The sequence below is a fragment of the Pseudomonas sp. KB_15 genome (assembly GCF_052114525.1).
GTDB lineage: Bacteria > Pseudomonadota > Gammaproteobacteria > Pseudomonadales > Pseudomonadaceae > Aquipseudomonas.
The window spans coordinates 1-55010 of sequence record NZ_JBFREX010000047.1; the positions used below are offsets into that span (position 1 = coordinate 1).

Here is a 55010-nt window from a genome sequence, read left to right on the forward strand (position 1 = left end):
ACGTCAGACAGGCCGCGTCAGCTGGACTCACGACTGCTATGCAGCCGAACGCAGCCTCGCGGGCTCGGCAGCTGCTACAAAGGGTGTCGCGGCTGAAATTGCTTAACTGACTGGCATTACCCCCCGGGTCTGCTTACTTGCGGCACAATTGCGGCCATCGTTCCTTTCCATTCATAGAGTGATTGCTGGTGCAGGCGACCCGTTTAACCCTGATTTGCCACGCTCGAACCGTTGCACAGAAATTGGCGCGTTTTCCTTTGGACGAACCTCTGGAGATGGATTGGCAAGCGCTCAGGCTTTCCCGTTGCAATCAGTTCAAGGGCTCTCCGCGTCTTGTCTGTGGCCCGGAGTTGCGCACCCGGCAAACCGCGGAACTGTTCGGCAGCTCGCCGGAGATTGTCGACGCCTTGAGGGACTGCGACTTCGGGCGTTGGGGCGGTGTTCGCATCGGTGAACTTCAAAAGGCTGAAGCTGAGAAACTCCAGTATTGGTTGGTAGACCCGGCTTCGGCACCCCACGGTGGCGAGTCGGTGCTGCAACTGGAGGAGCGGATGAGCGTGTGGCTGACCTCGTTGCAATCGACACCGGGGCACATCGTTGCCATTACCCATCCCTTTGTCATCCGCGCCGCGCTGATGCACGTGTTGCAAGGGGCGTCGTCCAGCCTGATCGACGTCGACCCCTTGGCGGCTGTCGAGTTGAGGTTCCATGGCCGCTGGCGGCTGCGTTTGCCGGGCACCGACCCCGAGGATCTGTTTTGATGAAAAAACTCCTGGTCATCGGTATCGGTGCCGGCAATCCAGACTACATCACGATGCAAGCGGTGAAGGCGCTGAATCAGGTCGATGTTTTTTTCCTCATGGACAAGGGCCAGAGCAAAGACAAACTCATCGAATTGCGACGCGAAATCTGCGAGCGCTACATCACCGATCACGCTTACCGTTTTGTCGAAGCCCACAGCCCAGAGCGCGAGCGCGGTGAGATGGACTACAGGACCAGTGTCGACGACTTGAACCTGGCCAGGCAGCAGACCTTCGAAAGGCTGATCAACGAGGAAATGTCCGACGGTCAGTGTGGTGGTTTTCTGGTGTGGGGCGACCCGGCGCTGTACGACAGCACCCTTCGTATCCTTCAGGCCATCCAGGCTTCAGGTGCCTGCGCGTTCGAGTTCGAGGTGATCCCCGGCATTACCAGCGTCCAGGCGTTGGCGGCACAGCACAAGGTGCCGCTCAACCAGATTGGCCGCTCCGTTGAAATCACCACTGGCCGGCGTTTGGCGGCGGGGCAGGTGAGCGATGCCGACAGCCTGGTGGTGATGCTCGATGCTCAGGATGCTTACCATCAGGTGGTGGATCAGGACACCGAGATTTACTGGGGGGCCTATTTGGGGACGCCGGATGAAATCCTGATCAGCGGCAAGCTCAAGGATGTGGCGGATGAAATCGAACGGGTGCGCAAGGCTGCGCGGCTGGCCAATGGCTGGATCATGGATACCTATCTGTTGCGCAAGCCTTGATCAGTCGGTGACCGGGCTGACGCCTTCGCGGGCAAGTCGGATCGCCGCACCGCCGCTCCCACAGGTTTTTGTGTTTTTCACACCACCTGTGTAGCGCAGCAGATCCCTGTGGGAGCGGGCTTGCCCGCGAAGAGGCCCTTGAGAGCACCTCAAGAACCAGCATTGCCCCCACGCCCAAACCGCTCCCGATACACCGATGGCGGTACGCCAACCACCGTTCGAAAGGCCACCCGGAAGCTTTCCACCGAGCGATAACCGCAACGTTCGGCAATCTGCTCGGTGTTCTGGTCGCTGCTTTCCAGCAGCTCGCGGGCGCGGCCCAGGCGTTCGTGCTGCAACCAGCTTTTCGGTGACTGGCCATTGGCTTCGGTGAAGCGGCGCAGGAACGTGCGTTCGCTCATCGCGGCTTCGCTGGCCAGGTCGCGTACTTCCAGTGGCTCGTGCAAACGCTCACGTGCCCACTGCATGACGCGAGAAAGATCGCTGCGCGGTGCAGGACTGACCGGCGTCGGAATGAATTGCGCCTGGCCACCGCTGCGTTGCGGCGACATGACCAGGCGCCGGGCCACGCAATTGGCCACCTGCGTACCGAAATCCCGTGCCACCAGATGCAGGCAGGCATCGATACCTGCCGCGCTGCCGGCGGAGGTGATCAATTGGCCGGAGTCGACATACAGCACGTCCGGGTCCACCAGGATGCCGGGAAACCGCTCGGCCAGTTCCGAGGTATAGCGCCAGTGCGTGGTCGCACCGTGCCCGTCGAGCAATCCGGTGGCGGCGAGGACGAAAACACCGGAGCAGATCGACAGCAATCGCGCGCCCCGCGCATGGGCCTGGCGCAGGGCTGCGATCAGTTCCAAGGGGACCGCGGCGCTGCGGTCGCGCCAGCCGGGAATGATGATGGTGCGGGCATCGGCGAGTAACTCCATGCCGCCATCGGCCAGGACCTGGATGCCGCCCATGGCACGCATCGGGCCTTGATCGACTGCGACGATACGGTGCTCGTACCACGGAAAATCGAATTCAGGTCGTGGCAGGCCGAAGATCTCCACGGCAATGCCGAACTCGAACGTGCAAAGGCCGTCGTAGGCCAGAATCGCGACCATTCCTGGGGTAGGGTGCATTTGGCGGAAAGTTCCCGGTGAGTGTCTTGTGCGCCACTGTAGCCGCAAGTGGCTGGCGGATAAAGTCATCCCACACCCACCGCTACTTAGGAGTACAGCCCATGACCAGTCAGGTTCGCGAAATTCCCGCCGCCCCATCGGCCATCGCCCTGATGCATTTCAGCAACCGTCTGACGTTCGAAACTGATTGTTCCGACGTCTACGGCAGCCAGCAGGCTGGCGAAGTCGATTTCATTCTGGTGGATGTTCGTGGCCCGCTGGCTTTCGAACGCGGGCATGTACCGGGAGCGATCAACATTCCCCGGCGTCTGCTGACTGCCGAAGGTTTGGCGGGTTATCCGAAAGACAGCCTGTTCGTGGTCTATTGCGCCGGGCCTCACTGCAACGGCGCCAACAAGGCAGCGGTGAAGCTGGCGGCCCTGGGTTATCCGGTCAAGGAGATGATCGGCGGCGTGACCGGATGGCTGGATGAAGGGTTTGAGTTGAGTGTCACCGAGCAACGATCAGCCCGTAACGTGATTGGTTGCGAATGCTGACTTTCAAACATCGTTGAGTTCTGTGGCGAGGGGGCAAGCCCCCTCGCCACAAGAAAGTGTTTTGACCTGCATCAGCGAATGGAAGCGGCCGCCCACCACTCATCCAGTGTTGCCTGCAACCACGCAAACACGTCGGCGTAAGCCGCATCGTCCTGCGAACCCCGGGGCAACGGCGACTCATCGCCAAAATGTGCATTGAGCATGGTCACCGACTCGGCGTTCCACTCCGGATGAAACTGCAACCCCAGCCGCGCCGGCCCGGCGCGGTACATTTGCTGCACACAGTGTTCGCTGCTGGCCAACAGCTGCGCGGCAGGCGGCAGGTCGATGGCGTCTTCGTGCCATTCCAGCACCTTCAGTGTTTGCCCCTCGATGAAGGTCACGGTGGTCCATCCGGTTTCGGTCTGGTCCATCCGCCGTACATTCCCTCCGAGACTCAGCGCCAGCAACTGGGCCCCCAGGCATATGGCGAACACGGCCGCGTCCTGATCGAGACTGCTTTTGAGCCATTGCCGTTCGGCCTCCAGCCAGGCCGGGCCGGCATTGGATTCGTAAGGCCCGCCCAACAGGATCACGGGATCGGCGCTGGCTGGCGGCAATTGGCCGAGGTCGGCGCGAAACACCTTCAGCGTCAGCCCTCGGGATTCGGCCCAGAAGGCGATGGCACCCGGACCTTCGGCGGGGTGGTGCTGGATCAGGTTCAACGTGGGCATCACGCTACTCTCGATGGGACGCAAGGGCGCTCAATGTGCCGCAAAACTCCCGGCATCGCCAGTCGGTTCATTCCGTCGGATGACGCCGGAAAACCTGTAGGCCTGGTCTGAAAACGCGGCTTGTCTGACAGACTTTGCACCGTCATGGAGCGTGCACCTCAACGCCTGCATCCTGCCGCCACTTTTCTATAAATATTTGTCGCCTTAGCGTAATTTGCCCTCCTGTAGCCACTCTAGACTGCCGCCCACTTCGGTTCCCGCTCACGAAGCGATGACCGAACGCTGCCAATCGAAGCTGCCAATAAAAGCCTCCGCACACAGGAGTTATAAATGAAGAAGCTAGTGATGTTCGGTGCCCTGGCACTGTCGATGTTGTCCCTGACCGCCGTGGCCGAAGACGCCAAGCCGATCCGCATCGGTATCGAAGCCGGCTACCCGCCATTCTCGATGAAAACCCCTGACGGCAAACTCACCGGTTTCGACGTGGACATCGGCGACGCCCTGTGCGAGCAGATGAAAGTCAAGTGCACCTGGGTCGAGCAAGAGTTCGACGGCCTGATCCCTGCGCTGAAGGTCAAGAAAATCGACGCCATCCTGTCGTCCATGACCATCACTGACGACCGCAAGAAGAACGTCGATTTCACCATCAAGTACTACCACACCCCGGCACGCTTCGTGATGAAGGAAGGTTCCAGCATCAAGGACCCGTTGACCGAACTCAAGGGCAAGAAAGTCGGTGTGCTGCGCGCCAGTACCCACGACCGCTTCGCCACGGAAGTGCTGGTGCCTGCCGGTATTGAGCTGGTGCGCTACGGCTCCCAGCAGGAAGCCAACCTGGACATGGTCTCCGGTCGCATCGATGCGCTGCTGGCCGACTCGGTCAACCTGGACGACGGTTTCCTGAAAACCGACGCCGGTAAAGGTTTTGCCTTCGTCGGTCCTGAGTACAACGATCCGAAATACTTCGGTGGCGGCGCCGGCATTGCCGTGCGCAAGGGTGATAAAGAACTGGCGGACAAGTTCAACACCGCTATCACCGAAATCCGCGCCAACGGCAAGTACAAGCAAGTGCAGGACAAGTACTTCAAGTTTGACGTTTACGGCGAGTAAGCGAGCCGTTTAAAAAAGTGGCAGCCGTTGAAGCGGTTGCCATTTTTTTTGTGCAATCATTTTCAGCACTGAGATACCTGTGGGAGCGAGCCTGCTCGCGATAGCGGTGATTCAGTCGAAAAAATTTCTACTGATCCACCGCTATCGCGAGCAGGCTCGCTCCCACAGGTGATCTCGCCGTACAGACATCAGGAGCCCCCCCACATGCAACGCATCGACCACAAACTTCCCTGGAGCCACCTGGGCACGGATCGCACCCTCAGCGTGTTTCGTTATGGCGCGGGCACGCGCAAGGTGTACATCCAGGCCAGCCTGCACGCCGACGAATTGCCTGGCATGCGCACGGCCTGGGAGTTGAAGAAACGCCTGACCGAACTTGAACAACAGGGACAATTGAACGGTGTGATCGAGCTGGTGCCGGTGGCCAATCCCATCGGCCTCGACCAGCACTTGCAAGGCAGCCACATGGGCCGTTTCGAGCTGGGCAGCGGCAAGAACTTCAACCGCTCGTTCGTCGAACTCAGTGCACCGGTGGCCGCGTTGATAGGTGATCGTCTGGGCACTGACGCCCAGGCCAACATCGCGCTGATTCGCCAGACCATGGGTCAGGTCCTCGACGCCTTGCCGGCAGCGGCATCGCAGCTGGAAGCCATGCACCGCCTGTTGCTGCGCCATGCCTGCGACGCCGACATCACCCTCGATCTGCATTGCGATTTCGATGCAGCGATCCACATCTACGCCTTGCCGCAGCACTGGCCGCAATGGCAATCCCTGGCGGCGCGTTTGAAGGCCGGCGTGGCGTTGTTGTGTGAAGACTCCGGCGGCAGTTCGTTCGATGAATCCTGTTCTTCGCCCTGGTTGCGCCTGGCCAGGGCGTTCCCGGCGGCGGCGATTCCACCGGCCAACCTGGCAACCACGCTGGAGCTGGGCAGCATGGGAGATACCCGGGTCGACCAGGCCCAGGCCAATTGCGAGGCAATCCTCGGGTTCCTTGCCGAGCAAGGTTTCATTTCCGGCTCCTGGCCGGCGGCACCGGCCGAATGCTGTGAAGGCATGCCATTCGAAGGCACCCAATACCTGTTCGCACCGCATCACGGCGTGGTCAGCTTCTTGCGAGAGGCCGGGGAGTGGGTGGAGAAGGGCGATGCGCTGTTCGAGGTGGTCGACCCGTTGAACGACAAGGTCACCACCGTGCAGGCCGGCACCAGTGGCGTGCTGTTCGCCATCGACCGTGGGCGCTACACCCAGCCAGGCTCCTGGCAGGCGAAAGTGGCGGGGCGCGAGGCGATTCGGGCGGGGAAGTTGATCAACGACTGAGCCGGAATCTTCATTGCCCGCCCGGGCCTCATCGCGAGCAGGGCTCGCTCCTACAGGGACTGCGCAATCCCTGTAGGAGCGAGCCCTGCTCGCGATGGCGGCATTCGCCACGCCCGAGATGTTCCTGCCTGCTGACCAGTGTTAGGCTCTTGCGCGAATCCTGCATTCCGTGAAGGAAGACTCATGTTGAAGATTCTCGCGCTGCTCACCCTCCTGGCATCTACTGCCGTCCACGCCCAAACCCCGCTGCAAACCGACCTGCCGCTCAAGTACCTGGAGCAGGCCAGCGCCGATTCCAACCATCAACCCCTGGTGATTTTTCTTCACGGTTACGGCAGTAACGAGCAGGACCTGTTCGGCATCAAGGACGACTTGCCCGAGTCCTACACCTACCTGTCGGTGCGGGCACCTTTGGTGATGGAAGCAGGCAGCTATCAGTGGTTCCGCAAGAAGGGCGAAGGGGCCTACAACGGCGAGACCGATGATCTGAAGTCCAGCGGCCAGTTGCTGCTGGATTTCGTCGCACAGGCCACGAAGAAATATCACACCGAGCCCGAGAAGGTATTCCTGGTGGGGTTCAGCCAGGGCGCGATCATGTCCTACGAAACAGGCCTGCGGCATCCCGAGGCGCTCGGTGGGATCGCTGCGTTGAGCGGGCGGATTCTGCCGGTACTCAAGTCCGAGCTCCAACCGGATGAAAAGCGTCAGTCGCTGGCAATTTTCATCGGTCATGGCGAGCAGGACAAACGCCTTCCCTACAGCGACGGCACCGAAGCCAACAGTCTGTTGCAGAGCGTGTCACTCGAACCCGAGTTCCACGGCTACCCCGGTGTCGGTCACAACATCAGCGCCGACGAGATACAGGATTTGAGCGCCTGGTTGCAGCGTCTCAACCCCTGAGTCTTATTTTCCGCTGACGATCTGTTTGATCAGGGTTTCGTGGGCCGCCATGTCGCCGGGGCGGGAAATCACCTGAATCACCGCCATGCGGGTGCCGGATGCCGCCATCAGCGTGGTGGTGAGGGTCATGCCACCGCCCTGCGTGGCAGTGCCGTCGACCTGGCGCAGGCCCAGCCCGGATTTCTGGGTCAGGGTTTTCTCGCTGAGCTTGTTGTAGTCGGGCAGGGATTTGTGTTGCGCCGCATCGAAGTCGGCCACGGTGCCGTCGAGGAACCCGCCGTCGTTGTCCTTGACGCTGATACCTTTGGGCAGGGTGTTTTCAGCGGCGATCACCACGGTCTTGGTGGTCTCATTGCTGTACAGGGTGCCGTTGGCACCGCCCGGGCTGGCCGGCAGCGGGTTGGCGAGGAAACCCTTGGGCAGGTTGAAGGTGAACTTGCCGCCGAGCATCGAGACCTTCTGTGCTGGCGCATCGCTGGAAGTGGCCTTGGCGGCCTGCGCATTCAAAGCCCCAAGGCCGGTAGCGGCTGCCAGCAGCAGGACAAGGGCTTTTTTACTCAACAATGACATCGGAATCTCCAGGGATGGGCGCGCGGTGGGGCGCGATCATCCCATGGAGGTTGTGATGCATTCCAGCGTGCTCTACCGAGCGGTCACTCAGGCAAAGCAGCGATCTGGGGTGAGGTGGCTTACCTGTGGCGAGGGAGCTTGTCGGAACGCCGCACCGCCCCGCATTCTTTCAGACGTACCTCATCGAACGTGTTTCGGTGCTTTGACGGTTCCTCCAGCGTCCGTCGTCGGGCCAACCGGCCGCGCCAGCAGACGCTTTGTCACGCCCAGCATGGCCACCGACACCGCGATGCCCAGCACAAAAGCGTTCATTCCCATTGTCGGCAGGGTCAGCGCCAACACCAGGCAGAAGGCGGCGAACGAGTACATGCCGGTGGCGGTGGCGCGCAGCAACGCGGCGGTAAAGGCCGGGCCACGGGTTTGCTGGGAGAACACCGCCATCACGCTGCCCAGCACCGGGAACACCGCCAGCAGGCCGCTCCAGCGGTCGCCGACGGTGCTGGCCAGCAATGTCACGACCAAGGTGAGCAATGCACCGGCCACCATGCGCAGCACAAGCTTGTCGGATTTCGGCCCCGGGCCACTGAGCACCGGTTGCACGGGGGGGAACAGATAAGGCGCGGCGAGCAGCGCGGTCGCGGCGGCGCACAGCGAAAACACCAGGGATCCCGGAATCAGCGACAGGACAACCGCCACCAGCGCCCAGACCACCAGCGAGACCATCAACGCCAGTGGCCATCCGGCCCGTTGTGCGACCTGKGCGTAGGTCACGCAAAACGCAATCATCGCGAACATGGCCGACAGTGCAGCGGTGGCCGATTGCGCGGCGAATGCCTGGCCTTGTTCAAGGGCGAGGAACAACAGGATCGGACCGACCACCACCGGCAACCCCGACAACCAACCGGCCACGCTCGGCCCCCAGCGTTTGCCAGCCAGGGAAATCAGCAGCAGAAAGCCTGGGATCACCAGCAGTTTAAGGATCAACACGCGCACGTCTCCAACCTGTGTGAGGTAGCAACGGTAACATTGCGTCGGGTAGATTGCTTTATGTGTATATGGATTTTGTATACAAAAACACGGCCTTTCGGAAATTGTACGTAAGGGTCCTTTGCGCATACGTTTTTCTGGGCATCCCTCAATGAGGCCAATCCGTATGAACCACCAACGATCACCGCTGCGCCATGGTCTGTGGCTGCTTGTTTTGCTGAGCTGCCAGGCCCTGGCCAATTGGCAGGATTCACTGCCCGGTGCGCAAGTCATCGGCAGTGGTGAGTTTCGCAAGTACGGCTTCGATGTCTACAGCGCACGGCTCTGGAGTACGTCGCGGCCCTTGGCAAGCGATCAGCCGTTCGCCCTGGAGCTGATCTACCAGCGCAACATTTCCCGTGAAGATCTGGTGAATGCCAGCGTCAGGGAAATCAAGCGACTCGCCGGCACCTCGATCAGTGCCGGGCAACTGGCGTCCTGGCAGGTGCAGATGCAGCAGTCGTTCGTCGATGTGCAGGCCGGCACGCGGCTGACCGGGGTGTACCTGCCGGGGCAGGGCGCGCGGTTTTTTCTTGGTCAGGAGTTGTTGCGTGAAGTGAAGGACCTGCAATTCGCCCAGGCATTTTTTGCCATCTGGCTCGATCCGCGTACCAGCAACCCCGAGTTGCGCCAGCAGTTGCTGGGCGTGGCTCCGTAGACTTTGCGTTTTGCCGGACCTGTCCGAGGTTTGTGGTGATCAGTGGGGCGAGCAGCTGTTTGATTCTGCAATTTTTGGGGTGATAGAACTGGCCCCTTCGCGGGCAAGCCCGCTCCCACATTTGACCCAGTTGTCCAGACGAGCGCGGTCCACTGTGGGAGCGAGCCTGCTCGCGATGAACGATAACGCGGTCCACCTGAAAAAACGCAGGCAAAAAAGAACCCGGTGCGACTTGCATCGCACCGGGTGTTTGTCCAGACGGCGACGGATCTTCGTGGGTCCCCGTGCCGTCTGTTGAACGCTTTAAACCCGCTCGAGCGCCAGTGCCACGCCCTGACCACCACCGATGCACAGGGTGGCGAGGCCTTTCCTGGCGTCACGCTTGAGCATTTCATGCAGCAGGGTCACCAGTACGCGGCAACCCGAGGCGCCGATCGGGTGACCCAGGGCAATGGCGCCGCCGTTGACGTTGACCTTGTTCAAGTCCCATTCCAGGTCCTTGGCCACGGCCAGCGATTGCGCGGCGAAGGCTTCGTTGGCTTCGATCAGGTCCAGCTGGTCGATGTTCCAGCCGGCCTTGTCCAGGCAACGCCGAGTGGCCGACACCGGGCCGATGCCCATGATCGCCGGGTCGACGCCTGCGTTGGCGTAGGCGGCGATTTTCGCCAGGACCGGCAGGCCGAGGGCCTTGGCTTTTTCGGCGCTCATCAGGATCACGGCGGCGGCTCCGTCGTTCAGCGACGACGCATTGCCAGCGGTCACCGAACCGTCCTTCTTGAAGGCCGGCTTGAGCTTGCCCAGGGATTCGGCGGTGGTGCCGGCCCGTGGCTGTTCGTCGGTGGCGAAGGACAGCGGATCGCCCTTGCGCTGCGGGATCAGGATCGGCGTGATTTCATCGACAAAGCGCCCGGCTTCGATGGCGGCCACGGCTTTCTGCTGCGAGGCCGCAGCGAAGGCGTCCTGCTGCTCGCGAGTCAGGCTGTACTTCTCGGCCAGGTTCTCGGCAGTGATGCCCATGTGGTAATCGTTGAACGCATCCCACAGGCCATCGCTGATCATGGTGTCGACGATCTGCGCGTGCCCCATGCGCAGGCCGGTGCGCGCGCCGGGCATGACGTAGTTGGCCAGGCTCATGTTTTCCTGGCCACCGGCAATGATCACCTCGGCATCGCCGCAGCGGATCGCCTGGGCGCCCAGGTGCAGGGCCTTGAGGCCCGAACCGCAGACCTTGTTCAGGGTCATGGCCGGTACAGCGAAGGGCAGGCCGGCCTTGATCGCGGCCTGGCGCGCGGGGTTCTGCCCGGCGCCGGCGGTCAATACCTGGCCCATGATTACTTCATCGACTTCGGCCGGGTTCAGGCCGGTTTGCGCCAGCAGCTGGCGGATCACCGCAGCGCCCAGGTCAACCGCGGACACATTGGCCAGCGAACCCTGGAAACTGCCGATCGCGGTGCGCGTGGCGGCAACAATGACGACTTCTTGCATGGAATGATTCCTCACTGGGCAGCGAACTGCATTTCCGGAACGTGGTCCGGGACGATCAGTTTACCAGCGGTCTTGGCGACGATTTCCTCAACGCTGACGCCAGGTGCGCGTTCCTTGAGGACAAATGCGCCATTTTCGATTTCCAGGTAGGCGAGGTCGGTCAGCACGCGCTTGATGCACCCGGCGCCGGTCAGCGGCAGGCTGCATTGGGACAACAGCTTGGACTCACCATCCTTGGACGCGTGGGTCATGATGACGATGATGTTGTCCGCGCCGGCCACCAGGTCCATCGCGCCGCCCATGCCCTTGACCAGTTTGCCCGGGATCATCCACGAGGCGATGTTGCCTTGCACGTCCACTTCAAACGCGCCCAGCACGGTCAGGTCGACATGACCACCGCGGATCATCGCGAAGGACTCGGCCGAGGAAAAGATCGAAGCGCCGATACGAGCGGTCACGGTTTGTTTGCCGGCGTTGATCATGTCGGCATCAATGGTTTCTTCAGTAGGAAAAGGACCCATGCCCAGCAGGCCGTTTTCCGACTGCAGCATGACTTCCATGCCTTCGGGGATGTAGTTGGCGACCAGGGTCGGAATGCCGATGCCCAGGTTCACGTAGAAGCCGTCCTGCATTTCGCGGGCGACGCGTTGAGCCATTTGTTCGCGGGAAAGTGCCATTGTTGTTATTCCTTCATTCGGTCCGGGGGCAGGGGATCACTTACGCACGGTGCGCTGTTCGATACGCTTTTCGAACGTGCCGCAGATGATCCGGTCGACGTAGATGCCAGGGGTGTGGATCTGCGCCGGGTCCAGCTCGCCGGGTTCGACGATTTCTTCGACTTCGACCACGGTGATCTTGCCGGCGGTGGCGGCCAGCGGGTTGAAGTTCTGCGCGGTGTGGCGATAGATCACGTTACCGAAATGGTCGGCTTTCCAGCCTTTGACGATGGCGAAGTCGCCGGTGATGGACTCTTCCATCAGGTACTTGCGGCCATGGAATTCGCGCACTTCCTTGCCTTCGGCAACTGGAGTGCCAACGCCGGTGGCGGTGAAGAAGGCCGGAATGCCTGCGCCGCCAGCGCGCATTTTCTCGGCGAGCGTGCCTTGCGGGGTCAGGATGACTTCGATTTCGCCTTTGAGCAGTTGCTCTTCGAACAGCTTGTTTTCGCCGACGTAGGAAGCCACCACTTTGCTGATCTGGCGGTCGGTCAGCAGCACGCCAAGGCCAAAACCGTCGACGCCGCAGTTGTTGGAGACCACGGTAAGGTCGCGAGTGCCCTTGCGCTTGATCTCGGCGATCAGGTTTTCCGGGATCCCGCACAGGCCGAAGCCGCCAGCGATCACGGTCATGCCGTCTTCAAGACCTGCCAGAGCTTCCTCGTAGGAACTCACGCGCTTGTCGAAACCTGCCATATGCACCTCTTTTATTCTTTGTGGGCGGCTGGCTAGCCGAATGGAGTTGAGTGTCGCGCCGGTTAATTCATTTGTTAAGTTGATTTTTAATGTTGATTAATAGATAAAACTCAACAAACTGCTGCTTTCTTGCAGCTCCAGGCTTGTAGCTTACAACTGGAAGCGAAGCGACCATGACCATTAAGCAGATCCGCGCCTTTCTGGCCGTGGCCCAGAGCCTGAGCTTTGCCGTGGCCTGCGAACGCCTGCACCTGTCGCAATCGGCCCTGAGCCTGACCATCAAGGCGCTGGAAGAAGGCCTGGGCGGGCGCTTGTTCACCCGCAACACGCGCAACGTGGCGCTCACCGCCGAAGGCGAAACCCTGGTACCGCTGGCACGCCGGTTGATCGCCGACTGGGACAACGCAGAAGATGAACTGCGTCAACGCTTTACCCTGCAGCGCGGTCGCGTGACCCTGGCGGCGATGCCGTCGTTCGCCGGCAACCTGCTGCCGCCGATCCTCAAGACATTTCGCGCGCGCTATCCGAACGTCAACGTGACGGTTAACGACGTGATCAATGAGCAAGTGCTGGAAATGGTCCGTGACCGCCAGGTGGAACTGGGGGTGGCGTTCGAGCCGACCCAGAGTTCGCCGCTGCAATTCACGCCGTTGTACATCGACCGTTTCGTCGCGGTGGTGCCACTGGATTCGGCGCTGGCCGGGCGGGATGACATCGACTGGCTGACTCTGCTCAAGGAACCGTTCATTACCTTGCAGCGTCCGTCCACCGTGCGGGTAATGCTGGAAGAGCATTTGCAGGCCCGCGGCATGAAGCTGTCGGTGGAGTTTGAAAGCCATCAACTGGCGACGGTCGGGCGCATGGTCGCCAGTGGCCTGGGTGTGAGCGCGGTGCCGGCCTTGTGCGCGGGGCAGATGCGTGAGCTGGGCGCGCGTTGCATCACCTTGCGTGACCCGGTGGTGGAGCGGGCGCTCGGGGTGTTGACCTTGCCTGGGGGAGAACTGTCGGCGGCGGCGCAGGCCTTGTTCGATGTGCTGAAAGAGGAAAACCTGGGTCAGCGATTTCCCTGAGTTGCATGTGGGCCACTGTAGGAGCGAGCCTGCTCGCGATGGCGGTGGATCAGTCAATACATATACTGAATGTGCTGGCCTCATCGCGAGCAGGCTCGCTCCTACAGGGTATTGTGTTGATCAGGAAGTGAGGCGTTCTGCCAGTAAGGGCAACAACTGCTCGCACGCCCCCTCAATCTTCAGATCCAGAATCTCATCCGCCCGGGTCTTGCCCAGGTTGATGGCAATCAACGGCTTGCCCTGATCCACCACCGCCCGGCACAAGCGAAACGCCGAATAGGCCATCAGCGACGAGCCGACCACCAACAGCCCTGCAGCCTGTTCGACAACCGTCATCGCCTTGGCTGCCGTGGCCTGCGCGACATTTTCACCAAAGAACACCACATCCGGCTTCATCCGTTCCCCGGCGCAATGCGGGCAGTGCGGGACCCGGAAGCGTGCCTCGAAGGCCGGGTCGAGCAAGGTGTCGCCGTCCGGCGCCTGCACCGCGTCGACACCGGCCAGGTACGGGTTCTGTGTTTCCATCAAGCGCTGGATCGAATCGCGCTCGCTGCGCCGGCCGCAATCCAGGCACAGCACCCGGTGCAGACTGCCGTGGAGCTCGATCACATCGTGGCTGCCTGCCTGGTCGTGCAGGGTGTCGACGTTCTGGGTGATCAACCCGCTGATCTGTTGCCTGCCCTGCAGACTGGCCAGGGTGTCGTGGGCCACGTTCGGCTGCGCCTGACGGACCCGTGGCCAACCGAGCATCGCCCGCGCCCAATAGCGTCGCCGGGACTCCGGGGCCGAGAGAAACTCCTGGTACATCATCGGCTGCCGGCCCCGCCGCACGCCCTGGTTGTCGCGATAATCGGGGATGCCCGAAGGTGTACTGATGCCGGCACCGGTCAGGACCGCGAACGGCGCGTCGGCCATGAACTGATGGAGGCGATCGAGCTGTTCGTGGATCAGCTTGTCGAACATGTTGTGCAGGCCTGTAGGAGCGAGCTTGCTCGCGAAGGTGTGTCAGACGACACCAATGTATCTGATACACCTTCGCGAGCAAGCTCGCTCCTACAGAAGACGGGCGCCGGGGTTTACTTGCGCGCCTCCAGAATCAGGTTGAACGGCGTTTCAGTCGCCCGGCGGAACTGAGTGAAACCCGCTTCGGTGAATACCTTGCGCAACCGCGCTTCACCGGCCTGGGCGCCGAGGCCGAGGCCGACTTCCTGGGACAGCGAGTTGGGCGTGCAGATGAAGGTCGACGCCGCGTAGAACAGGCGTCCGACCGGGTTGACGTTGTCGTCGAGCAAATCGTTGGCGTAGGGCTCGACCAGCAGCACCGTGCCGTCGTCTTTCAATGATTCATAAGCATGTTTGGCCGCGCCCACCGGGTCACCCATGTCGTGCAGGCAGTCGAAGTAGCAGATCAGGTCGTAGTCGCTGCCAGGGTAGCTTTTTGCCGTGCCCTGGAAGAACCTGGCCCGGCCGGACACACCGCCTTCTTCGGCCCGCTGGGTGGCGACGGTAACGGAGGGCGCGTGGTAGTCGAAGCCGACAAAGCGCGAATCCGGAAACGCCTGGGCCATGATCACCGTCGAGGCGCCATGCCCGCAGCCGATGTCCGCCACTTTGGCCCCGGCCTCCAGTTTGGCCACCACGCCGTCGAGGGCCGGCAACCATTCGGCGACCAAATGGGCTTTGTAGCCTGGGCGGAAGAAGCGTTCGGTCCCGCTGAACATGCACGGATGGTGATCGCCCCAGGGCAGGGCACCGTCGCCGCGCATGGCTTTGACCAGTTTGTCCTTGTCATGGAAAAACGACGCGACCACGCCGATCCCGCCCGCCACATAAACCGGTGAGTCTTCGTTTGCCAAAGCCATGGCTTGCTCTTCGGGCAGACGGAACTGGCCGTCACGGTGTTCCATGTAGCCGGAAGCGGCGTGGGCACTGAGCCATTCGCGCAGCAGGCGGGTGTTGCAGCCGGTTTTGGCGGCGAGTGCTTCCGGCGTCATTGGCTGACTGTCGGCCATCGCCCGGTACAGGCCGAGCTCTTCGCCGAGGATGACGTTGGCGAGCATCGCCGCGCCGCCCATGTCATTTACCAGTTTGCCCATGAAATCGTTGAGTCTGGCCTCGTCCATCACGTGTGCTCCTTCAGCAGGATCACGGTCCAGGGGCATTGTATGGGGAGGTGTTCGCCGCTGGGCGGTGGTCGTGGGAATGTGCAGGGCACCAAGCGGGGCCTGCGTGCATTTAGTTTAGTTCGCAGGCCATACAGCGCCGCGTTGAGCGACGAAAGCTACATCTTCCTGACGGACACTGGACTCTGTGGGAGCGAGCTTGCTCGCGATCGCGGTGGGTCAGGCAAAAGCTTTTCGCCTGTAAAAACGCCATCGTCGGAACGCCGCCCGGAGCAGGCTCGCTCCCACAGGAGGGCGTGATGTATCTCACTGTATCCAACCCGCCTTTCGATACAGTCCCGCGCAACTTCAAGCCCCTGCCGTACACAGACCCGATACAAACCTGCGATGAACTGTGAAGGCCGTTTTGGCGCCGTTAAACCGTGGCGGCCAAGACTCTTTCCGTGGCCGTCGCAACCGGCGGCCCTACGCTCCTGACACTGTTCCGCGCCTGATGCGGTCAAGGGGACTTCCATGACAACGCTTGTGTCTCAACTCGATCCCAACGTCACACCCGTGGATCGCCTGCGGGTCGATCACTACACCAACGGCGTCATCGGCCCAAGCCAGCCGATGCTTGGGCCGCTTGCCGACGGCGGCACGTTGATCACCGGTACGCCGCCGGGCTGTTGGGGACCGATGATCACGCCAGCCTTCGAGGGCGGGCATGAAGTGACGCAACCGGTGGCGATCGCCGGGGCACAAATCGGTGATGCGGTGGCCATCAAGATCAAAAGCATGCGCGTGACGTCGCTGGCGACTTCATCCGGGGTCATGAGCTTTGTCGAGGGGCGCTACAACGGCGACCCGTTCGTCTCGAAATTCTGCTCCACGTGCGGCACCGATCATCCCGCCAGCCATGTCGAAGGCATCGGCGCCGAGGCCATTCGCTGTAACCACTGTGGTGCCGAGGTCAGCGCGTTTCGGTTCAGCCACGGCTATGTGATTGTGTTCGATGCGCAGAATCAGGTCAGCCTGACGGTCAATCAGGACATCGCCAATCGACTGGCGGGTAACGCTTCAGAAATGTCGGCACTGCCGGAGTTCGCCGCCCAGCATTCGATCCTGTCCCTGGCCCGTGCCGATATCCCCGGCGTTGCGGCTCACATGCGGCCGTTTCTCGGTAACATCGGCACCCTGCCATCCCGGGACTTGCCTGACTCCCACAACTGCGCCGATTTCGGCCAGTACCTGATCAATGCACCGCACCGCTTCGGCATGTCCCGCGAAGAACTGCACGCGGCGAAAACCGACGGCCACATGGACACCAACTCGATCCGCGAAGGCTGCGTGCTGATTTGCCCGGTGAAAGTCCCCGGTGCCGGGGTGTACATGGGCGACATGCATGCCCAACAGGGCAACGGCGAAATCGCCGGGCACGCCACCGACTGCTCCGGGGAAACCGAAGTGGTGGTGGAAGTGGTGAAGAACCTGACCCTGGATGGGCCGATCCTGTTGCAAAACCTGGATGACTTGCCGCCGATGGCCCGGCCAATGAACGCCGAACAACGGGCAAGAGTCCGTGAGTTGGGCGAGCGCTGGGGCCAGTACGAGATCGAACAGAGTGGGCCGATCACCTTCATCGGCAGCGGCGAGAACCTCAATCTCGCGGTGGAAAACGGCCTGCAACGCGCCGCTTCCGTCACCGGCCTGCCTTATGACGAAGTCCTCAACCGCGCCACCATCACCGGATCGATCGACATCAGTCGCCTGCCGGGCACCGTGCGTGTGACGTTCCTGTGCCCGATGACGGTGCTCGATCGCATGGGCATCGGCCATCTGGTGCGCGAGAAATACGATCTGGCCTGACAGCCAATGGCGGGTCTGTACCACAGTGTGTATGGACTTGCTGGCGATACATACGCTGGCATTTTCCGGCACAAGTGAACACAGGCCCGATACACCGCTTCGATTAACTGTGTCTGACGGCGGGCATCCATTCGGTGCCCGCCCCCCAGACACCGCTTGAGATCGACATCATGCAAACCCTCGTCATTCCTGTAGCGAAGGCCAGCGTCGGCCTGGGCCTGCGCCGCGGTTTAATGAAAGACCTGCAGGCTGCGCCGGCGGGCGATTTCGACTTTCTGGAAGTCGCGCCGGAAAACTGGATCGGCATCGGCGGCGCCCACGGCGCTGCATTGCGGGCCCTGGCTGAACGCTATCCGTTGTCCTGTCACGGCTTGTCCCTGTCCCTGGGTGGGCCGTCGCCGCTGGACGTCGATTTTCTGCAAGAGGTTCGCAGCTTCCTCGATCACTACAACGTGCCGCTGTACAGCGAGCACCTGAGTTACTGCAGTGATGACGGTCACCTGTACGACCTGTTGCCGTTGCCCTTCACCGAAGAAGCGGTGCACCACGTCGCTGCGCGGATCCGTCAGGCCCAGGACATCCTTGGTCGGCGCCTGGCGGTGGAAAACGTTTCCTATTACGCCGCGCCCCAACAGGACATGGACGAGGTGACATTCACCAATGCCGTGCTGCGTGAGGCCGACTGCGACCTGCTGCTGGACGTCAACAATGTCTACGTCAATTCGATCAACCACGGCTTCGATCCGCAGGCGTTTCTCGCCGGCATCGATTCGGGCCGGGTGGTGGCCATGCACATTGCCGGGCATTTCGACGAATCCGACACCTTGAAAATCGACACCCATGGCGCTTCGGTCAAACCGGTGGTGTGGTCGTTGCTGGAGCAGGCGTATGCCCGGTTCGGCGCACAACCGACCTTGCTTGAGCGGGACTTCAACTTTCCGGCATTCGCCGAGCTTGTGGCGGAATTGCAGACCATTCGCCGCTTGCAACAGGAGGGCGTGAACCGTGGATAAACATTCGCTGCACCAACAGCAAAGCATCATGGGCCAGTACCTGCGAGACCCCGAGCATTGCGCGCCACCCACCGAAATGGACCCGGTGCGGGCACAGGTTTACCGCGACCTGGTGTTCGCCAACCTGTGTTCACTGCTCAGTGGCACCTTTCCGGTGTTGGTGAGGATTCTGGGTGATGAGCACTGGCATTCACTGGTGCGGATCTTTCTGCGGGACTACCGCGCCCGTACACCGAAATTTGGTGAGATCGCTCAGGAGTTTGTCGAGTTCCTCGCGACCGGGCCTGAGGCGTTGACCGGTGGACGGTGGCCACCTTTCATGGTGGAGCTGGCGCATTACGAGTGGGTGGAAATGGCGCTGCAACAGTCCGAGGCCGAGTCGTTGGCAGCGGGTGATTCCGGGTCGTTGCTGGATCGGCCGTTGCAAGTGTCGCCGTTGGCCTGGCCGTTGGCTTACGCCTGGCCGGTGCAACAAGTGGGACCGGATTATCAGCCTGACGTTTTACCTGCTCAGCCGACGTTGTTGCTGGTGCGTCGCGCTGAGGGCTGGAGTGTGAAGTTTTCCGAGTTGAGTCCGTTAGCGTGGCGGTTGTTGCAGCGGATTGGCGAGTTTCCAGAGCTGACTGGGCGTGAGCAGCTGCAAGGATTGGCGGTCGAGGCGGGGCAGGTTGGTTCTTTGGTGTTTCTCGAGGGTGGTTTGGGGTTGTTGCGGCAGATGCATGGGGAGGGGGTTGTGGGGGGTATTGATTGAGTACATATCCATTTTTTTGGTAACGACGACTTATGGTTTCGCCCTTACGGCGAGTCACTTTTTTTACAAGCGCCTAAAAAAAGTAACCCAAAAAACGCTCGCCCCTGACGTACGGCCCCTCGCTAAGGCTCGGGGTTCCTTCGCTCCGGCATTCATCCGGGGGCATCGCCTCCGGTCGGCTTCGCTCGACCTCCTCTCGATGTGTTCGGCTGCGCCGAACGGCGCTGCGCGCCCACCCCCGGATGAACACCTCCACTCAGCCTGCCGAGGGGGCGGGTGGATCAAGATCAAGAGCTGCAGGCGAGCTAACGCTCGGCCTGATGAGTGGTGAAGAGCGAAGGTGTACGCCGATCTGCCTTTGCTCTTCTGTAGGAGCGAGCCTGCTCGCGATGGCTGCCTGCCAGCCGACCAATTTCTACCGAATGTACTCGGTCCAATTGTGGGAGCGGGCTTGCCCGCGATGGCTGCCTTCCAGCCGACCAATGTCTACCGAATGTACTCGGTCCAATTGTGGGAGCGGGCTTGGTCCGGGCGGCGTTCCGACGATGGCTGCCTGACAGCCGACAATTCTTTTACGGCTGCACTGGCAATCGTAGCTCCGCACACAACCCGCCACCCTCACGATTGCTCAAGGTCAACGACCCACCAATCGCTATCGCCAGTTGCTGGGCAATCGCCAGCCCCAGTCCGGTACCGCCGGTGCTGCGGTTGCGGGAGTTTTCCACGCGGTAGAACGGTTCCATCACTTGCTTGAGTTCTTCCTCGGCAATCCCCGGGCCACGATCGAGGATCTTGATCGACAGGTTGCCATCGGCCTGTTTTTCCACCCGCAACTGCGCAGCACCGGCAAACTTCAATGCATTGTCCGTCAGGTTGACCAGCACCCGGCGCAAGGCGTGTGGGCGGGTGTCGATGACGGCTGCACTCTTGCCTTCGAGCCGCACGTCCTTGCCCACGTCCTGGTAGTCGAACACCAGGCTGTCGAGGAACGAGTCGAGGTCGGTGCGGCGGCTTTCTTCGGTGGCGCCGTGGATGCTGCGCGCGTAGGCCACGCCTTCGCGTACCAGGTGTTCCATCTCGCCCAGGTCGTTCCACAGTTTGTCTTTTTCGCTGGAGTCGTCCATGAACTCGGCGCGCAATTTCATGCGGGTGATCGGGGTCTGCAGGTCGTGGGAAATCGCTGCGAGCAATTGCATGCGTTCTTTCAAGTACGCAGCGATGCGTGCCTGCATCGAGTTGAAGGCCTTGGCAGCGTGGGCGACTTCGGTCGGGCCTTTTTCGTCCAGGAGCACGGGATGGGCGTTGGGGTCCAGGGTTTCGACGGCACCGGCGAGGCGGGTGAGGGGGCGGATGGCGATTCTGACCGCCAGCCAGGAGCAGGCCAGCATCAGCGCCAGTTGTCCGAGCAACACGATGGGCAGCCAGGGCGACAACGGGACCATTGCGGGGCGCACGTCAATGGTCAGCGGACTGCCATCCGCCAGGTTCAAGTGCACTTGAAAGTGTTTTTTCGGCCCGGGGATGTCGGTAAAGGTCATCGGGTAATCGTGACCGATGGCGTCCTTGATCGAGGCGATGGCAATGGGCGCATCGGGCATGTCGGTGCTGATGGGGGTGCCCGGCGAACCCTCATTGAGCAGGTAACTGTAGTTGCGCCGTTCCAGTTGTTGCAGCCAACCGGCCCGCTCTTCGGCGGGCAAGCGGTCGAGGATGGCAATGGATGTGGAAACATCGGTTTCCAGGTTGCCGAGCATGGTGTTTTTCGAGGATTCGTAGCGCTCGTAATACTGCGCGCCGAAGGACAGCGCCTGGGCGAGGATCAGGCCTATCAGGAAAATCAGCGACAGCCGCGAGGCCAGGGTACGCGGCCAATGCAGCGCCTGCGTCATGATTGATCGCCCAGGATTTCAACCGGCAGGGAAAATACATAGCCTTCGCTGCGCACGGTCTTGATGTAGGCCGGTTCGCGGGCGTCGTCCAGCAGGCGCTGGCGCAGGCGACTGACCAAAAGATCGATGGAGCGGTCGAACAGGTCGGCGTCGCGACCCTGGGTCAGGTTCAGCAATTGATCACGGTTGAGCACCCGTTGCGGATGGTCGAGAAACACCCGCAGCAATCGATATTCGGCACCGCTCAGGGCCACCATGGTGCCGTCTTCATCGAGCAGGTGACGGGCCGAGGTGTCCAGGCGCCAGCGGCCGAAGGCCAACAGGCGGCTGGCTTCGGTCACCACCAGGTTCGGCGGCAGCATGCGTGTGCGCCGCAGCACCGCATTGATCCGCGCCAACAGTTCACGGGCAGCGAATGGCTTGACCAGATAGTCGTCGGCGCCCATTTCCAGGCCAAGGATGCGATCGGTTTCATCGTTGCGGGCGGTGAGCATCAGCACTGGCGTGGTCTTGTGTTTGCCGGCGCGCAACTCGCGGCAAAGCAGCAGGCCATCGTCCCCCGGCATCATGATGTCCAGCACGATCAGGTCCACCGGGGTGGTTTCCAGAAACGCGCGCATCTGCCGTCCATCCGCCACGACCGTGGTGCGCAGGCCGTTCTTCTTCAGGTAATTGCCAACCAGTTCGCGGATTTCGCGGTCATCGTCAACGATGAGGATGTGATCAACGTGATCCATTGGGCCAAACCTCTGATAAATGGGGAATGCCACACAGTCTATCGAGCCCGGGCGGGCTCGCCTGCCGCCCTTTGTATTGCAGTGTATCTGGCTTGCCTGCGGATACACACGAAGGCAAAAAAGCCGGTTTTCAGCGGTTTTGTATTGCTGTGTATCCAGGCCCCGTTCTGATACGAACCGATTGATTCGCGCCGATTCCCGACACAGACGAGATACCTCGCAGGCTTTTAATAGGTTCCATCGAGGCAAACCAGACCGCCTCGGCTCAACCAACGATCAACCTGTTGAAACCTTGAGGAACTCGCCATGAACACCAAAGCCATCTACGCCGCTTGCCTGTTTGCCGCCCTGAACATCTGCACCCTGTCGGCCCGCGCCGAAGCCGATGTCGCTCCCAAAACCTACACCTACGGCACCCAACTTGACATCAAGAAAGTGGTGTCGCTGACCGAGGACACTACACCGTCCTGCGGCGTGGTGAATGCGCGGCTGACGTACCTCGATTCCCAGTCCAACCGCCAGGTGCTGGATTACCGCAAGTTGGCTGACAACTGCAACTCGGAAAACTGAGTGTTGCGATCAACCACCGCTTAATCCATTTGAAACAGGAAGACCATCATGAATAACGTTTCCCGCTACCTGACCGCCATCGCTTTTGCCGTCGCCGGTGCGGCAGCCCATGCCAACGCCGCTGTCGAGCAAAGCGCCTGCGCCAGCAACTCCTGCTTCCAGCTCACGCCGGTGGTAGAGAAGGGCACCCAAGGCTTCCTTGCGCAAGACGGTTCCAGCCGTACGCCGCAAGGGCAGATGCTTGCCGAGAACGGTTCCAGCCGCACGCCTCAGGGGCAGTTGCTGGATGAACAAACAGCTTGAAAACACCCCAATCCACTGTGGGAGCGAGCCTGCTCGCGAAAGCGATTGTCCGGTCAACGATGTGTCGCCTGACCCGACGCCATCGCGAGCAGGCTCGCTCCCACATTGGCTCTATGTCGCCCTCTGATTTGTCTTAGGTGATCCCATGTTACTCATCGCTTTCCTGGGCGGCATATTGACCGTCCTCAGCCCGTGCATCCTGCCGGTCGTGCCCTTCCTGTTTGCCGGTGCCGACCGCACACGCTCCTCGATCCTGCTGACCCTCGGCGGCATGGTCCTGACCTTTGCCCTGGTCTCCAGCCTGGCCGTGGTCAGCACTGAGTGGGTGATACAGGCCAGCAACACCGGCCGCCACGTCGCCCTGTTCGTGATGGTGCTGTTCGCCCTGTCGCTGATTTCCGCCCGGGTCGGTGACTGGCTGGCCCGTCCCTTCGTGTTGCTGGGCAATCGCATCGACCCGGACTCGCGCAAAATGTCCGGACCTCTGGCTTCGATCTTGATCGGTGTCGCCACCGGGCTGCTTTGGGCGCCGTGCGCCGGACCGATCCTCGGGGTGATTCTCACCAGTGCCATGCTGCAAGGCGCGAACGCCGGCACCAGTCTGCTGCTGGTGGCTTATGGCGCGGGCAGTGCGTTGTCCCTGGGCACGTTGATCTTTGCCGGTCGCGGCCTGGTCAATCGCTTGAAACCGTCGATTCCGGTCACCGGCTGGTTACGTCGGGGCGCCGGGGTTGCGGTGCTGGCCGGTGCGGCGGTGATTGCAACGGGGGCCAATGACCTGTTGCTGGCCAACGCCTCATCGGAAGGTGTCAGCAGTGTGGAGAAGGGCGTGTTGGAAACCGTGCCGAAAGTCGTCGATTACCTGGTCAGCAAGGTCAAGGCCGACAGTGCCATGGACAACGCCCAAGGCGCCATGCCCTCGCTGTCCGGCGCAGTGGATTGGCTCAACTCGCCCGCACTCACCAACGAAGCCCTGAAAGGCAAAGTGGTGCTGGTGGACTTCTGGACCTTCGACTGCATCAACTGCAAGCACACCCTGCCGTACGTGAAGGACTGGGCGAAAAAATATGAAAAGGACGGACTGGTAGTGATCGGCGTACACACGCCTGAATACGGCTTTGAACGCATCATCGACAACGTCAGGGCCAAGGTGAAGGAATACGGCATCACCTACCCGGTGGCAATCGATAACAACTACGCGATCTGGCGCAACTTCGACAACCAGTACTGGCCGGCGCACTACCTGATCGATGCCAAGGGGCAGGTGCGTTACACCCACTTCGGTGAAGGCAGCTACGACACGCAGGAAAAGATGATTCAGCAGTTGCTGGAGGAGGCCAGGGCCGGCGCGCCAGCGGTTTGAACCATTCGATCAATGGTTCACAGGTCTCGCGCCATGAGCCATTGATCTTTTTCCCATGCCTGAAAACGCTCCTGCACAACCCAGTCGCGCCTGGTGTAATAAGCGCTCTGGTCCTGGGTGTGCAGGTAGATCCTCTTCTCGCCGTTGGCTTTGGCTTGCGCGCAAATCCCTTCGATCAAACGCTCCGCCAAGCCCTTGCCGCGTGCCTCGGGAGTGATGAACACACAAGCGAGCCATGGCCCCAGATCCGGGCGATGGGTCAGGTCAGCCTTGGCCAGCGCTGCACCGCCCAACAGTTCGTCGTGGTCGAGGGCGATCAGGCACTTCCAGTCGCCGTTGTCTTGGCCTTCGGCGAATTCCCGTTGCCAGTCGGACAGGGGCTGTCCGGCGTATTCGTAGTGGAACTGCCGGTGGATCCACGAAGCGAATGTATTGCTGTGCTGCATATGTCGAGCAAGCCAGTCCAGGCGGGGTGCCATGTGATGAGTCCTTTCAGAGTTCAGTCGCTGGGTAGCGAGAGTAGCGGGCCTGGGCGGTGCTGTCGCCCCTGCCGGTTCAGCGACTGCTCAAGTGATTCGAGGTCGCCTGACCGCGCCGCCACGCCGCCGGCGGCGCACCGAACTCGCGACGGAAGGCCCGGCTGAAGGCGGTATCGGTCTGGTAACCCACTTCTTCGGCGATCCGCGTCAATGAGCTGTTGCTGCTGCGTAACAGATTGGCGGCCAGCAACATGCGCCATTGCGTCAGGTACTGCATCGGCGACATCCCCACCAGTTGCTGGAAACGTTCGGCCAACACCGATCTCGACGTGCTGGCGGTGCGCGCCAGTTCGTCCAGCGTCCAGGCGTGGCAGGGTTTTTTGTGCAAGGCATTGAGGGCGGCGCCGACAATCCGGTCGCGCACACCGGCCAGCCAGCCGGTGCGCCCTTCGCCCTGTTCGTTCATGTACAGGCGCAATACTTCGATGAACAGCACTTCGGCCAGTTTGGCCAATACCCCTTCACCGCCGGGGCGGGGCGAGCGGGCTTCGGCGAGGGCGTAGCGCACGGAAGATTCCAGCCAGATACCGGCGTTCGAACCGCGCACATTGACCCGCACCACAGCGGGCAATCCCTTGAGCAATATGCCCGCCAGGCGCGTGTCGCACGCCAGGTAGCCACACACCAACCGGGTGACCGCGCCACCTCCGCCGTAGCTCAGTTGCCGGGGCCGTCGTGCCAGCACCGCATCCAGTCGCGCACCGCTGGCAGGGGGCAACCCCGGTCGGGAGCACATGCGATGGGCGTCACCCTGGGGGAAGATCACCACGTCGCCAGCACTCAGGAGCAGCGGCGGGTCATCGCCCAGTTCCACGTAACACTCGCCTTCGGTGATCAAGTGGAAGATCACCACCCGTTCCGCATCGGGCTCCAGAAACGGCGCCGCCGTATCGGCGCTGGGCGACTGGTAGCACCAGGGCGCGGTGAACCGGGCATTGATAAAGATCGCGCCGACCAGGTGCACGACGCGCAGGGTCTGTGACAGAGCGTCCATTGGGGTTTCCCCGTGGGAGGGTTCCTGATTGTGAGCGCGCCGGGGCGCAACGTGGAATCTCCGGACGATCGGGCAGGCTTGGGCGACGATCGGGCAGGACGCCAGCGCCCGTCAGGACGATAGTTGGTTCACAGGGTCTGTTCCGGCCCTGCCACCCACAACAAGAAAAGAGAGGTTGCCATGCCGAAGTTCGTCATTGAACGTGAGATCCAGGGCGCCGGAGCTCTGTCGGAAAGGGATTTGAAAGCCGCTTCGCAAAAGTCCTGTCGGGCGTTGCGTGAGTTGCCGGAGGTGCAATGGCTGCAGAGTTATGTCACCGGCGACAAGCTCTATTGCGTGTACATCTCGCCGAGCGAGGCGCAGATCCAGGAGCACGCCAGGATCAGTGGTTTTCCCGCCAACCGCATTTCCCAGGTCATGAACATCATCGATCCGACGACGGCGGAGTAACCGCGACCGGACCCGATTCGTGTTTCAACCCAGAGACCGTCTCCATGAGTACACCCATTGATCTGACAGCCTTGAAAAACCGCCAGATGGCCTCGTGGGCCAGCGGTGACTACGCCGTGATCGGTACTACCTTGCAGATCGTCGGCGAGCAGCTGGCCGAAGCCTGCGACCTGTTGTGCGATGAACGCGTGCTCGACGTTGCCGCCGGCAACGGCAACGCGACACTCGCCGCTGCGCGTCGTGGTTGCCAGGTGACCTCCACCGACTATGTCGCTGCCTTGCTGGAACGCGGCGAAGAGCGGGCCCGGGCAGAGCGCCTGAACGTCTCCTTCCAGGTTGCCGATGCCGAAGCCTTGCCGTTCGCCGATGCGAGTTACGACGCCGTACTGTCGACCTTCGGCGTGATGTTCGCGCCGGACCAGCCCAAGGCCGCCGCAGAGTTGGCGCGAGTCTGCCGCCCGGGTGGGCGGATCGGCCTGGCCAACTGGACACCGGAAGGCTTCGTCGGCCAGATGTTCAAGACCCTGGGCCAGCACCTGCCACCCCCTCCGGGTGCAAATCCGCCCTCACGCTGGGGCAACGAAGCCTGGCTGCACGAGCATTTCGACGAGCGTGAATTCCTGCTCCAGGTGACGCGCCGCACGTTCAATTTCCGCTATCGCTCGGCGGCGCATTTCATCGACACCTTCCGCGACTGGTACGGACCGGTGCACAAAGCCTTCGCTGCACTGCCCGCAGATGGCGCCAAGGCCCTGGAGACCGACCTGACCGAGCTGATCAACCGGATGAACCGGGCGGGCGACAAGTCGCTGGTGGTGCCGAGTGAATACCTGGAGGTGGTGATCACACGGCGTTGAGTGACCACAAGCCAAATGTGGGAGCGGGCTTGCTCGCGAAAGCGGTGTGTCAGTCGCATCAATGCCGCCTCCAGCAACTCGCGCAACACCGACCGATGACAATGCGCTTCATCCTCGCAATAACACCCCACGGCCAGGGACGTCTGATGGGACAGTGCGGCCAGCAGGTCGAGCATCTGACTGGCAGCGGGCTGGTTCATCTCGGCCTTGAACTTGCGTCTGAACACCTCCCAGGCCCTGGCATCTTGCGCGGCCTTGGCTTCGGCCACCAATTGCGCACTGGGCGACAGCAGCGGCTGCCAGACATCATAAAAATCCCGACGGGCGAATTCGGCTTTCGGTACGCCACGGGGAGGGCGGCGTACCGTGCCCAGGCGTAACCCTTCGTCGGGGCGACGGGGTGATCCGAGTTGAACGATATGGACCGCCATGGCTACTTGAGCCGCGATTCGTCGATCCACTCGAGTGCCGTACGCCACAAGCAAATGCCCAGGAAGTATGCCGACATCAGCAGCCATAGCCCCATCACCAACGGGTTGATCAGCGGGTGGTTGAGCACCAGCGACAGGCTGCACAGCAACCAGATGGCCGTCACCGCAATGTTGATCGGCATGAACCGGCGCACGCGGAACGGATGCAGGAATTTCATCCGGGTCACGGTCAGCAGGGCCAGGCCAATGACCGTGACGAAAGTGATCCACGGTGACGGGGCGATGATGTACAGGCACAGGGCAACCACGTTCCAGGCGGCGGGGAAACCCTGGAAGTAGTTGTCTTTGCTCTTCATGTTGACGTTGCAGAAGCAGAACAGCGACGACACCAGTATCAGCGACACACTCAGCAGCAAGGTGTAGTCCGGCAACGGGATGTAGCGATAGATGAACAGTGCCGGGATAAACACATACGTCAGGTAATCGATCACCAGGTCGAGGATCGAGCCATCGAAGCTCGGCAGCACCGACTGCACATTGACCTTGCGCGCCAGCGCACCATCCAGCCCGTCGACGATCAGGGCGACACCCAGCCACAGCAGGCAATGGGTCGGCTGGTTATCCAGCAGCGACAGGGTGGCCAGGAAAGCGGTGACCACGCCGGTGGCCGTAAAGCCATGGGCGCCCCATGCTTTGAGTCTGGCGATGTACAGGGTTGAAATCACGGGGGCGTTCTCCAGTAAATGAAGCAAGCCAGTTATCACCCCGCGTACAGGGGCGGTGGCAAACCGGGTCGGGTTGCAGGTATCGACCGGGTATCCGGGAAGAAGGTTCACCACCTATGAATCTTAGCTGCGCCGGCAAAAAATACCCCGGATAAATCCGCGGTAGCGAGGGCGCGTCAGCCCAACGGTGCTGGCACATTCGCCATCGGGGGCTATCGTTGCCTGACTGGATGAACCCCCTGCAAAAGAGGACAAGCGTCATGAACACCAGCGATCTGCTCGAACAATTATTGCGCGCCGGCCAGGGCTCGATGGCGCAACAGGGCGGCGCTGGCGCGTCGGCCCAGGGCGGGCTCGGTGGATTGCTCGGCGGCTTGTTGGGCGGTGGTGCTGGTGGCGGTGGAGCAGGGTTGGGCGGATTGCTCGGTGGTTTGCTCGGCGGCGGTTCGCCGATGGGTGGTGCACCACAAAGCCGATCCGGTGGCGGTACCAGTTACACAGCGCTGGCGTCCCTCGGCATGATGGCGTTCCAGGCATACCAGGACTGGCAGCGCAGTCAGGCGTCGGCACCGCAAGAAGCGCCGCGCACGGTGGACTTGCTGGCCGGTCCGGAGGCCGAGGAGCACAGCCATGCAATCCTGCGGGCGTTGATAGCCGCGGCCAAGGCCGATGGCCGGATCGATGACGCCGAGAAGCAGATGATCAGCGCTGAAATCGGGCGTCACACCGACGATCCGCAATTGCAGCAATGGCTGGACGACGAAGTCGCCAAGCCACTGGACGCCAACGACGTCGCGCAATCGGCGACCGACCCTGCCATGGCCTCGGAGATGTACCTGGCCAGCGTCCTGCTGGTGGATGACCAGCAGGACGCCGAGCGTAATTATCTGGATGAACTGGCAGCGGCGTTGCAGATCGAGCCGGAGCTGCAATTGCATCTTGAGCAGCAGGCCAGGGGCGGTGCCTGAAACGGCGTCGTCGGCAGAAACGTAACGCCCCCCGTGGGTGGAGCGGTACAAGTCCCGGCAGGTGATCACCACCGGGATGCGCCGGCGGGTCGGGATAAAAAAACAGCTCAGGCCGGACTCCATGTGGCGAGGGAGCAAGCCCCCTCGCCACATGAGTGTGTTACTTCAGGAACGCCTGGAAGTCGGTCCCCAGTTTGTCGATCGCCGCCTTGAAGTCCTTGGCGGTAATCTTCTGGCTTTCATTTTCCAGGGCGGTGCCAAACACCTTGCGCACCACTTTGGCCACGGTCTGGTTGCTCTTGGCGTCGATGAACTCGGCTTCGATGAACAGGGTGGTTTCCTGGTCACGGTGACCGGTGGCTGCCTGTGTTGCCCCGACAACGGCCGCGACCGGTACCACTTCATACCACTTCATGCCTTCGTTTTCGGCGTTAACCCCGGTAATCGCCGCGCGCATGATCAGGGGGCGGGAGCCCGCCGGTGCGGAGGAGGTATTGGACACTACACGGTATTTCTGACCCAGCGTGGCCTTGGCCTTGTTGGTCATGTAGTTCTGAATGTCGGTCAGCGTCTGCTGGTTGACCCGCTCATTGGGTTTGGGGGCCGGGTACAGTTCCAGTTTGTTGAACACCACGGTGTCATAAGCATTCGCGTTCCATGAAGGGCTGACCCAGCGCATCGCGGTTCCGCCGCTAGGCGTCTGGACTTCCTGCAGGTTGTTGTAGTTGGACAGGAAACCTGAGTATTGCGCCTTCTCAGTCACTTTCGAGGTGCAACCGCCAAGCAACAGACCGGCCAGCGCGGCGCCGACGAGCAGTTTTCGGGACAGATTCATAGTGGTGTGTACTCCTTGGATGAAATCGTCGTTCTTTCGTTTGCAGGACATCAGAAGCGCCAGGTCATATTCCCGGCCAAGGCTTGAATCCAGGCATTGTCGAATTGACCGGAAATTCGATTGCCCGATACGGACTTGGCCTGGTCAACCGGCATGTCGCCGAGCCAGACCATGGCCCAACTGACGTTGACATCGGTGTCCTTGTTCAGAGCATAGGTGGCTCCTGTTGCAATGCGCCAGGATTCGTTCATCGGCACCACCACGCTGCGATTGCTGTCCGAGACGGCGCTGCTGTCGTAGGCCACGCCGAAGTTCCACAACCACTGCTCGGTGGCCTGGTATTGCGCGCCCAGGGAGAGGTGCCAGGTGTCCTTGAAGCCGGCGTCGACCGTAGTCGATTGCGCTCCAAATGCCGTGGTGTCGACCTCCACGGCGATGTCGCCGAACTCGGACCAGTCCTGCCAGTTGGCCGAGGCCAGCAACGCCCATTGCCGGTCCAGTTGCTGGAACAGGCTCAGGGTAACGGTTTGCGGCACCTTCATGTCGAGTTCGGTGTCGGTGTTGTTGACGCGCTCGAGCAAACGTCCATCGCCCTTCACATCGAGCCGGTCCTCGAAGTCAAGGTCGACCTGGCTGGTGTAGGTCAGGCCGATGCGCGTGCCGGGTTGCGGGGCGTAGATCACGCCCACGTTGGCGCCATAGCCCCAGGTGTTGTCCCTGTACTTGTATTGGCCGTCAGAGCGGTCAGTGAAGCCGAAAGGGGAGCGGTCGATGGCGGTGTCTGCCTTCAACATGCCGTACATGGCCTTGATGCCCAGGCCAACCGACCACTGCTCGTTGAAGCGATAAGCCACGCTCGGTACCAGCGACAGGCCGAGCAGGCTGGAGTTCTGCGCGAAGTAGCGGCCTGACCAGTCATTGTCGTAATTGAGCGCCAGGCCGAAGTCACCGTACTGGCCGAAACCGACGCTCCAGTGCTCGTCCAGTTCATGGCTGATGAAAAAGCTGCCACCGGGAATCGGATCGAGGGCATTGCCGCTGCCAGTGCCCTGGACGCTGGTGCCGGAGTCGCGGTCGAAGCTCAAATCGCCGTATAGAACCTGCAAGCCGGCGGTGATTTGCGTGCCCGGCAAGTAGCTCATGCCTGCAGGGTTGCTGGCGATGGTCGAGGGACCTTGCGCACGGGCGGCGGCACCGGCGTTGGCCAGGCCGGCGTTATCGGTGCCGATTTCGTAAAGCATGATGCCGCCGGCCCAGGCTGGCTGGCAGCACAGGGCAAGTAGCGTACAGGCAGGTAGGGCCAGTGTGCTTGTGCGCATGTAACTACCTCGGCAAATGTCCATTTCGAATGTGGGTGGCCTATGCCGGCCACCCATGGTTTCGGCTGTTTACTTGGCCATGGCCGCCCGGGCCGCTTCAATCTTGGCCTTGACCGCTTCAAGATTGAAGCTCGCACCTTTCTGCATTGGCGGAAACTCCACGGCTGATTCGGCCAGTTTGACCACTTGTTGTTGCACAAACACATAACGCCAGAACTGGAATTTGAACCACTCGAAATACTCCAGCGAACCATTGGCCGCCATGTTCTCCGGCCATCCGGCGCGTTCGAACGGATCGAGGCGCAGGTTAGTCAGGATCGGCATGTCCAGCGTGACCTTGGCCCCCAGCCAGCCTCCGGGCTGATCGATGAAGCGGTACTTGAAGTCATCGATGCGGATCGCACCCAGGGCGCTCTCTCCAAAGTAGAAGATTTCATGCCGGTTCGACGGACCTTTTCCGGTGATCATTGGAGTTTGATCATAGCCGTCCAGGTGAACTTTGTAGGTGGTGTCGCCCAATTGTTTGCCTTTGAGCAGCTCTGCCGTGATGTTCGGGTTGCCCGCCGCCGCGACCAGGGTCGGGAACCAGTCCATGCCGGACATGATGCCGTTGGCGACCTGGTTGGCTGGCACCTTGCCCGGCCAGCGAATGATCGCCGGCGCCCGGAAGCCACCTTCCATGACCGTGCCTTTGCCCATGGCGAACGGGGTGGTGCCGCCGTCCGGCCAGGTGAAGTTTTCCGCGCCGTTGTCGGTGGTGAAAATCACGATGGTGTTGTCGTCCATGCCGTCTTTTTTCAGCTTCGCCAGGACGTCGCCGACGATGTCATCGAGCTGCGCCATGCCGGCTTCCTGTTCCGACCAGCCATTTTGCGCATTGCGCATGGCTTCGTACTTATCGGACAGGTGCGTGACGATGTGCATGCGGGTCGGGTTGAGCCAGACGAAGAACGGTTTGTTGTCCTGTTTGGCCTTGTCGATGAAAGAGAAGGCCTTGTCGCGAATCTCGTCGTCGACGGTTTTCATCCGGTCCGGATAGAGCGTGCCGGCGTCTTCGATTTTCTGCTTGCCGACCTTGCCCCAACGCGGCATTACGGTGGCGTCATCGGTGGTGGTGGCCCAGCTGTGGACCATGTTGCGTGGGCCGACGCTTTCCAGCAGTTCCTTCGGATAATTGGGGTGCGCCGGGTCTTCCATGGCGTCGAGGTGATAGAGGTAGCCGAAGAATTCGTCGAAACCGTGGACGGTGGGCAGGAACTGATTCAGGTCGCCCAAGTGGTTTTTGCCGAACTGGCCGGTGGCATACCCCATGGCCTTGAGGGCGGTCGCGATGGTGACGGCTTCGGCGGGAATACCCACGGGCGAGCCGGCCTGGCCGACAGTGGTCATGCCAGTACGAATCGGCAGTTCGCCGGTGATGAAGTTGGCGCGTCCGGCGGTGCAGCTGGCTTCGGCGTAGTAGTCGGTAAAACGCATGCCTTCATTCGCGAGTTGGTCGAGATTGGGCGTTCTGCCCGCCATCATGCCCTGGTTGTAGACGCCGATATTCGACCAGCCGATATCGTCGCCCATGATCACCAGGATGTTGGGGGCTTTGTCGGCGGCCAGGGTCAGGTCAGGAAATGCCATTGCATGCAGCAACAGGGGGATGGCGAAGATCGAGGATAAGGTTGTCCGGTTCATGTCGAGCTCCTGCGTACTTGCGTTAGTACATAGAGACGCGCCCCCAGCCGCCGTTGAAATTCGTAACCCCCGCGAATAGCGTAGGTTTGAATGGCGAAATATCCAGTAATGAATAGTCGGAAAGACAGTGTTTCAGGCGCTTGCACCGAAATGGCGTACCGGCAAATGCGCCGGTCGAATCGGGCGGCGAGCGATACTCGCCGCCTTCATCGTCATTACCGGCCGGCAGTGGCGGCCAGCAATGGTGCGATTTGCTCGTCGGTCAATGCGGCGTGCACGTCCATGCTCATCAGGTCGTTCCACTCCAGCACCCACTTTTGAATCGGCACCAAATCACTCGCTTCGGCAATGCCGAAGCCGGCCGAACTCCCTACGGCGTGCCAGCGTCCGTGCATGGTGACGCCTGCGGGCGGCGCGCCACCGGTCTTGAGAAAACGTGCGATTGCGGCATCACGGTTGTCAGGGCTGATTGTCCAACTGACGATGAATAACATCGGCCACCTCCTGTTGCGCACTGGCACCTGTGTTCTGCGCGTACCTGGCTGGCGCCGGGGCCGTGGCCACGCTTGGGTTTCCAGCTCCGTCCTGCTGGCTTGCGGCAATATCTCCCAAGGAAGGCATAGCAGTGCCCCGCGATTCATGTACGACCGCTGATCCTGTTCCGGTGCATTTTCGAGGGAGTAACAGACGCCTGTTTCACCAGCGAAACATGGGCAGCGGCCGCAGCGGCGAGCGGATGAATTGCTTTGCTGAAAGCCTCACCAGCATCGAGTGAAAACCATGATCGGGAAAGGCCGACTGCACGGTTTTGATGAAGGGGCGGGGCAAGCCGAAACGGACCAGGCCCAGGGACACATCCACCAGATCGGCCTGGCGGAAGGGTTCGACGCTGTTGGCGTAGGCGCCGCGATAGCGGCGCAGCTTGTGATGTTCAAGTATCAACGCGCTGACTTCATCCTTCAGTTCCGGTCGTTGCTGGCTGTCCAGGTACTCAGTGGCCAGGGCAATGGACGGGGGCAGGTAGTCAAGGGTGTCATCGGTCCAGATGCCCAGGTCATGAAACGCCGCCGCGATTTGTACGGCCTCCGAGGGCTGACCTTCGGTAGCGGTGAGGGCGGTATGGAAATTCAGCACCCGGTAAATGTGGTTGCGGTAGCCCTGCAGGTCGGCACCGATGGCCAGTGCGAACGAGGTGAGAATCTTGTCGGTGAGGGGGAAATCGAGAATGGGCTTCATCAGGCGTCACGCAACAGGTCGTTGGCATTGAGCAGCTCGTAGGCAATCTCCGGTCGCTTTTCCATGGCCCGGCGAATGGCGGCTGGGATATTGGCGCGGGTCTTGCGGCACAGCCCCGGCAGTTCGCCGATCTGGATGCCGATGCCGCGCATGGTGCGCACTTCGTTGAAGCCGGGGGCGATGTCCACGCGGATGCCCAACTGTTCGAACATGCGCCGTTGCAGGTGCTCCAGATCGCTCAGGCTCTGCAGGTTCTCCAGGCGTTCGATCAGGCGTTTTTCTTCGTTGCGGGTCAGAAACAGAATGCGCAGGTCCGCCCCCGGTGTTTCCAGCAACGGGTCACGCCCGCAGTCGCAGGCGCCGGGCGGGCAGGGTGAGCGGATCGCAGCGGTGGTGGTCATGGGGATCAATCATAGAGCGCTGTGATTGAGTTTGCCCATAGGGATTTTTGGGGGGATGCAATGCAATGTGGGAGCGAGCTTGCTCGCGATGGCGTCGTGTCAGGCAACAGTGATGTTGGCTGCAAAATCGCTATCGCGAGCAAGCCCGCTCCCACAGGTTTTACGGTGAGTCTCGCTTACCTCATTTCAAGACCAGCATCCGATAAACGCCGTCCTCGACTTCGATCCCGTGGGTGTCATGGGTGAAGCCGGGGAAGGATCTGTCGAACGCTTCCAGCGCCTTGAGGTACGCCAGCAACGGACCGTCCGCAGGCCCTGCGTTCTCACCCGGCATAAGCAACGGGATGCCAGGTGGATACGGCACGATACCGGTGGCGGCGAGGCGCCCGGCAGCTTCGTTGAGGGTCACCAGTTCGATGTCGTTGCGCACCAGTTTTTCGTAGGCCTCCACCGGGCTGAATTCGGCTTTTGGCAGGGTGCCGAAGGCCTGGGACATGTTGGCGGTGGTCTTGTGTTTCTTCATGGCGGCGAAGATTTCGTCGGCCAGATCCTTGAGGCCCATGCCGGCATAGCGTTGCTGGTTGGCGTTGTACAGATCGGGCAGGCACAGCTCGAGTTCGGCGTTGTCGTCGTAGTCACGCTTGAAGTCGAGCAGGGCGTTGAGCAGCGTGCCCCATTTGCCTTTGGTGATACCGATGGAGAACAGGAACAGGATGGTGAAGTCGGTGGTTTTCTCCACCACGATACCCTGGCGCCCCAGGTACGCGGTGACTACGCAGGCGGGGATGCCGCTGGCGAGCAGGTTGCCGTCGTCGCCCATGCCCGGGCTGAGCACCGAGACCTTGATCGGGTCGAGCATGCAGTAGCCATCTTCGATGTCGCCGAAGCCGTGCCATACCGCGTTCGGGTGCAGGACCCAGCAGTTCGGATCGGTTTTAAGCGTAGCCGGGTCGACTTCATGGAACGGCACGGTCGCTGCGCCAACCTGTACGGTCGGTGGTTGCCAGCAGGTGAAGAACCAGTCGTCCTTGCTCAGCATTTCGTTATGCATGCGCGAGAGAACCTGGCGGAAGCTGATCGCTTCTTCGATCGACTCGTTGGTGAGGATCTGTCCGCTCGGCGATTCCATCATTGCCGAGCTGACGTCGCAGGACGCCATGATCGCGTAGTTCGGCGATGTGGAGGCGTGCATCATGTACGACTCGTTGAAGCGTGCATGCTCGATCGGGTTACGGCCGTCGCGCACGTGGATCATCGAGGCCTGGGACAGGGCGGCCAGCAACTTGTGGGTCGACTGGGTGGCGAACACGGTCGGTTTGGACTTGTCGTGATCGGCCGGGTTGCCGTGCATGGCATGGCGTCCGCTGTACAGCGGGTTGAAGCGCGCATAACCGTACCAGGCTTCGTCGAAGTGCAGACGGTCGACGCTTTCGCCCAGCAGCTCTTCGACGCGGGTGACGTTGTAGGTCAGGCCGTCGTAGGTGGAGTTGGTGATAATGGCGTGCACCGGCGTCGGGTCGATGCCTTGCTTGACCAGCGGGTTGTTGGCGATGGCGGTTTTCACGCCTTCGGCACTCAGGGTCTGCGGCAGGATCGGGCCGATGATGCCGTAGCGGTTGCGGGTCGGCACCAGGTAGGTCGGAATCGCCCCGGACAGCGTCATCGCATGCTCGGCGGACTTGTGGCAATTGCGGTCGCACAGGGCGATCTGGTTGCGCGTGACGCTGGCCATGAGGATGACGCGGTTGGACATCGACGAGCCGTTGGTCACGTAGTAAGTGCGGTGGGCGCCGAAGACCTTGGCGGCATAGCGTTCACCCTGGCCGATAGGGCCGCTGTGATCGAGCAGCGAACCGAGTTCGCCAACCGAGATCGACAGGTCGGAACGCAGCAGGTTCTCGCCGAAAAACTCATAGAAGGCCCGGCCTGCGGTGCTCTTCAGGAACGCCGTGCCGCCGGCATGGCCGGGGGTGTGCCAAGAGTATTCATAGTTGCGGGCAAACTTCACCAGCGCGCCGAACATCGGCGGCAGGGCGGCCTGGCGATAGCGTTCGATGGCCGCCAGGATGCGCCCGCTGAGGAAACGGGAGGTGTCCTCGGGCAGCCAGATGAAGTCGTCGGCGTGTTGCATGACCAGCAACGGAATGCTCGACGCGGTGGTGCGGTCGCTGATCAGGAACACCGGCACCCGGGTGTTGCGCTCGCGCAGCTTGACCAGCAATTTGGTGCAGTCGGCGTGGCCTTCGCTGGTGTCCATTTCCCAACGGATGAGCACGCATTGAATGGCGGGGTCCGAACGCAGGATCGAGGCGGCATCGGTGAGGCTTTCCGAGGCCAGTACGCTGACACCACGTCCCTCTACGTCGTGGACCAGTTGATCCAGGGCGCGGCCAAACACCGTTCGCTTGTCTGGCGGGCTGCTGACCAGTAGCGCCAGCATGCCCAGCGAGTGTTTATATTCCGTCATGCTTGAACCTCCATAGTGGTTTTATTCAGATTGTTCACCGGCACTGGCTCGGCAGTGAGGTGCTGCGCGCTGACGGTTTGCGTCGGTACGCTGTTGTTGAGAGCTTCGAGACGGATCAGACGGTTGTTGACGAAACCGAACAGGGTGTAACCAACGATCGTGGCCACGCCGCCCAGCATCAGGGCCTGCTCACCGGAGCTGTACAGCGCCAGGTAGCTGTAGGCCGCCGCGATCAGGGCAATGACGTTGGTCACCAGCGCCTTGCCTTCCGGCACGTTGGAGACTTTCTGCATGGTCATCAGCGCGGCCATGGACAGGATGTAAGGCACCAGGTTGGTCACCACCGCGAGGTTGACCAGGGTGTCGAACTGCTTGCTCAGGTCGGGGCTGATGGTGAGCAGGGCCAGTGCGGTCTGTGCGGCGAGCAGTACCAGCATGCCGACAATCGGCGTACCCGCCTTGTTGGCCTTGGCGAAGATCGACAGGAAGTAACCGGTGTCGGCCGAGCTTTTGTACACCTGGGCAATCGTGAACTGCCAACCCAGCAGCGAACCGATGCAGGCGAGCACCATGGCCGCCATCACGATGTCGCCGACCATCGGGGTGAACATCTTGGCGAACACCAGGCCGAACGGCGCGGTGGACGCGACCAGTTCTTCGTTGCCGACGATACCGAAGATGACGTTGGTGGAGACGATGTAGATCACCGCCGCACCCAGGGTGCCGCCCAGTACCGCGATCGGTACGTTGCGCTCAGGGTTTTCCACCGCGTCGGTGTTGGCGCAAGCCGATTCCAGACCGAGGAAGGCCCACAGGGTAATTGCCACCGAGGCGCCGGCCGCTTCGAACCAGCCCTTGTCGTGGGGGTTCCAGCCAGCGGCGTACACGCTGCTGTCGAACCAGAACCAGCCCACCGTGGATACCAGCACCACCGGTGCAATCACACCCCAGACCGTGATCGCGCCAATGCGGCCAGTAATGCGCGCGCCGCCAAAGTTGGCGAAGGTGGTGATCCACAACAGGGCAATAGTCGCCAGACCTACTTGAAGGGAATCGAGCTTTATCCCGAACAACACCTGGATATAGCCGACTGCGGTAATACTGATCGCCACGTTGGCAATCAACAGCGACAGACCGTAGGTGTAGTTGGTGATGTAGTTACCCGCCTTACCGAACGTGTATTCGGCATAACCGCCCATGCCGCCGGTCTTGCGGCTGAGCATCCCGCATCGCGCAAAGGCGTAGGCCAGAGCGAGCGAGCCAGTGGCCGTCACCAGCCAGGAAAGGATCGAAATTGCACCGACTTCCGCCAGTTTCGTCGGTAGTAGCACAATACCCGAGCCCAACATGTTGACGGCGGTCAACATTGTCAGTTGCCCCACACTCATTTTCTTTGCGACTGACATTCCGTTGCCTCACTTAGTTGGCGATTGAGAGTCTTAGCTATAGCAAAGGATTGAAAACTCGCAAGAAATGGCGTTATCCATTTCTTTTTTGCATTAATTTGCAGAAAAGGCACGATGCTGGCCCACAAGTTTAAAAATCCTCAGCAAAATTAGTTCATTTTCAGCCAGTTAAATAGGTCAAGATGCGCAAGACATGGATCGCGTTAATTCCGCTAGTTGTTGCGGGTATAGCCCATTCGGCTCAAGCCAAAGAACTGGCCAGCAATGATAAGTACATGTGCAGTTGGGGTGCGGGCACCGCTGCAAGGGCACAGGAACTCAAGCTCTCGGGCGTTTCTCTGTATGCCGCCCGCCAGAAAATCCAGGTCTACAAGTTCGCCAAATCCTGGATGCGCATGATGGCACTTGGCATTACAGAACAAACTTATGACAGTCCGTCGCGATTGAAACCAATTGCTGTACGGCAGAGCTTTTATGAGGACTGTGTCAGGTACAAGTTGGCGCGAAAGTAAAGAGAAAGCGGGCGCCGGTCGGCTCGACCACCGTGTGGGCTTGTGACGTCTATATTGATTGACCATCCCCGCGAGGGCGGGGCGTTAAAACCGGTTTCTTACAACTCAATCAGGAGGTCACCATGAACCAGATCGATAAAGTGTTGTACACCGCCAAAACCCACACCACGGGCGGGCGTGACGGCGCTTCCCGCAGCTCCGACGGGATCCTCGATGTGAAGCTGTCGTCGCCAGGTGCGGGCGGTGGCGGTACTAACCCCGAGCAACTGTTCTCTGCCGGTTGGTCAGCCTGTTTCATCGGCGCCATGCAAGTGGCGGCCAGGGAAATGAAAGTGACGTTGCCCAAGGATGTGGCCGTCGATGCCGAAGTCGACCTGGGCACCAATGAAGGCGGCTACCTGCTGCAGGCGCGGCTCAATGTCAGCCTGCCAGGGCTGGATCGTGAAACCGCGCAAAAAATCGTCGACACCGGGCACCAGTATTGCCCGTACTCGAAAGCCACGCGCAACAACATCAACGTGGTGCTCAAGCTCGTTTGAGCTGACATGAAAAGGTCTTGGCGAATGACATGGGTTGTCGCCAAGACCTGAAGGGCTCGCCGCAAACAACGACCTGATTCAGGGGGAGCCGAGGACATTGAAATTTTCGGTGACGGTGGATTTCCAACGGATACTTTTTTGGGCAACTCCTGTGGGAGCGAGCTTGCTCGCGATGGCGGTGGGTCAGCCAATATCTCTATTGGATGTGCCGGCCTCTTCGCGAGCAAGCCCGCTCCCACAGGTATTGTGTTTTAACTGACGGGGAAATCAATTCATCTTGCTGTGATCATGTGCCATGTTGCTGTGATCCATGGTGCCAATCGCCTTGGCCACGGCTTCAACCTGGATCGACTCTTTCTCGCCCTTGGCGTCTTCGACGGTCAGGGTCAGCGGCACCTTGTCGCCTTCCTTGATCTGGCCCGTCAGGTTCATGAGCATGATGTGGTAGCCATTGGGATCCAGGCTCACCGCTTTTCCGGCCGGCAGTGCCACAGCGTCCACCTGCTGCATTTTCATCACATCGTCTTTCATGCTCATTGCATGAATCTGCACCAGCCCTGCCACTGGCGATTGCACGCTCAACAGTTTGCTGTCGCTGCTTGCGGTGACGGTCATGAAGGCGCCGCTCGACGGCTGGCCGGCCACGGTGGCGCGGACCCAGGCGTCGTCGACCCGGGTTTGTGCCGATACCTGAAAGGCCAGGCCGATCAGGGACAAGCCCAGCGCCAGTTGCTTGCAATGCTGTGCGAAACGCGTTTTAGCCTGCGGGGCATTCATTTCAGCAAATCTCCATCACGGTGAGCAGGTCTTCTGCGCACTCTTGGGCTGTCAGGGACGCGGAGAGTCCCAGGCGCAGAGTGCCCCGGGAGTCGAAGACATAACTGGTCGCGGTATGGGAGAGGGTATAGGTATCGCCGCTCGGGACCTTTTCAAAGAACACGCCGAACTCCTTGGCGGTGGCGGCGGTTTCTTCCAGCGTGCCATACAGCGCTTCGAAACTCGGGTCGAATGCCTTGACGTACTTGTCGAGCATCTCGGGTGTGTCGCGCTCAGGGTCCAGGGTGATGAAGACCACCTGCAGCCTTTCGCCATCGCGACCCATCAGCTTCTTGGCCTGCGCGGCACGCGCCAGGGTGGTCGGGCACACGGCCGGGCACTGGGTGAAGCCGAAGAACACCATCGGCATCAGGCCGCGATAGCTGCCCAACATTCTGGTTTCGCCCTGAGCGTCCTTGAGCTTGAAGTTGCGCCCCATGATCTTGTCGCTGAGGTCTTTGCCGTACTTGAACGATAGCTTGCTGCTGTCGTCGCAACCGGCGAGCAGGCCCAGGCTCAACAGGCCCATGCCCTGCAGGACAGTTCGGCGGGTATACAAAGTACTCATGGAAAAAAGCATCCTGTTGAACAGGCTGAAACTGACAGCGTGGTGACTGTACAGACGAAAAAATCGGGTGGATGTTAACAAACTGTGTCGGTGCTGGAGGCGCGGATACGACCATTGGACCGGTGCTGAGGCGTGACATAGTGTCGCGCCGGAGGTTGAAGGCAGCCGACACCTGTGGCGAGGGGGCTTTTGTGGCGAGGGGGCTTGCCCCCGTTCGGCCGCGAAGCGGTCGCCAATCAGATGCACGCGGTTTACCTGACAAACCGCATTGCCTGTATTTGGGACTACTTCGTAGTCCAACGGGGGCAAGCCCCCTCGCCACAATGTTTCGCTTAAGCTTAACGACGCAGCTGCGCGCAAAAATCCTGTTCCGGCTGCGCCGCCGTGTACCACACGTAATCCGCGCTGTCGGCGGTCACGGTCTTGCCCGCTTCGGCCAGGATCAGCACCGTATTCCCTTCACCCGCACCCAGGTCCTTCAGATGCAGTGGCACGCCCAGATCCTTGCGCACGTGAAAGGCACCGGCCAGCAGCATCGCTGGCGTCGGCGCGGCCATCAGGCGTTCGGCCATGCGTCGGTCACGTTGTTGCTGCACGGCGAGCATTGCCGGCATCTGCGCTTCGGGCAGCAGGCCGCAATGGGATTGGCGGATGTCGTCCAGCAAGGTCGCCTGCACCTGTTCAGTGGTGGACGCTTCGCCTTTCAAAACCGGGCGCTGTTTGTAGATCTGCATGATCTGCGCGCGGTCCAGGTTCGCCGCCAGCAGCGGATACGGTTGTCGCAGCGCGTAAGTGACGAGTGCACCATAGACGCTCCAGTCCCAATTGGACTGCCAGGCCAGCGCCTTGAACGCATCGGTCGGTGGCTGGCCGGCGCGGGCCGCGGCTTGCGCGGCATCGACTTTGGCCTGTTGATCGGGATTGAGCATCTCCATCAGCAGGCTGCCCTGGACACGTTGTGCCGTCAGCTCGCGCAGCAACCACAACTGCAGGGCGTGGTGGTCCGGGTTGTCGTGCTGTTCACCGACCAGAACGCGCGGCGCAACGGCCAGGCGTTCGACCAGTTCCTGCGGTGTCAGCGTGCGACCGGTAGCCAGTTCGCGGATGACCCCGAGGTCGGTGTGATCCCGGCCTTGCGGGGCGATGGGCGCCGGAGGCGGTGTGACCTGATGAGTGGTTTGGCAGGCAGCCAACAGGCTGAACGCACACAGCAACAGAAAGCGCATCGGTTTTCCTTGAATAGATAGAAGCCCCCACGATCAACGAAGGAGGGGGACGGTATCAGCGCGCGATGATCAACGGGTGGCCGCGTTCCGGGTGCTGGTGAATCAGCACCTCCAGGCCATACACCGCCGCCAGCGCCTCGGCGGTCAACACCTCTGCCGGTGGGCCGTAGGCGTGGGGCAGGCCCTGTTGCAACAACAGTAGTTGATCGCAGTAACGTGCGGCGAGGTTGAGGTCGTGCAGGATCACCAGCACCGCTGCCCCGCGCTCGGCGAAGTCGCGCACGGCTTGCAAAATGGTGTGCTGGTGCAACGGATCAAGCATCGACGTCGGTTCGTCGAGCAGCAGGGTTTGCCCTTCGGCCCCCGGCCAGAGTTGAGCGAGCACCCGCGCCAGATGCACGCGCTGGCGTTCGCCGCCGGACAGGGCCAGATAGCTGCGCCCGGCAAGATGAAGCGCATCGGCCGCTGAAAGCGCCTCGGCGACGATTTCGGCATCGCGCACGCGGCCGCTGGCGTGAGGCAAGCGCCCCATGCCCACGACTTCATTGACCGAGAACGCAAAGTTCAGGCTCGAACTCTGCGGCAGCACAGCCAGGCGCCTGGCCCGTTCCTGACCCGGCCAGTCGGCGAGTGGACGCTCATCGAGGCTGACCGTGCCTTCGCTGGTTGGCAGTTCGCCGCACAAGGCGGCGAGCAGGGTGCTTTTGCCGGCGCCGTTCGGTCCCAGCACGCCGAGCACTTCGCCGGGGCGCAATTGGATATCGATGTTCGCCAGTACCGTGCGGTTGCCACGACGTACCAGCAAGTTGTTTGCCCGCAGCATCAGGAACGCCCTCGTACCAGCAGATAAAGAAAGAACGGCGCGCCGATCAGTGCGGTCACGATGCCGATCGGCAATTCGGCCGGCGCCAACAGCAGGCGCGCGGCCAGATCGGCAAGCAACAGCAGGCTGGCACCGGCCAGTAACGAAGCAGGCAGCAACACCCGGTGATCCGGGCCGACCAGCAGGCGCATCAGATGCGGCACTACCAGACCGATAAAGCCGATCAGGCCGGCCGCCGCGACTGCCGCGCCGACGCCAAGCGCCGTGCACAGCACCAGCTCAAGCTTGATCCGCTCGATGTCGAAGCCCAGATGACGGGCCTCCGACTCACCCAGCAGCATCGCGTTGAGCGCCGCCGCGCGACGTGGCAACCACAACGCCACGCCCAGGGTGACGATCAGCAACGGCCACAGGCGCGGGTAGCTGGCACCGTTGAGGCTGCCCAGGTTCCAGAACGTCAGGGTGCGCAAGGTCGCATCATCGGCCAGGTAGGTGAACAGCCCGACCCCGGCACCGGCCATGGCCGTCATCGCCACACCCGCCAACAGCATGGTGGCAACGTCGGTTTGCCCGTCGCGGCGACCGAAGCGATACACCACTGCCGTCACGATCAAGCCACCGGCGAAGGCGCTGACCGACAGCAGATAAGGTTCGATCGCCGGCGGCAAGCCACCGAGCAGGCTGCCGCCGACGATGGCAAGGGCGGCACCGAGCGCAGCACCACCCGAGACGCCAACCAGACCCGGATCGGCCAAGGGGTTGCGGAACAATCCCTGCATCGCCACGCCGGACAACGCCAGTACCGAACCCACGGCGATGCCAAGCAGACTGCGCGGCAGGCGAATCTGCCCCAGGATCAGCTCCGCCTGTTGCGTGTCGCCACCTTCCAGCGGCAACCCCAGCAGACGCATCCCGGCCTGCAAGGTATCGCCCAGCGGCAGGCTGACCGGCCCGAGGGCCAGGGACAGCCAGAACACCAGCACCAGCAACAGCAGCAAAAAGATCAAGGTCGGACGCGGCCGAAAAATGGCCGTCATGGGGTGATCCCGGCGGTCTGCGCTTTGGCGTCCGGGTAGAACGCCGGGGGCAGTCGGGTCTGGGCATTGGCGATGGCCATCTGGCTGACGAGCACGCTGGCACAGGCCGGCAGTGTTTTCATACGCATCGGGACTATTCCTTAGCCGATCAGAGTGGTGGCGGTTTCAGGCAGGGCACGCCAGTCGTCACGCTCAGGGATGCCCGGCTTGCGCACGCCGAACAACGGGATCACCCGTTCGCCTTCGGCATCGAAACCTTCGTAGCGGGTGATGATGCCATCGACGCATGGCTTACGCACACGCCACTGTTTGGTCACATCACAGGTTTTGCGCGGCGAGGGTGGCCAGGTTGAGGTGTTCTGTGGCCCCAGGGTCGCTGCGCACAGAGTCATGAGCATCAGCTGCAGAAAACTGAGGGAAGAGAAGGACCGGCGGATCACCATCAACGCTATTGCGGATTAATGACCGTCCGGTTTCGCCGTGCCTCCGGTCGTAAAACCGCGCAACGGAACGGGCGGTGCCTAGACTTTCTGTTTGATCAGCCTTGGGGGGAGCCTGTCGGTCAACTTGCACCTGCGGTGCGCGGACAAGACAACCAGAGGTTCAATCATGACAACTCAATCGATAGATACCGAACAGATCAACCTGGTGGTACGCCAATACGTGGAGGGCATGGTCTTCGCCGATGAAGCGTTGTTGCGGCAGGCCTTTCACCCGGACTGCCGCATCATCGGCCACTACCATAAAGAACTCGAATGGGCATCCCTGGATGACTTTGTCAGTGCCATCCAGACCGAAGGCCCGGCGCCTGCCGGTACGCAGCCGTTCTGGCAGATGATCAATCTTGATATCACCGGTGATGCTGCCGCGGTCAAAGTCATCGATGATTTTGCCGGGATGCGGTTTACCGATTATCTGTCGCTACTGAAGGTTGATGATCGATGGGTGATCATCAACAAACTTTATTACTTCCATGAGTAACGCGGCTTTCAGGCAGACGCCTGTCCTGCACGCCTATCATGAGAGAAACTTGTGATCATCAATATTAAAATGAGTTTGTCTCACCCATGGGCAACTGTCGACAATAGCTCCCATCAAACGCATTGGAGTTATTTGACATGGCTGTTGCCCATTCTCTTGGATTTCCGCGCATTGGCCGCGACCGTGAACTGAAAAAGGCCCAAGAGGCGTTCTGGAAGGGCGAGCTGGACGAAGCCGGTCTGCGCGCCGTTGGCCGTGACCTGCGCAAGACCCATTGGGACTTGCAGAAAAAGGCCGGGATCGAGCTGTTGCCGGTCGGCGACTTCGCCTGGTACGACCAGGTCCTGACCCACTCGTTGATGTTCGGTGTGATCCCGGAGCGTTTCCGCCCGCACGATGGCAAGGCCAGCCTGCAAACCCTGTTCGGCATGGCTCGCGGTGTGAGCGACAGCTGCTGCGGCGGCGCGCACGCCCAGGAAATGACCAAGTGGTTCGACACCAACTATCACTACCTCGTCCCTGAGTTCAGTGCCGACCAGCAGTTCCAGCTCGGCTGGGATCAACTGTTCGAAGAAGTCGAAGAAGCCCGGGCGTTGGGTCACAACGTCAAGCCCGTCATCATCGGCCCGTTGACGTACCTGTGGCTGGGCAAGGCCAAGGGCGCCGGGTTCGACAAGCTCGAACTGCTCGAACGCCTGCTGCCGCTGTACGGCCAGATCTTCCAGCGTCTCGCCGCACAAGGCGTTGAGTGGGTGCAAATCGACGAGCCGATCCTGGTGCTCGATCTGCCACAAGAATGGAAAAATGCCTTCGAACGCGCCTACAACCTGATTCAGCGCGATCCGCTGAAGAAGCTGGTCGCCACTTACTTCGGCGGTCTGGAAGAGAACCTGGGCCTGGCCGCCAATCTGCCGGTGGACGGTTTGCACATCGATCTGGTGCGTGCGCCTGAACAGTACCCGACCATCCTCGATCGCCTGCCGGCCTACAAGGTTCTGTCGCTGGGCATAGTCAACGGCCGTAACGTCTGGCGCTGCGATCTGGAAAACGCCCTGGCCACCCTGCAACACGCTCACGAGCGTCTGGGTGATCGCTTGTGGGTCGCGCCATCCTGCTCGCTGCTGCACAGCCCGGTCGACCTGGGTCGTGAAGACAAGCTCGATGCCGAACTGAAAAGCTGGCTGGCGTTTGCCGTGCAGAAGTGTGAAGAAGTCGCGGTGCTGGCCCAGGCGGTCAACGAGCCGGAAGCGCCGAAGGTGCTCGAAGCGTTGACCCAAAGCCGTGCCGTCCAGACAAGCCGTGGCGCGTCGCCACGCATCCACAAACCGGCCGTTCAGGCACGGGTTGCGGCGATCACCGCCCAGGACAGCCAGCGTCAGTCGCTGTTTGCCCAGCGTATCGAGAAACAGCGCGCTGGCTTGAACCTGCCACTGTTCCCGACCACCACCATCGGTTCGTTCCCGCAAACCGCGTCGATTCGCCTGGCGCGCCAGTCGTTCAAGCAAGGCAAGCTGACCGAAGCCGAATACACCGAGGCGATGCACAGCGAGATTCGTCACGCCGTGCAAATTCAGGAGCGCCTGGGCCTGGACGTGCTGGTGCACGGTGAAGCCGAGCGTAACGACATGGTCGAGTATTTCGCCGAGCAACTCGACGGCTACATGTTCACCCGTTTCGGCTGGGTTCAGAGCTACGGTTCGCGCTGCGTGAAACCAGCGGTGATCTTCGGCGACCTGAGCCGTCCGAAAGCCATGACCGTCGAGTGGATCCGCTACGCCCAAGGCCTCACCGACAAAGTGATGAAGGGCATGCTGACCGGGCCCGTGACCATGCTGATGTGGTCGTTCCCGCGCGAAGATGTAAGCCGTGAAGTGCAGGCTCGTCAACTGGCCCTGGCGATTCGCGATGAGGTCGTGGACCTGGAAGCCGCCGGCATCCAGATCGTGCAGATCGACGAAGCCGCGTTCCGCGAAGGCTTGCCGTTGCGCCAGGCGCAGTGGCAGCACTACCTGGACTGGGCGACCGAAGTGTTCCGCCTGTGTGCATCCGGTGTGCGTGACGAAACCCAGATCCATACCCACATGTGCTACAGCGAGTTCAACGACGTGATCGAGTCCATTGCCGCCATGGACGCCGACGTGATCACCATCGAAACCTCGCGCTCGGACATGGAACTGCTGGACGCGTTCGAAGCCTTCGCCTACCCGAACGAAATCGGCCCTGGCGTGTACGATATCCACTCGCCACGGGTGCCGGACTCCTCGGAAATGGCCAACCTGCTGCGCAAAGCAGCCAAGCGAATTCCCGCCGACCGCCTGTGGGTCAACCCGGACTGCGGCCTGAAGACCCGTGGCTGGCCGGAAACCGAAGCGGCGCTGGTACACATGGTCAACGCTGCGCGTCAACTGCGTAAAGAATGGGCCTGACGCTTTACTGAGTGCGCCACCGAAACTTGTGGGAGCGAGCTTGCTCGCGATGACGGCACCACAGCCACCAACCAAGTGACCGCCTGACCGCTATCGCGAGCAGGCTCGCTCCCACCTGTGTTTTGCGCCGTGACAAGCATTGCTGTGCGCCACCAACACCAGTGGGAGCGAGCCTGCTCGCGATGACGGCACCACAGCCACCAACAAAGTGACCGCCAGACCGCTATCGCGAGCAAGCTCGCTCCCACCTGTGTTTTGCGCCGTGGCAAGTATTGCTGTGCGCCACCAACACCTGTGGGAGCGAGCCTGCTCGCGATGACGGCATCACAGCCACCAACAAAGTGACTGCCAGACCGCTATCGCGAGCAAGCTCGCTCCCACCTGTATTTTGCGCTATGGCAAGCATTGCTGTGCGCCACCAACACCTGTGGGAGCGAGCCTGCTCGCGATGACGGCATCACAGCCACCAACCAAGTGACTGCCAGACCGCTATCGCGAGCAAGCTCGCTCCCACCTGTATTTTGCGCCGTGGCAAGTATTGGCGTGCACCACCAACACCTGTGGGAGCGAGCCTGCTCGCGATGACGGCACCACAGCCACCAACCAAGTGACCGCCAGACCGCTATCGCGAGCAAGCTCGCTCCCACCTTTGTTTTGCGCCGTGACGAGCATTGCTGTGCGCCACTGACACCTGTGGGAGCGAGCTTGCTCGCGAAGACGGCATCACGGCCACCAATAAAGCGACTGCCAGATCACTATCGTGTTAGCGCCGCGGTTCGGCCACCAACAGCAACGACTGTGGTACAGGGCTTTGCGGGTGCTGCGGCTCCTGCAGGCCGGCCAGTGCAAAACCGGCCATGTCCAGCGCATTGAACCAACTGGACAAGGTTCGGTAATACCACGGCATGGGCTGCCACTGCCCCTTGAACCCGGCGAAGGTCTCTTCCCGCCAACCATCCTGATAGTCGCCTGCTGCCGCCGTCCACGGATGCAGCGTCTGGATCACCAGCGCACCGCCGGGGGTGAGCAGGGCGTTCATGGCGGCGAGCAGAGGGATGATGTCCTGATGCAGCAGGGCAAAATTGGCGCAGATCAGGTTGTAGTCGTGGCCGATGTCGATTTTCGCTTCTACCAATGCTTCATAGCTCGCTACATGCACCGGCGACGAACCCGCCGCGCGCGCCGCCTCGACCAGCGTTGCGTCGCCATCCACTCCTGCCGCGTCAATGCCCCGTTCAGCCAGCGCTCGCAACAGCCAGCCCTCACCACAGCCCAGGTCGAGTACGCGTTCGGGTTGGCGACCGAGCACCGCCAGCAGGATGGCCTGGTCGGTGACCTTGAGGCGACTTTCAATGGTGCCCGTGCGGACGGCTTCGATCCAGGCGTGGGCGTTGTGGTGCCAGCTGTCGAGGAGGGTGGATTCGGGGGCGGGCATGTTGATGTCCGGCGTGGTGGGTTGGATGAAAGGATAGGGCAAGGGCTCCCATCATGCATTGTCTGATGTTAGCGGGATGTGCTGAATGGAGAGGGGCAGGTAGCCAGACGATTTAACGGCGGAGCCGGTATTATCCGGCACCACCGACAGCGCAGCGAAGGATGGACGCGTGGCTAGCCGCCTTTGGCGCTTGCCAGATGATAGGCAACCAACGCGTTAGCGTGGCCATGACCCATGCCGTGTTCGGTTTTGAGCCAAGCCACCATTTCCATGTGTTTTTTGTTGCTGACGGTTTTGAGCAGATCCAGCCAGTGGGTGATCGGCTGCCCATACTTTTTTTCAATTGACGGGAAGTACGAAGCCGGTCCTTTCGTTTTTGTCTCTTCGGTCATGATGCAAACTCCCTTTTCGATTTTCCAGGTTCGAAAGCAGCGCCGGTTACGTTACTGATTTGCCGTCAGTGAGTCCATCGTCCGGGCGGTCGATGTTGTAGGCATGCCTGGGATACAGCTGGACACCCCGGAGCACGTCGTTCTCAGTCATTCATCCCGCCACCCATTGACGCAGCGACTGCCTGCCGCGTGATTGAGCATCACGCGGCAGGCGGTTTCGCCAGCTCGATCCCCGCGGCACCCAGCCGCTTGAGAATTTCAAACAGCAGCTCGCTTTTGATCGCGCCGACCGTGCGTGGGCTGCCGACATAACCGGTGATGGTCAACGTGATGCCTTCAGGTTTCAGCTGACTGAAGCGCAAAAATGGCACTGGCTTATCCAGAATGGATTCGTGTTCGGTGAAGGTGTCGTACAGCAGGTTTTGTACTTGCTCCGGGTCGATGTCCAGCGGGAACATCAGTTCGAGTATCACCACACCCTGGGCGCTGCCGCCGAGGGTGACGTTGCGCAGGTTCTGCGAAATCAGGTGGGAGTTGGGCACGATCATGATCGAGCGGTCGGCGAGTTGTATTTCCGTGGCCCGCACGTTGATCCGGCGAATGTCGCCTTCCACGCCACTGATGCTGATCAGGTCGCCGACTTTCACCGGGCGCTCGGTCAGCAGGATCAGACCGGAGATGAAGTTCTTCACGATCTCCTGAAGGCCAAAGCCGATACCTACCGAAAGGGCACTGACGATCCAGGCCAGGTTGGTCCACTTGATCCCCAGCGACGACAGCGTGAGCAGGACGACGGACACATAACCGATGTTGGCAAACAGGGTGCTCAGCGAGGCGCACATGCCGGGGTCCATCTCGGTTTTCGGCAGGAACTCGCTATCCAGCCAGCGCCGCAATGAGCGGATCAGGTAGATGCCGATCACCAGGGCCAGGATGGCATTCACCAGGTTGTCCGGGACGATGTTCAGTTTGCGCAGCCCTTCGCCGCCGAGAATGGCCACGGTGTTGGTGGCCAGTTGACCGAGCGTCGTACCCACACCGCCGACAAACAAGGCAATGACACCGATCAGCAGGAGGATGGCGCGGCCAGCCCCGGACAGCACGGTGCAGATCTGTTCCAGGCGTGGATTACCGATGCCCAGTAGCTGCTTGATGGCCTTGCCGGCAGGTTGCCTGGGCGAAAAAAGGTAGTCGCAAGTGTCTTGGTAGACCTGTGTGAGCAGGTAGAAACCGGCGAAGATGATGAATATCCAGACCATTTCGTAGGTGATGAATCGGGCCATCGTCACGTAGCCGATCAGCAGGGCGAACAGGGACACCACCACGGCAACGCCGGCAAAGGTATAAATCAGGCCGGCGAAAGTGGTGACGCCCTCGGGGACTTCTCCGGCCGCTATCATTTCCTGGCGAGTCTTGCTGACGCGCAACAGGAGCGCGCCGATCACCAGAGCAGCGACCAACGCCACGATACCGCGACCGAACAGCACCACTTCGGCGCTCATGCCGGTGACATTGCTCAACTGTACCAGTGTCACCAGCACCAGCAGCAGGCTTGCCAACAGTCTGGAATAGGGCGCCATCGCCAGCGCTACCGGATCGGAAATATCGGGCAGGCGCCACGAAGGATGTTGGGTCGACAGCAACGCGCGGCTCAATCCGGTGATCAGCACGCAGGTATAGGCAAGCTTTTCCAGGTATTGCGTCAGTTCGGCCAGCAGCGGGGTGTAGGGCAGTTGGCGGGTCGCGGCAAAATGCAGCAGTTGCAGGGCCGCGCCGGCGGTCAGCACCGTCGCCATTACCGAGGCCAGCGCAAGGGAGCTGCGTCGTAACCGACCTTCAGGCATTCGATGAAAGCACAGCCACGCCAGACCCCGGTTGGCGAGCGGTCGACCCACGGTCCATATGGCCAGCGCCAGCATTAGCAGGGTGGCCGTGAACATGCGTTGTCCGGGTTGCCAGGCGGCCCGGTGCGTGGCCTCGAGTTGCTGGATGACGCTGCTGAAACGTCGGCGGTCATCGGCAGGAAAATCGAACAATGGCGACCAGAAACGCGGGTTCAAGATGCTGTCGGTCTGCTGGGTTACCTCCGCCTCCAGCAGGGTGCGGCGAATACTGGCAATCTGGGTGATCAGCTCGGCGGCACTTGTTTTCAGCGCGGCCAGGGTTTTGATTTGGCTATCGATCCTGTTTTTTTGCTCGCCGAGGGCGTCTCGTTGGGCGGTAATGGCCGACGTCACCAATGCGTTCTCGTCGTGTGGCACTGGCCCCAACACATTGAGTTGTGCCTGCAACTGCTCCTGTCCGGGCAACAGCGATGTGGACTGGCGATCAATATCCTGGATGAGTACCTGGACCAGGCCCTGTGAGCTTTCCAGTTGAGTGTAATTGCTGGCCTGGGAAACCTGCTGCTTGAGGCTGTTCAGCCGGTTTTGCAACCCCAGTAGATCGCTGTCGGAGATGCTGATGACCGGGGTTGTGGTGGTGGGAGCAAGGGTGTCGGCCACGGGCGCCGCCAACAGCCATCCCGGGCTCGCCGCCAGAAGCGCGAAGGCGACGTAAATCACTGACTTCAATACATTGAACATCGGCGTGCTCGACGGGTTGTTAGTCACTTAGCCAATGAGGTTAGGTCATGACACGCATCCTCGAGCATTGTTTTGCCGCAAGTGCCCCGGGTGGTTTGCGCTCAGGCGTTACTCATGCTGTTGCCGCGCAGGGAAAAACAGTTCGAAGCAGGTGATGCCGTCGGCACTGCTGACGTTGCAGGCACCGTTGTGCAATTGCATGATCGTCGCCACGATCGACAGGCCCAGGCCATTGGATTGGGCCGAGCGTTCGCGGGACTCGTCGACCCGGTAGAAACGTTCGAACAACCGTGGCAGATGCTGGGGCGCGATGGTCGGGCCGTGGTTGCGCACTTGCACCTGGATGCCGTCGGCGGTCGGGTTGGCGTGGATGCACAGCTCGGAATGCGGGGCGCCGTACTTGATGGCGTTGGCGCACAGGTTGGCCAATGCCCGACGCAACAGCATCGGCTCGGCCCAGATCAAGCCGCTGCCCCGGGCATTGATGCAGATGCCGACGTCGGTCGCCGGGCCTTCGAAATAATCGGCCATGCGTTGCATTTCGTCGGCGGCATCCAGCTCCTGACGCTGGCGCAAGGCACTGCGCGGATCGGTGCGGGCCAGGAACAGCATGTTGTCGAGCATGCGCGCCAGGCGCTCGAGTTCTTCGACATTCGAGGCCAACAGCTGCTGATAGGCGTCGGTACTGCGGTTCTGCTGCAAGGCCACCTGGGTTTCGCCGAGCAGGTTGTTGATCGGCGTGCGCAGCTCGTGGGCCATGTCGGTCGACACCTGGCCCAGTTGTATGAAGCCTTTGTCCAGGCGGTCGAGCATGGCGTTGAAGGCGTCGATCATCGGCAACAGTTCCAGCGGCGCGCCCTGGCTGTCGAGGCGTTCGTTGAGGTTGCCGACGTCGATACTCTGGGTATGGCGGGCCAGGCGCCGCACGGGCAATAGGCCGCGATGCACCAGCACATAACCGGACAGCGCCAGCAGAATCGCCGCGACACTGGCGAACAGGTAGACATTGAACCGGTAGTCGGCGAGCACGGCGGTGCGCTCGGTCATCAGGCGCCCGGTCACCACTTGCAGGCTGCCCAGATCACCCGAGTCGATGGTTGCCGCCAAGGCGGAAAACGGCACGCCATTGACGTTGGGCAAATGCTGCACGTCGTCCAGGGTCAGCCGATGATCCATGGCCACCGGGGTCAGCACCGGCATTTTCAGGTTGCCCGGGTTGACCACCAGCAATGGCGGTTGCCCAGGGGTGCCAATAGTCAGCAGGGCCTCGCGGTTGCCCATCATGTTCTGGAACAGCGCCGGCTTGGCCTTGATCAGGTCCAGGGTGTTGCTGTCGTTGAGGAAAGTACGCAACTGGTCGATGCGGGTGATCAGGGCAATGTCGTCGCGCCGGATCAACTCGCGTTCCAGGTCGCGGTACAGCGCCACGCCAAGCAGCGCCAGCGAGACAAACGCCAGCAGGGCAAACACCAGTGCCAGACGCAGGGTCAGGGAGTGGCTGAGGCGGGTGGCGGATTGCAGCGGCGTCATTGCATTCATGGGGGCATTCAGGGTTGAGTATCGAAGCGGTAGCCGATGCCGCGCACGCTGTGGATCAACTTGAGCGGGAACGGATCATCGATTTTCAGGCGCAGGCGGCGCACCGCGACATCGACGACATTGGTGTCGCTGTCGAAATTCATGTCCCAGACTCGCGAGGCGATCATCGAGCGTGACAACACTTCGCCCTGATGCGTGGCGAACAGGTGCAACAGGGCAAATTCCTTGTTGGTCAGGGTGATGCGGTTGCCGGCGCGGCTGACGCGACGCTTGAGCACATCGATCTGCAGGTCGTCGACGTGCAGGTGTTCATCTTCCCGGGTAGGACCGCGTCGGGTCAGGGTGCGCAGGCGCGCCACCAGTTCGGCGAAGGAGAAGGGTTTGATCAGGTAATCGTCGGCGCCCAGTTCGAGGCCTTTGATGCGGTCGGCGATGTCATCCCGGGCAGTGAGGAACAGCACCGGCGTATCGGCTTCCTTGCGCAAGCGGCGCAGGACTTCCCAGCCATCCATCTTCGGCATCATCACGTCCAGCACGATCACGTCGAAATCGTGTTCCAGGGCCAGGTGCAGGCCATCGACGCCGTCCCGCGCCAGGCTCACGGTGTATCCGAGTTCCTGCAGGCCGTTGAGCAGGTAATTGCCGGCCTTGGGTTCGTCTTCGACTACGAGGATATTCATGGAAATCTGCCTGATTCGGTCGGGCTACAGGGGCAAGCCAGTGGCGCAAGTGTAGCCCGGCCAGTCGTGAATACAGGCATCCGGTCAATTCTCGCCAATACAACCTACGCCCTGGACCCGATAGTCCAGCTGGTGCTCGCGACCCTGGTGGTCGAGGTAGTTGAACTGCGCCGGAACGATACCGCACTTGCCGGAAAGGTCGGTCATGGACAGCACTTTGGCCACATCCACCGGCACATAAAAACCGTCTTTGTCGTGGATGACCGGCGAGGTGGACTGGGTGGCGGCAAACGCCGAACCGGTGGCGAGCAGGGCGGCAAAACCCGCGATCAACATTTTCATGACGAATCTCTCTCTACAAGGGCAGGGTGGCTGCCGGTGGTTGGCCTGACAGTGAGTTCAGGCTAACGAAGTGATCCGGACAGGCGACCAACAGCTCGATTACAAAGTTGTAATGAATGGATGGCAGGAGCACCCAGGTCCCTGTGGGAGCGGGCTTGCTCGCGAAGGCGGCGTATCAGCCAACATCAATGTTGAATGTGATGGCCTCTTCGCGAGCAAGCCCGCTCCCACAGGGGGTTGCAGCGCCATAAAACAGATCAACCCGCGGATCCATGGCCTAAGCTTGTTCGCAGGCCCATGTTCATCGAACACCTCGATGGGAAAACGGCACCTATAAAAACAATGCAATCAGGAGATGCCCATGTCCGCTTTGATCCGTCGTTTCAGTCGCTGCATGGCCGCCGGTTTGACCGCTGCCGTGCTTGTTGCACCGGCCTTCGCGCTGGATACCGTGAAATTCATGGCCCCGGGTTCAGTGGGCGGTGGGTATGACCAGACTGCCCGGGTGCTGGGCAAGGCGATGGTCGAAGCCAATACGGCCAAGGCCGTGACCTTCGAGAACAAGGGCGGCGCGGGCGGGACCCTGGGCCTGGCGCAATTTGCCAACAGCACCAAGGGCGATCCGAATGCGCTGTTGGTGGTCGGGGCAATCATGGTCGCGGGCATCGAACAGAACAAACCGCAGATCAGCCTGAAGGATGTGACGCCCATTGCCCGGCTGTTCACCGAGTACAACGTGATCGCCGTGCGCAAGGAGTCTGAAT

General features: G+C 61.2%; 57 protein-coding genes and 1 pseudogene (1 of these 58 running past the window's edge). 22 read left to right on the forward strand and 36 right to left on the reverse strand.

What is annotated here, in order from left to right:
- Positions 1-188: 188 nt before the first annotated feature.
- Both AB4Z35_RS25155 and cobF read left to right on the forward strand, forming a co-directional pair.
- Positions 189-761 carry a histidine phosphatase family protein gene (locus AB4Z35_RS25155; protein ID WP_442100025.1) on the forward strand — a complete coding sequence of 191 codons (573 nt, stop codon included), beginning with the start codon at positions 189-191 and terminating at the stop codon, positions 759-761.
- The gene (gene cobF, locus AB4Z35_RS25160; protein WP_442100027.1) at positions 761-1516 is read left to right on the forward strand and encodes a precorrin-6A synthase (deacetylating); all 756 of its coding nucleotides are present in this window, start codon (positions 761-763) and stop codon (positions 1514-1516) included. Before AB4Z35_RS25155 ends, cobF begins: the two co-directional genes overlap by 1 nt.
- 149 nt (positions 1517-1665) lie before the next feature.
- Here cobF and ftrA read toward each other — a convergent pair whose 3' ends face one another.
- Positions 1666-2640, reverse strand: a complete 975-nt coding sequence (ftrA, locus tag AB4Z35_RS25165; RefSeq protein ID WP_442100028.1) for a transcriptional regulator FtrA — start codon at positions 2638-2640, stop codon at positions 1666-1668.
- A gap of 101 nt (positions 2641-2741) precedes the next feature.
- Between ftrA and AB4Z35_RS25170 the strand changes: the two genes are divergently transcribed.
- Positions 2742-3176 (forward strand): rhodanese-like domain-containing protein, encoded by a 435-nt coding sequence (locus tag AB4Z35_RS25170; protein ID WP_442100030.1) that lies wholly within the window; start codon positions 2742-2744, stop codon positions 3174-3176.
- Between the two features lie 71 nt (positions 3177-3247).
- On the opposite strand, the gene AB4Z35_RS25175 is transcribed toward AB4Z35_RS25170, so the two are convergent.
- Positions 3248-3889: a type 1 glutamine amidotransferase gene (locus tag AB4Z35_RS25175; protein ID WP_442100031.1), complete on the reverse strand. Its 642-nt coding sequence runs from the start codon at positions 3887-3889 to the stop codon at positions 3248-3250.
- Positions 3890-4219: 330 nt separating this feature from the next.
- Between AB4Z35_RS25175 and AB4Z35_RS25180 the strand changes: the two genes are divergently transcribed.
- The 3 genes from AB4Z35_RS25180 (at position 4220) to AB4Z35_RS25190 (ending at position 7216) form a co-directional block, all read left to right on the forward strand.
- Positions 4220-4999: an ABC transporter substrate-binding protein gene (locus tag AB4Z35_RS25180; RefSeq protein ID WP_007990991.1), complete on the forward strand. Its 780-nt coding sequence runs from the start codon at positions 4220-4222 to the stop codon at positions 4997-4999.
- Between the two features lie 204 nt (positions 5000-5203).
- Positions 5204-6316, forward strand: coding sequence for a succinylglutamate desuccinylase/aspartoacylase family protein (locus AB4Z35_RS25185; protein ID WP_442100033.1), 1113 nt, complete (start codon positions 5204-5206; stop codon positions 6314-6316).
- 183 nt (positions 6317-6499) lie between these two features.
- The gene (locus AB4Z35_RS25190) at positions 6500-7216 is read left to right on the forward strand and encodes an alpha/beta hydrolase (RefSeq protein ID WP_442100034.1); all 717 of its coding nucleotides are present in this window, start codon (positions 6500-6502) and stop codon (positions 7214-7216) included.
- 3 nt (positions 7217-7219) lie between these two features.
- Here AB4Z35_RS25190 and AB4Z35_RS25195 read toward each other — a convergent pair whose 3' ends face one another.
- Together AB4Z35_RS25195 and AB4Z35_RS25200 are read right to left on the reverse strand one after the other, a co-directional pair.
- Positions 7220-7786 (reverse strand): hypothetical protein, encoded by a 567-nt coding sequence (locus AB4Z35_RS25195; protein ID WP_442100035.1) that lies wholly within the window; start codon positions 7784-7786, stop codon positions 7220-7222.
- Positions 7787-7966: 180 nt separating this feature from the next.
- Positions 7967-8773, reverse strand: a complete 807-nt coding sequence (locus AB4Z35_RS25200) for a hypothetical protein (protein ID WP_442100037.1) — start codon at positions 8771-8773, stop codon at positions 7967-7969.
- A 166-nt stretch (positions 8774-8939) separates the two neighbouring features.
- Between AB4Z35_RS25200 and AB4Z35_RS25205 the strand changes: the two genes are divergently transcribed.
- Positions 8940-9470, forward strand: coding sequence for a chalcone isomerase family protein (locus AB4Z35_RS25205; RefSeq protein WP_442100039.1), 531 nt, complete (start codon positions 8940-8942; stop codon positions 9468-9470).
- Between the two features lie 303 nt (positions 9471-9773).
- On the opposite strand, the gene AB4Z35_RS25210 is transcribed toward AB4Z35_RS25205, so the two are convergent.
- The 3 genes from AB4Z35_RS25210 to AB4Z35_RS25220 are packed head-to-tail and all read right to left on the reverse strand — an operon-like array spanning position 9774 to position 12367.
- Positions 9774-10955 carry an acetyl-CoA C-acetyltransferase gene (locus AB4Z35_RS25210; RefSeq protein ID WP_442100041.1) on the reverse strand — a complete coding sequence of 394 codons (1182 nt, stop codon included), beginning with the start codon at positions 10953-10955 and terminating at the stop codon, positions 9774-9776.
- Between the two features lie 11 nt (positions 10956-10966).
- Positions 10967-11632: a CoA transferase subunit B gene (locus AB4Z35_RS25215; RefSeq protein ID WP_007975748.1), complete on the reverse strand. Its 666-nt coding sequence runs from the start codon at positions 11630-11632 to the stop codon at positions 10967-10969.
- Between the two features lie 36 nt (positions 11633-11668).
- Entirely contained in the window at positions 11669-12367 is a 699-nt protein-coding gene (locus AB4Z35_RS25220) for a CoA transferase subunit A (protein ID WP_007975747.1), read from the reverse strand.
- A 173-nt stretch (positions 12368-12540) separates the two neighbouring features.
- On the opposite strand from AB4Z35_RS25220, the gene AB4Z35_RS25225 reads away from it, so the two are divergent.
- Positions 12541-13437, forward strand: coding sequence for a LysR substrate-binding domain-containing protein (locus AB4Z35_RS25225; RefSeq protein WP_442100043.1), 897 nt, complete (start codon positions 12541-12543; stop codon positions 13435-13437).
- A gap of 120 nt (positions 13438-13557) precedes the next feature.
- On the opposite strand, the gene AB4Z35_RS25230 is transcribed toward AB4Z35_RS25225, so the two are convergent.
- Positions 13558-14400 (reverse strand): NAD-dependent protein deacetylase, encoded by an 843-nt coding sequence (locus AB4Z35_RS25230; RefSeq protein ID WP_442100045.1) that lies wholly within the window; start codon positions 14398-14400, stop codon positions 13558-13560.
- A 113-nt stretch (positions 14401-14513) separates the two neighbouring features.
- On the reverse strand, positions 14514-15560 hold the full coding sequence (locus AB4Z35_RS25235; RefSeq protein WP_442100046.1) for a class I SAM-dependent methyltransferase: 1047 nt from the start codon (positions 15558-15560) through the stop codon (positions 14514-14516).
- Between the two features lie 513 nt (positions 15561-16073).
- Between AB4Z35_RS25235 and AB4Z35_RS25240 the strand changes: the two genes are divergently transcribed.
- The 3 genes from AB4Z35_RS25240 to AB4Z35_RS25250 all read left to right on the forward strand — a co-directional run bounded on the left by AB4Z35_RS25240 (position 16074) and on the right by AB4Z35_RS25250 (position 19172).
- Positions 16074-17408, forward strand: coding sequence for an acetamidase/formamidase family protein (locus AB4Z35_RS25240; RefSeq protein WP_442100048.1), 1335 nt, complete (start codon positions 16074-16076; stop codon positions 17406-17408).
- A 170-nt stretch (positions 17409-17578) separates the two neighbouring features.
- A complete protein-coding gene (locus AB4Z35_RS25245) occupies positions 17579-18421 on the forward strand; it encodes an HvfB family MNIO-type RiPP peptide maturase (RefSeq protein WP_442100050.1) in 843 nt (280 codons plus the stop codon).
- Entirely contained in the window at positions 18414-19172 is a 759-nt protein-coding gene (locus tag AB4Z35_RS25250; protein ID WP_442100051.1) for an HvfC family RiPP maturation protein, read from the forward strand. Before AB4Z35_RS25245 ends, AB4Z35_RS25250 begins: the two co-directional genes overlap by 8 nt.
- Before the next feature lie 572 nt (positions 19173-19744).
- On the opposite strand, the gene AB4Z35_RS25255 is transcribed toward AB4Z35_RS25250, so the two are convergent.
- Positions 19745-21061: an ATP-binding protein gene (locus AB4Z35_RS25255; protein ID WP_442100052.1), complete on the reverse strand. Its 1317-nt coding sequence runs from the start codon at positions 21059-21061 to the stop codon at positions 19745-19747.
- A complete protein-coding gene (locus AB4Z35_RS25260) occupies positions 21058-21798 on the reverse strand; it encodes a response regulator (protein WP_007978356.1) in 741 nt (246 codons plus the stop codon). The genes AB4Z35_RS25255 and AB4Z35_RS25260 overlap by 4 nt, the downstream gene beginning before the upstream one ends.
- A gap of 306 nt (positions 21799-22104) precedes the next feature.
- Between AB4Z35_RS25260 and AB4Z35_RS25265 the strand changes: the two genes are divergently transcribed.
- The 3 genes from AB4Z35_RS25265 to AB4Z35_RS25275 all read left to right on the forward strand — a co-directional run bounded on the left by AB4Z35_RS25265 (position 22105) and on the right by AB4Z35_RS25275 (position 24034).
- Positions 22105-22368: a DUF2790 domain-containing protein gene (locus tag AB4Z35_RS25265; RefSeq protein ID WP_007987700.1), complete on the forward strand. Its 264-nt coding sequence runs from the start codon at positions 22105-22107 to the stop codon at positions 22366-22368.
- Between the two features lie 48 nt (positions 22369-22416).
- The gene (locus AB4Z35_RS25270; RefSeq protein ID WP_442100053.1) at positions 22417-22671 is read left to right on the forward strand and encodes a hypothetical protein; all 255 of its coding nucleotides are present in this window, start codon (positions 22417-22419) and stop codon (positions 22669-22671) included.
- Positions 22672-22816: 145 nt separating this feature from the next.
- Entirely contained in the window at positions 22817-24034 is a 1218-nt protein-coding gene (locus tag AB4Z35_RS25275; protein WP_442100054.1) for a cytochrome c biogenesis protein DipZ, read from the forward strand.
- 17 nt (positions 24035-24051) lie between these two features.
- On the opposite strand, the gene AB4Z35_RS25280 is transcribed toward AB4Z35_RS25275, so the two are convergent.
- Positions 24052-24513: a GNAT family N-acetyltransferase gene (locus tag AB4Z35_RS25280; RefSeq protein WP_442100056.1), complete on the reverse strand. Its 462-nt coding sequence runs from the start codon at positions 24511-24513 to the stop codon at positions 24052-24054.
- Positions 24514-24589: 76 nt separating this feature from the next.
- On the reverse strand, positions 24590-25567 hold the full coding sequence (locus AB4Z35_RS25285) for an AraC family transcriptional regulator (protein ID WP_442100058.1): 978 nt from the start codon (positions 25565-25567) through the stop codon (positions 24590-24592).
- A 180-nt stretch (positions 25568-25747) separates the two neighbouring features.
- Here AB4Z35_RS25285 and AB4Z35_RS25290 point away from each other — a divergent pair, with 180 nt between their 5' ends.
- Together AB4Z35_RS25290 and AB4Z35_RS25295 are read left to right on the forward strand one after the other, a co-directional pair.
- Positions 25748-26017 (forward strand): DUF4242 domain-containing protein, encoded by a 270-nt coding sequence (locus tag AB4Z35_RS25290; RefSeq protein ID WP_007995963.1) that lies wholly within the window; start codon positions 25748-25750, stop codon positions 26015-26017.
- A gap of 44 nt (positions 26018-26061) precedes the next feature.
- The gene (locus AB4Z35_RS25295; protein ID WP_442100060.1) at positions 26062-26874 is read left to right on the forward strand and encodes a class I SAM-dependent methyltransferase; all 813 of its coding nucleotides are present in this window, start codon (positions 26062-26064) and stop codon (positions 26872-26874) included.
- Between the two features lie 59 nt (positions 26875-26933).
- Here AB4Z35_RS25295 and AB4Z35_RS25300 read toward each other — a convergent pair.
- Both AB4Z35_RS25300 and pcsA read right to left on the reverse strand, forming a co-directional pair.
- Positions 26934-27305, reverse strand: a pseudogene (locus AB4Z35_RS25300) (DUF488 domain-containing protein); the annotation flags it as partial.
- A 2-nt stretch (positions 27306-27307) separates the two neighbouring features.
- Positions 27308-28030 carry a phosphatidylcholine synthase gene (pcsA, locus tag AB4Z35_RS25305; RefSeq protein WP_007995968.1) on the reverse strand — a complete coding sequence of 241 codons (723 nt, stop codon included), beginning with the start codon at positions 28028-28030 and terminating at the stop codon, positions 27308-27310.
- Positions 28031-28290: 260 nt separating this feature from the next.
- Here pcsA and AB4Z35_RS25310 point away from each other — a divergent pair, with 260 nt between their 5' ends.
- The gene (locus AB4Z35_RS25310; RefSeq protein ID WP_442100062.1) at positions 28291-28998 is read left to right on the forward strand and encodes a tellurite resistance TerB family protein; all 708 of its coding nucleotides are present in this window, start codon (positions 28291-28293) and stop codon (positions 28996-28998) included.
- 160 nt (positions 28999-29158) lie between these two features.
- Here the strand turns inward: AB4Z35_RS25310 and AB4Z35_RS25315 are convergent, their stop codons facing one another.
- From AB4Z35_RS25315 to potE, 8 genes are all read right to left on the reverse strand, one after another.
- Positions 29159-29833, reverse strand: coding sequence for a DUF3313 domain-containing protein (locus tag AB4Z35_RS25315; protein WP_442100064.1), 675 nt, complete (start codon positions 29831-29833; stop codon positions 29159-29161).
- A 50-nt stretch (positions 29834-29883) separates the two neighbouring features.
- Positions 29884-31152 (reverse strand): OmpP1/FadL family transporter, encoded by a 1269-nt coding sequence (locus tag AB4Z35_RS25320; protein ID WP_442100066.1) that lies wholly within the window; start codon positions 31150-31152, stop codon positions 29884-29886.
- Between the two features lie 69 nt (positions 31153-31221).
- Positions 31222-32835: an arylsulfatase gene (locus tag AB4Z35_RS25325; protein ID WP_442100068.1), complete on the reverse strand. Its 1614-nt coding sequence runs from the start codon at positions 32833-32835 to the stop codon at positions 31222-31224.
- A gap of 215 nt (positions 32836-33050) precedes the next feature.
- Positions 33051-33329, reverse strand: coding sequence for a DUF3303 domain-containing protein (locus AB4Z35_RS25330; protein ID WP_008002635.1), 279 nt, complete (start codon positions 33327-33329; stop codon positions 33051-33053).
- 202 nt (positions 33330-33531) lie between these two features.
- Entirely contained in the window at positions 33532-34071 is a 540-nt protein-coding gene (locus tag AB4Z35_RS25335; protein ID WP_442100069.1) for an HD domain-containing protein, read from the reverse strand.
- Complete coding sequence (locus tag AB4Z35_RS25340; protein ID WP_442100070.1) at positions 34071-34472, reverse strand: hypothetical protein; 402 nt, start codon at positions 34470-34472, stop codon at positions 34071-34073. Before AB4Z35_RS25340 ends, AB4Z35_RS25335 begins: the two co-directional genes overlap by 1 nt.
- Positions 34473-34653: 181 nt before the next feature.
- A complete protein-coding gene (locus tag AB4Z35_RS25345) occupies positions 34654-36939 on the reverse strand; it encodes an Orn/Lys/Arg decarboxylase N-terminal domain-containing protein (protein ID WP_442100072.1) in 2286 nt (761 codons plus the stop codon).
- Positions 36936-38345: a putrescine-ornithine antiporter gene (gene potE / locus AB4Z35_RS25350; protein ID WP_108231863.1), complete on the reverse strand. Its 1410-nt coding sequence runs from the start codon at positions 38343-38345 to the stop codon at positions 36936-36938. The genes AB4Z35_RS25345 and potE overlap by 4 nt, the downstream gene beginning before the upstream one ends.
- Positions 38346-38527: 182 nt before the next feature.
- Here potE and AB4Z35_RS25355 point away from each other — a divergent pair, with 182 nt between their 5' ends.
- Positions 38528-38857: a hypothetical protein gene (locus tag AB4Z35_RS25355; protein WP_442100073.1), complete on the forward strand. Its 330-nt coding sequence runs from the start codon at positions 38528-38530 to the stop codon at positions 38855-38857.
- Between the two features lie 122 nt (positions 38858-38979).
- The gene (locus AB4Z35_RS25360) at positions 38980-39396 is read left to right on the forward strand and encodes an organic hydroperoxide resistance protein (protein WP_111284697.1); all 417 of its coding nucleotides are present in this window, start codon (positions 38980-38982) and stop codon (positions 39394-39396) included.
- A 267-nt stretch (positions 39397-39663) separates the two neighbouring features.
- Here the strand turns inward: AB4Z35_RS25360 and AB4Z35_RS25365 are convergent, their stop codons facing one another.
- The 7 genes from AB4Z35_RS25365 to AB4Z35_RS25395 form a co-directional block, all read right to left on the reverse strand.
- A complete protein-coding gene (locus AB4Z35_RS25365; RefSeq protein ID WP_442100074.1) occupies positions 39664-40173 on the reverse strand; it encodes a copper chaperone PCu(A)C in 510 nt (169 codons plus the stop codon).
- A 1-nt stretch (position 40174) separates the two neighbouring features.
- The gene (locus AB4Z35_RS25370) at positions 40175-40780 is read right to left on the reverse strand and encodes an SCO family protein (RefSeq protein ID WP_007991823.1); all 606 of its coding nucleotides are present in this window, start codon (positions 40778-40780) and stop codon (positions 40175-40177) included.
- Positions 40781-41118: 338 nt separating this feature from the next.
- Complete coding sequence (locus AB4Z35_RS25375; protein WP_442100076.1) at positions 41119-42006, reverse strand: ChaN family lipoprotein; 888 nt, start codon at positions 42004-42006, stop codon at positions 41119-41121.
- A gap of 55 nt (positions 42007-42061) precedes the next feature.
- Positions 42062-42829 (reverse strand): heme ABC transporter ATP-binding protein, encoded by a 768-nt coding sequence (locus tag AB4Z35_RS25380; RefSeq protein WP_442100077.1) that lies wholly within the window; start codon positions 42827-42829, stop codon positions 42062-42064.
- Positions 42829-43812, reverse strand: coding sequence for a FecCD family ABC transporter permease (locus AB4Z35_RS25385; RefSeq protein ID WP_442100093.1), 984 nt, complete (start codon positions 43810-43812; stop codon positions 42829-42831). Before AB4Z35_RS25385 ends, AB4Z35_RS25380 begins: the two co-directional genes overlap by 1 nt.
- Positions 43813-43862: 50 nt before the next feature.
- On the reverse strand, positions 43863-43994 hold the full coding sequence (locus AB4Z35_RS25390; protein ID WP_442100078.1) for a hypothetical protein: 132 nt from the start codon (positions 43992-43994) through the stop codon (positions 43863-43865).
- A gap of 12 nt (positions 43995-44006) precedes the next feature.
- On the reverse strand, positions 44007-44258 hold the full coding sequence (locus AB4Z35_RS25395; RefSeq protein ID WP_442100079.1) for a hypothetical protein: 252 nt from the start codon (positions 44256-44258) through the stop codon (positions 44007-44009).
- Positions 44259-44475: 217 nt separating this feature from the next.
- Here AB4Z35_RS25395 and AB4Z35_RS25400 point away from each other — a divergent pair, with 217 nt between their 5' ends.
- On the forward strand, positions 44476-44847 hold the full coding sequence (locus AB4Z35_RS25400; protein WP_442100080.1) for a nuclear transport factor 2 family protein: 372 nt from the start codon (positions 44476-44478) through the stop codon (positions 44845-44847).
- A gap of 137 nt (positions 44848-44984) precedes the next feature.
- Positions 44985-47273, forward strand: a complete 2289-nt coding sequence (metE, locus tag AB4Z35_RS25405) for a 5-methyltetrahydropteroyltriglutamate--homocysteine S-methyltransferase (protein ID WP_442100081.1) — start codon at positions 44985-44987, stop codon at positions 47271-47273.
- Positions 47274-48036: 763 nt separating this feature from the next.
- Here metE and AB4Z35_RS25410 read toward each other — a convergent pair.
- The 6 genes from AB4Z35_RS25410 to AB4Z35_RS25435 form a co-directional block, all read right to left on the reverse strand.
- The gene (locus AB4Z35_RS25410; protein ID WP_442100095.1) at positions 48037-48708 is read right to left on the reverse strand and encodes a class I SAM-dependent methyltransferase; all 672 of its coding nucleotides are present in this window, start codon (positions 48706-48708) and stop codon (positions 48037-48039) included.
- A gap of 173 nt (positions 48709-48881) precedes the next feature.
- Complete coding sequence (locus tag AB4Z35_RS25415; protein WP_442100082.1) at positions 48882-49100, reverse strand: DUF4287 domain-containing protein; 219 nt, start codon at positions 49098-49100, stop codon at positions 48882-48884.
- A gap of 200 nt (positions 49101-49300) precedes the next feature.
- Complete coding sequence (locus AB4Z35_RS25420) at positions 49301-51685, reverse strand: DUF3772 domain-containing protein (RefSeq protein ID WP_442100083.1); 2385 nt, start codon at positions 51683-51685, stop codon at positions 49301-49303.
- Positions 51686-51793: 108 nt separating this feature from the next.
- On the reverse strand, positions 51794-53224 hold the full coding sequence (locus AB4Z35_RS25425) for a heavy metal sensor histidine kinase (RefSeq protein ID WP_008001320.1): 1431 nt from the start codon (positions 53222-53224) through the stop codon (positions 51794-51796).
- A gap of 8 nt (positions 53225-53232) precedes the next feature.
- Positions 53233-53904, reverse strand: a complete 672-nt coding sequence (locus AB4Z35_RS25430; RefSeq protein ID WP_008001318.1) for a heavy metal response regulator transcription factor — start codon at positions 53902-53904, stop codon at positions 53233-53235.
- An 84-nt stretch (positions 53905-53988) separates the two neighbouring features.
- Entirely contained in the window at positions 53989-54246 is a 258-nt protein-coding gene (locus AB4Z35_RS25435) for a DUF2790 domain-containing protein (RefSeq protein WP_442100084.1), read from the reverse strand.
- A 361-nt stretch (positions 54247-54607) separates the two neighbouring features.
- Here AB4Z35_RS25435 and AB4Z35_RS25440 point away from each other — a divergent pair, with 361 nt between their 5' ends.
- Positions 54608-55010 carry the start of a Bug family tripartite tricarboxylate transporter substrate binding protein gene (locus tag AB4Z35_RS25440; protein WP_442100086.1) on the forward strand. 563 nt of this gene lie beyond the right edge of the window, so the window shows 403 of its 966 coding nt (coding positions 1-403); the start codon lies at positions 54608-54610; the stop codon falls past the right edge of the window.

Coding starts and splice junctions, on each gene's coding strand:
- AB4Z35_RS25415 (WP_442100082.1), bottom strand. CDS start 49,100: ATGACCGAAGAGACAAAAACGAAAGGACCGGCTTCGTACTTCCCGTCA.
- AB4Z35_RS25195 (WP_442100035.1), bottom strand. CDS start 7,786: ATGTCATTGTTGAGTAAAAAAGCCCTTGTCCTGCTGCTGGCAGCCGCT.
- AB4Z35_RS25310 (WP_442100062.1), top strand. CDS start 28,291: ATGAACACCAGCGATCTGCTCGAACAATTATTGCGCGCCGGCCAGGGC.
- potE (WP_108231863.1), bottom strand. CDS start 38,345: ATGTCAGTCGCAAAGAAAATGAGTGTGGGGCAACTGACAATGTTGACC.
- AB4Z35_RS25185 (WP_442100033.1), top strand. CDS start 5,204: ATGCAACGCATCGACCACAAACTTCCCTGGAGCCACCTGGGCACGGAT.
- AB4Z35_RS25255 (WP_442100052.1), bottom strand. CDS start 21,061: ATGACGCAGGCGCTGCATTGGCCGCGTACCCTGGCCTCGCGGCTGTCG.
- AB4Z35_RS25425 (WP_008001320.1), bottom strand. CDS start 53,224: ATGAATGCAATGACGCCGCTGCAATCCGCCACCCGCCTCAGCCACTCC.
- AB4Z35_RS25420 (WP_442100083.1), bottom strand. CDS start 51,685: ATGTTCAATGTATTGAAGTCAGTGATTTACGTCGCCTTCGCGCTTCTG.
- AB4Z35_RS25240 (WP_442100048.1), top strand. CDS start 16,074: ATGACAACGCTTGTGTCTCAACTCGATCCCAACGTCACACCCGTGGAT.
- AB4Z35_RS25170 (WP_442100030.1), top strand. CDS start 2,742: ATGACCAGTCAGGTTCGCGAAATTCCCGCCGCCCCATCGGCCATCGCC.
- AB4Z35_RS25285 (WP_442100058.1), bottom strand. CDS start 25,567: ATGGACGCTCTGTCACAGACCCTGCGCGTCGTGCACCTGGTCGGCGCG.
- AB4Z35_RS25360 (WP_111284697.1), top strand. CDS start 38,980: ATGAACCAGATCGATAAAGTGTTGTACACCGCCAAAACCCACACCACG.
- AB4Z35_RS25340 (WP_442100070.1), bottom strand. CDS start 34,472: ATGACCACCACCGCTGCGATCCGCTCACCCTGCCCGCCCGGCGCCTGC.
- AB4Z35_RS25180 (WP_007990991.1), top strand. CDS start 4,220: ATGAAGAAGCTAGTGATGTTCGGTGCCCTGGCACTGTCGATGTTGTCC.
- AB4Z35_RS25225 (WP_442100043.1), top strand. CDS start 12,541: ATGACCATTAAGCAGATCCGCGCCTTTCTGGCCGTGGCCCAGAGCCTG.
- AB4Z35_RS25395 (WP_442100079.1), bottom strand. CDS start 44,258: ATGACTCTGTGCGCAGCGACCCTGGGGCCACAGAACACCTCAACCTGG.
- AB4Z35_RS25345 (WP_442100072.1), bottom strand. CDS start 36,939: ATGACGGAATATAAACACTCGCTGGGCATGCTGGCGCTACTGGTCAGC.
- AB4Z35_RS25325 (WP_442100068.1), bottom strand. CDS start 32,835: ATGAACCGGACAACCTTATCCTCGATCTTCGCCATCCCCCTGTTGCTG.
- AB4Z35_RS25210 (WP_442100041.1), bottom strand. CDS start 10,955: ATGCAAGAAGTCGTCATTGTTGCCGCCACGCGCACCGCGATCGGCAGT.
- AB4Z35_RS25335 (WP_442100069.1), bottom strand. CDS start 34,071: ATGAAGCCCATTCTCGATTTCCCCCTCACCGACAAGATTCTCACCTCG.
- AB4Z35_RS25370 (WP_007991823.1), bottom strand. CDS start 40,780: ATGAGTACTTTGTATACCCGCCGAACTGTCCTGCAGGGCATGGGCCTG.
- AB4Z35_RS25265 (WP_007987700.1), top strand. CDS start 22,105: ATGAACACCAAAGCCATCTACGCCGCTTGCCTGTTTGCCGCCCTGAAC.
- AB4Z35_RS25400 (WP_442100080.1), top strand. CDS start 44,476: ATGACAACTCAATCGATAGATACCGAACAGATCAACCTGGTGGTACGC.
- AB4Z35_RS25355 (WP_442100073.1), top strand. CDS start 38,528: ATGCGCAAGACATGGATCGCGTTAATTCCGCTAGTTGTTGCGGGTATA.
- AB4Z35_RS25235 (WP_442100046.1), bottom strand. CDS start 15,560: ATGGACGAGGCCAGACTCAACGATTTCATGGGCAAACTGGTAAATGAC.
- AB4Z35_RS25290 (WP_007995963.1), top strand. CDS start 25,748: ATGCCGAAGTTCGTCATTGAACGTGAGATCCAGGGCGCCGGAGCTCTG.
- AB4Z35_RS25320 (WP_442100066.1), bottom strand. CDS start 31,152: ATGCGCACAAGCACACTGGCCCTACCTGCCTGTACGCTACTTGCCCTG.
- AB4Z35_RS25205 (WP_442100039.1), top strand. CDS start 8,940: ATGAACCACCAACGATCACCGCTGCGCCATGGTCTGTGGCTGCTTGTT.
- metE (WP_442100081.1), top strand. CDS start 44,985: ATGGCTGTTGCCCATTCTCTTGGATTTCCGCGCATTGGCCGCGACCGT.
- AB4Z35_RS25315 (WP_442100064.1), bottom strand. CDS start 29,833: ATGAATCTGTCCCGAAAACTGCTCGTCGGCGCCGCGCTGGCCGGTCTG.
- cobF (WP_442100027.1), top strand. CDS start 761: ATGAAAAAACTCCTGGTCATCGGTATCGGTGCCGGCAATCCAGACTAC.
- AB4Z35_RS25375 (WP_442100076.1), bottom strand. CDS start 42,006: ATGCGCTTTCTGTTGCTGTGTGCGTTCAGCCTGTTGGCTGCCTGCCAA.
- AB4Z35_RS25390 (WP_442100078.1), bottom strand. CDS start 43,994: ATGCGTATGAAAACACTGCCGGCCTGTGCCAGCGTGCTCGTCAGCCAG.
- AB4Z35_RS25280 (WP_442100056.1), bottom strand. CDS start 24,513: ATGGCACCCCGCCTGGACTGGCTTGCTCGACATATGCAGCACAGCAAT.
- AB4Z35_RS25220 (WP_007975747.1), bottom strand. CDS start 12,367: ATGGCAGGTTTCGACAAGCGCGTGAGTTCCTACGAGGAAGCTCTGGCA.
- AB4Z35_RS25245 (WP_442100050.1), top strand. CDS start 17,579: ATGCAAACCCTCGTCATTCCTGTAGCGAAGGCCAGCGTCGGCCTGGGC.
- AB4Z35_RS25430 (WP_008001318.1), bottom strand. CDS start 53,904: ATGAATATCCTCGTAGTCGAAGACGAACCCAAGGCCGGCAATTACCTG.
- AB4Z35_RS25230 (WP_442100045.1), bottom strand. CDS start 14,400: ATGTTCGACAAGCTGATCCACGAACAGCTCGATCGCCTCCATCAGTTC.
- AB4Z35_RS25260 (WP_007978356.1), bottom strand. CDS start 21,798: ATGGATCACGTTGATCACATCCTCATCGTTGACGATGACCGCGAAATC.
- ftrA (WP_442100028.1), bottom strand. CDS start 2,640: ATGCACCCTACCCCAGGAATGGTCGCGATTCTGGCCTACGACGGCCTT.
- AB4Z35_RS25365 (WP_442100074.1), bottom strand. CDS start 40,173: ATGAATGCCCCGCAGGCTAAAACGCGTTTCGCACAGCATTGCAAGCAA.
- AB4Z35_RS25295 (WP_442100060.1), top strand. CDS start 26,062: ATGAGTACACCCATTGATCTGACAGCCTTGAAAAACCGCCAGATGGCC.
- AB4Z35_RS25435 (WP_442100084.1), bottom strand. CDS start 54,246: ATGAAAATGTTGATCGCGGGTTTTGCCGCCCTGCTCGCCACCGGTTCG.
- AB4Z35_RS25380 (WP_442100077.1), bottom strand. CDS start 42,829: ATGCTGCGGGCAAACAACTTGCTGGTACGTCGTGGCAACCGCACGGTA.
- AB4Z35_RS25410 (WP_442100095.1), bottom strand. CDS start 48,708: ATGCCCGCCCCCGAATCCACCCTCCTCGACAGCTGGCACCACAACGCC.
- AB4Z35_RS25275 (WP_442100054.1), top strand. CDS start 22,817: ATGTTACTCATCGCTTTCCTGGGCGGCATATTGACCGTCCTCAGCCCG.
- AB4Z35_RS25215 (WP_007975748.1), bottom strand. CDS start 11,632: ATGGCACTTTCCCGCGAACAAATGGCTCAACGCGTCGCCCGCGAAATG.
- AB4Z35_RS25190 (WP_442100034.1), top strand. CDS start 6,500: ATGTTGAAGATTCTCGCGCTGCTCACCCTCCTGGCATCTACTGCCGTC.
- AB4Z35_RS25330 (WP_008002635.1), bottom strand. CDS start 33,329: ATGTTATTCATCGTCAGTTGGACAATCAGCCCTGACAACCGTGATGCC.
- AB4Z35_RS25175 (WP_442100031.1), bottom strand. CDS start 3,889: ATGCCCACGTTGAACCTGATCCAGCACCACCCCGCCGAAGGTCCGGGT.
- AB4Z35_RS25270 (WP_442100053.1), top strand. CDS start 22,417: ATGAATAACGTTTCCCGCTACCTGACCGCCATCGCTTTTGCCGTCGCC.